We start from the raw sequence: 57,671 nt of genomic DNA on the forward strand, positions 1-57,671 counted from the left end.
GCGGCGGGTCTGGGCGTCGACGCTGGCGAACGGCTCGTCCATCAGCATCACTTCGGGTTCGTTCGCCAGCACCCGGGCGACGCCGAGGCGTTGCTGCATGCCGCCGGAAAGCTCGTGCGGAAACTTGCGCTCGAACCCTTCCAACCCGACCAGCTCGAGATACTGCTGCGCGATGGGTTCACGTTCGTGCCGTGGGACTCCACGCATCCGCAGCCCGAAGAGGACGTTGCCCATGACGGTTTTCCAGGGGAACAGCGCAAAGCTCTGGAATACGACGCCGCGTTCGGGGGACGGGCCGTCAACCGGCTTGCCCGCGACATGCACCGTTCCGCTGGTCTGTTTGTCGAACCCCGCCACGATGTTGAGCACGGTGGTCTTGCCGCAGCCGCTGGGGCCGAGCACCGAGATGAACTCGCCCTGTTCAACGCTGAAAGTGACGTCGCCGACAGCTACGACGGATTCGCCGGTGTAGGAGTCGACGAACTCTTTGTGCAGGTTGTTGATTTCCAGTGTGCTCATCGAGCCACCTCCGCGGTGCGTACCATGCCCCAGCGTTCGACGGTGCTCCGCTCGAAAGGTGCGAGGACCAGCGCGTCGAGCGCAAACCACAGCACACCGAGCACAATCATACCGACGAACACGGGGGTCACCTCGCCAGCACGGCGAGCATCGAACATCATGAACCCGATACCACTGGTGCCGATGATGATCTCAGCGGCGATCAGTGCCCGCCAGCCGTATCCCAGGCCGGTCCGGATGCCGGTGGCCACGGCTGGCAGGGCTCCGGGCACGATCACATCGGTAAAGACCCGGAACCGGCCGGCGCCAAGGCTGCGGGCCGCCCGGACCACGTCTCGCGGCACCTGCTCCACGCCGGCGACGATGCTGATCATCAACGGGAAGACGATGGTGTAGACGATGACGAACGTGACCGCGGTGAGGCTGAATCCGAACCACACGATCACGATGGGCAGCCAGGCGATGTCGGCGATGGCCTGGAAGAAGAGCAGCAGAGGCCAGGTGAGCCTGCGCGCCCAGAACGACATCGCCACGATGAACCCTGCCGGGATTCCGATGAGCAGGCCGAACACCACACCGGTCCACAATCTGGTCATCGAGTCGGACAGGTAAGCCGGGAGGATTCCCTTGCGGATCATCTCCGAGAACTCGTCGATGACGGCATCCGGCCCGACGAAGAAAGCGGGCGGGAACACTTCCATCTCGGCTACGATCCACCAGAGCACCACCACCGGCACGAAAGGCCCTAGGGTGCGCACGAGCCGGTTCCGGCCGAGCCGGCCCATCCAGAGGCGAGTGTGGTGCACCCGCGGGCCCGTCTGCGTGTCCAGCATCTATGCCGTCACCGCCTTCATGCCCCAGCGCTCCACCGTTCGTCGTTCGAGCGGCGCGAGCAGAGCTCTGTCGGTGACCAGCCAGAGAACGCCGATGATGACCATGTTGGCGACGATGATGTCGGTGCGATAGAAGCGCTGCGCGAGAAAGATCGAGTACCCCAGCCCCGCTCCGGTCGCGATGATCTCGGCGGCGATCAGGCCACGCCAGCCGTAGCCGAGTCCCACCCGCAGGCCGGTCACGATGCTCGGCAACGCACCGGGCACCAGGACTTCGGTGAACATCCGAGCACGCGGGGTTCCCATGCTGCGCGCCGCTCGGAGCAATTGGGTAGGGATCTGCTGGACGCCGAGCATTGCGTTGTAAGTCAATGCGAAGAAGATCGCGTTCCAGACGATGAAGATGACCGCTCGTTCCCCCAGGCCCAGCCACAGCGTGGCCAGCGGGATCCAAGCGATACCCGCAAGCGCGACGGAGAACCGCAACAGCGGTGAGAAGAACGCCGCCGCCCAGCGGTTGGAACCGAGCAGGATGCCGAAAGGGATCGCGGTGATGACCGCGACAACGACACCGATGCCGATGCGCCGCAGGCTCGCTCCGAGGTGAGTGAACAGCTCACCTGTGTTCCACAGGTCGACGAACGCCGCGACAACATCCGTGACCTGCGGGAACGTTCGGCGCTCTACACCCGACACCTCCACGGCGATGAACCACACCGCGGCCAGGAGGACGAACGGGACGACGAACCAAAAGGCCGACGCCAGTCGCTGTTGTAAACGAGTACCCCGGCGACTGACGGCCGTCGATGACACCACCACGAGCCTTCAAACCTCCCGCCGGCAATTCTGGTCTCGAGGGCGCCATTGCCCAACCTGCTCGACCATGCAAGTAGCGCCCTGAGGAGGTCACGAGGTCCGGTGAAAGCCGGAGCCTCGTGACCTCAGATGCCGGGCTGAACCAGCCGGCTCAGCCTTCGGGGCAGGCGCTCTGAGCTTCGCCGCGCTCGAAGACATAGTCGGCCGAGATCTGCGCTTCTTCCGGGATCTCCGGCAGGTCGTCGAACAGCTCCGGGTGCTGTTCCATGACGTTGAGGATCGGCCCGGGAACGAAGTGGTCGTTGACGTCGTACGTGCCGTCGACAACCTCCATGTCGGCGAACACACCCATCATCGTGTCGAGTGCGAGGTAGTTGCAGGCCGAGAACCGGGGATCGAGCTGAATGATGTTGTACTCCATCGCCTCCTCGGCCACCTCGATCTCGGTACCCGGGACCCATCGGACGGTGACGTCGGCGGCATCATCCGGGTTCTCGCGCATCCAGTGATCGGCGGCCGCCCGGGCCGTCAGCAGCGCCTCGACCGTGTCCGGGTTCTCCTCCACATACTCACGCGTGGAGACGATGTAGCCGATGTAAGCGATGTAGCCACCGCCACGAACCACTTCGAAAGCGCCGTCGACAGAGTGCGTCGTCACGATCGGCCACGGGTCCCAGATCACAGCCGCGTCGAGACCATCGGTCTCCAGCGCGACCGGCATCTCAGGCGGCGGCGTGTTCTGGATGTCGACGTCGTCCGGCGAGAGGCCGGCTTCCTCGAGGACACCGAGTAGGTACAGATGGTTGATCGAACCGATCGAGACGCCGATACGCTTGCCGGCCAGCGTGGAGAGGTCATCGGGGTCGATGCCGGATTCGGAACTGGCCACCATCGCCATCGTCTCGTCGATGCCGAGCTGGCTCGAGCTACCCGAGTAGTTGCCCAGGTACACGAGGTCCATGCCCTCGAGCACGGCACCGATACTCGGCGTACCGACCTGGACGAAGTCGACCTCGCCGGCGTCGAGCGCGTTGAGCGCGTCGACACCCGTGGGGAACGGCTGCGCTAGTTCGACGTCAAGGTCGACGTCGTCATAGAAGCCGAGATCGAGTGCGATCGCCGCCCCCATCTGGTCAACGGCCGAGACATACCCCAGCGTCACCTCGGTCAGCTCGGCAAGATCGTCGAGGTCCGCGCCCTCATCCTCGTCCTCGTCGTCATCGCCATCTTCGTCGACTTCGCCTGCATCAGGACCCTGCGCCGCAGAATCGTCGCCATCGTCATCGGATCCGCAGGCAACCAGCAACGCAAGCGCCGCCCCACCAGCGAGAACCATCCGTAACCGCGAGGAACGGAACACGTACCCTCCCTTGTTCGCAAATGTCAGCCAGAGCATTTAGAACGTGCACAAATGTCTGAATTTTGACCAGAATCCATGACACTAGGAGCGCCTCCATGCCGTGTCAACCACCTGGCCAGCCCTTGAACCCCCTCCGCCTCGCCTCGCATTTCGCCCCCGCCGACAGCCCTAACCGTCGCGCCCACAGTCCAGCACACCAACATCAAGCAAGATCGCCCGGGTGCGGACAAAAGCCACGGCGGATCGGGCGTCCGGCCGATCGTCAACATACTTTCGGCTCGAAACACTAGCCATTCGGACCGCCTGAACGGTAGGTTTCTCTGCGGCACTCTTGCCGATGGCAAGCCGATTTGTCATAGTGTGTCCGGCAAAAGAGACCTCTCGCCGGAAGCTGGCGAGAACAAGGCCGGTGGACAACCAAGTCTGAGCTGGCGGGGGGCTCGATGCGAGGCATCGGGTGGAGTTGTGGCTGCACGGCCAGGCGGACGTTGGCTGATCGGGCTGGCCTACCAGCACCCGCTGGTGGGTCCACAACCAAGGGGCTACCAGTAGGGAACTGAATGTGGAGCACCTGCACCACTTCTTTCAGTACGGGCCGATAACCGCCGTTGTCGCCTATGTCATGGCGTGTGTGGGGGCGGGGCTCGGGCTGCGCTGTATCGTCCGGGCGTTCGCTACGACCGGCCTGGCCAAACAGCGCTGGCTGCTGATCGGCGCGCTCGCCATCGGGTCCGGTATCTGGACCATGCATCTCGTCGCCATCCTCGGCTTCGGCGTCGACGGCTCGCCGGTGCGGTATGACGTGTCGCTCACGCTGCTGAGTTTGGTGGTCGCCATCTTGCTCGTCGCGGCCGGAGTCTTTGCTCTCGGCTACAGCAGCTCACGTGTGCGCGGAGCAGTCCTGGGTGGCATCGGGACCGGCGCGGGCATCGTCGGCATGCACTACGTCGGCATGTCGGCGATGGAAATCCACGGCACCCTGAGCTACGAAATCCCCACCGTCGTCCTGTCCGCTGCCATCGCAGTGGGCGTCGCGATGGCAGCACTAGCCGTCGCCTTCCTGACCGACAGCTTCCGCGGCACGGTCCTCGCGGCCCTCCTGATGGGTGCTGCGGCCAGCGCAACCGAGTACGCCGGGATTGCCGCGTTACGGCTCGACATCACTCCGGGCACTTCGGTCCTCCCCGGAGCGAGCGCCGTCGAGTTCGTCTTCCCGTTCATCGTTGTGTTCGGTTCATTCCTGTTCCTCAGCTCGGCATTCGTCGCCCTGTCACCCATCAGGCACGAACCAGTTGCGGCCGCCACAGCTACGGCCGCGCCGAGCAGAGATTCCAATCTAGCGAGCTGATCGAGGCAAAAGACATGCGTGAACGCCAGGATGACGCGCGCGAGCGGCAAAACGGTAACGGTGAAGTGACCAGCGACGATCCACACACGGACACCGGGCCGGTCAACGTACACGAGGAGGACGACGACTCCGCACCCCGTTCCGGCCCACGGCACGCCTCCCGCCGAGCGGCGGCGGCCAGGAGTAGGGCAAGTAGTGGCCGCCGTCCCCGGTCCGTCCGCGCGAAGATCGTCACCGTCCTCATGGTGCCCGTGATGTCGCTGATGGCCCTATGGGGCTTCGCCACGGTCACCACCGCCCAGAACGTGTCTGAGCTTCAGCAGCTCAAAGAGGTCAACGACACCCTCCTCACCCCGATCAACGACTTCGTCGCCGCCGTGCAGAACGAGCGAGTGGCGGCTTCGGAGTACATGGCCGCACCTGACGCCGAACCGGATGCGCTCCTCGCCGCGGGGGAAGCCACCGACGCCGCTGTGGCCGCGCTACGGGATGGCATCGCCAACAGCAGCACCGACGCCGCCGGGCTCGACCCCCGGCTTCCTGGACGAATCGAAGGGCTCGTCGCCGCGGCCGACTCCCTCTCCGGCATCCGGGACCGCGTTGCCGAACAGAGCACCAGCTGGCTGGCCATGTTCGACGCCTACACGGCGACTGTCAGCGAAGCGTTCGGCGTCACGGGTGTGCTCACCCAGATGGATGCGCCGGGTGTGGAGTTCGACCCGCGCGTCGTACTAGAGCTCTCTATGGCGCGGGAGATGATCTCTCGCGAGGATGCCGTCATGAGCGCCGCGTACGCGGCCGAGGTGATGACACAGTCGCAGTATCTGACCTTGGTCGAGGCTGCCCAGGCCGGTCAGTCCATGCTCTGGACCGACATCGACGACCCGCGACCCTCGGCCGAAGCCGCGTACCGGGACGTCCTGACCAGCCGGTCCTATCAGTTCCTCCGTGATCTCGAGGCCGATCTGACCAGCGGGCGAGCCGGCTACACGATTGTCGGCGCGGTCCCGGCCGACGCATGGAGCGAGGCTGCCGGCTCGGTCCAGCAGGAACTTGCCGCGGGTGAAGCACGTGTGACCACCATCGCGGCTGAAGAGGCCAGTCTCTTCAGCTTCGACGTCCTCGGCACCACAGGTGTGGCCGTCGTGCTCGGTCTGATCGGTGTCATCCTCTCGTTGTTGATATCGGTGCTGATCGGCCGTGGCCTCGTCGTCGAACTTGCCGGCCTGCACAACTCCGCCATGGACCTGGCCCGCCGCAAACTCCCGGCGACCTTGCGCAAGCTGAACTCCGGCGAGAACGTCGACATCGACACAGAAGCTCCACAGGTTGCCCTGGGCGACGACGAAGTCAGCCAGGTGGCGGAGGCTCTCAACGCCGTTCACCGTTCCGCGGTGCAAGCCGCGATCGAGCGCTCCGATGTGCTCAAGGGCATCTCCGGCGTCTACGTGTACCTCGCGCGTCGGAGCCAGGTCCTGCTGCACCGGCAGCTCGCGCTGCTCGACAGCATGGAGCGCCGAATCGAGGACCCGGACCAGCTGGAAGACCTGTTCCGCCTCGACCACCTGACCACCCGCATGCGTCGCCAAGCCGAGAGTCTGATCATTCTCTCCGGGGTGCCGCCGGCCCGTCGCTGGCGGAACCCGGTCCCCATGATGGACGTCGTGCGTGGCGCCGTGGCCGAGGTCGAGGACTTCACCCGTGTCGAGGTCGCGAACATCCCGGACGTCCGGATCTCGGGCACCGCGGTCGCGGACTTGACCCATCTGATCGCCGAACTGGTGGAGAACGCGGTGGTCTTCTCGCCGCCCCACACCAAGGCTGTCGTCCGCGGCGAAGTAGTCGGCACCGGCCTAGCGCTCGAGGTCGAAGACCGTGGTCTCGGCATGAGCCAGCAGGCGATGGCCGATGCCAACCGCCGGATCCGGGATACCGACCAGGTGGACCTCCTCGAAGCCGACCAGCTCGGCCTATTCGTGGTCAACCGGCTGTCGCGCCGTCATAATGTTGAGGTGACGCTGCAGCGCTCGGCCTACGGAGGCGTCACTGCCATCGTTTTGATCCCGGACGCCCTGCTCGATCGGACCATGACGGAGCAGATACCGCCTCCAGAGCCGGCACCCGACCTGGAAAGGGCCCAGTTGACTGCTGTCGGATCGCTGTCCGCCGTCCCCGATCCGCGGTCGGGCCCGGCGACCGAACCCGGGTTGCAGGCCGTTCGCGAAACCGCCAAGGCTCTTACCGGACAGACGTCTCGCGAGGACGCGGCACCCCAGGACGCCGAGGTCGATGACCTCCCACGCAGGGTCCGTCGCGCCAGTCTCCGTCCAGAGCTCCGGAGCGATCCCCCGCCCCCGCCACCCAGCACGCCGTCGCCGAGCGAAAACCCGACCCGGACACCCGATCAGGCACGCGCCACCTTGTCTGCGCTGCGTAACGGGTGGCTCCGAGGGCAATCCGAGAAACAAGACGAGTCGCCGCAAGAGGGAGAGAACCGATGACCGAGCCCACCCACATGTCGGGCGAGCTCAACTGGCTGCTCGATGATCTAGTTGGTCGCGTAGCCCAGATCCGGCATGCAGTCGTGCTTTCGGGCGACGGCCTGCCGGTCGGCGCCTCGAATCAACTAAGCCGGGAAGACCGCGAACGCTTCGCCGCCATAGCCTCGGGATTCCACAGCCTCGCCAAAGGCACTGGGATGCATTTCGAGGCCGGAGGCGTTGTCCAGACCATGGTGGAGCTGGAGGGTGGCTTCCTTTTTGTCGTCGCCGCCGGCGACCGCTCCTGCCTGTCAGTGTTCAGTGAGGCCGACGCTGACATCGGTCTCATCGCCTACGAGATGGCGAGGCTGGTGAAACAAGTCCATGAGCACCTCTACGTACCGACCCGGCCAGATCAACTGGATCCCGCAGCCGCACCGAAGTGATGCGCGCCGATGAGTGACACAAGCCCACACTGGTACGACGACGACGCGGGGCCGATCGTCCGGCTGTTCGCAGTAACTGCGGGCCGGGCCAGGAGCACCACTGAGTCGTTCGATCTGATGGCAACTGTGCACGTGGCGTCGTCGGCACCATACGACCCCTCGCTCTCACCGGAACAGCAGCTCATCATGCGCATCTGCAGGCGGTATCCACAGACCATCACCGATGTCGCATCCGAATCGAACTTGCCGCTCGGTGTGGTGCGGGTTTTGCTCGGAGATCTCTTGAACTCCGGCCATGTCCAGATCACGCCACCAGCTCCGCACCGAATCCCTGACAGCAATATTCTCAAGGAAGTCATCGATGGCCTCCGTGCACTCTAAATCCGTTCCCGACGGCGTCCAGCCCCTCGTGGCCCTCAAGATCCTCGTCGCCGGGGGATTCGGCGTGGGTAAAACCACGCTGGTCGGCTCCGTCAGCGAGATCCGCGCCCTGCATACCGAGGAAGCACTCACTGGAGCAGGACAGGTCGTCGACAACACCAACGGCGTCGAACGCAAGACCACCACCACGGTCGCGATGGACTTCGGCAGGATCACCATCCGCGACGGATTGTGCCTCTACCTGTTCGGGACGCCAGGACAGGACCGCTTCTGGTTCATGTGGGACGAACTCGCCATGGGCGCTCTCGGAGCCGTGGTCCTCGCCGATACCCGCCGCCTCGAGGACTGCTTCCCGGCGGTCGACTACTTCGAGCACCGGGGGTTGCCGTTTGTCGTGGGTGTCAACCATTTCGAGGGTTCCCGTCATTACAACCCCGAGAAGGTGAGCAAAGCCCTGGACCTCGACGACAGGACTCCGGTGGTCATGTGCGACGCCCGCGACCGCGAGTCCGGCAAGAACGTCCTCATCAAGCTCGTCGAGCACGTGAGCGAGCTCCGAAACGCGAAGGCTGAACCTGAGCCTGCCACCTCGTCGAACGGACTGCCCCGACGCCCGGTCAAGCACTGACCAGGCGCCGGGCCAGCCCGGCTCAGCCCGGTGATCGAGATGTGGGAGTGGTCAGGCGTCTGACGTAGCCGGGTCGTGGGAGTGCTCAGGTCAGGAGGGTGATTCCGGGCAGCCGAGCTGCTCGGCACCTTCGACGTCCACCGGAAGCCGCCCGTGTGCCGTCTCGTTACCACGCAGCACGTCCACCAGGGCGGCAAATGCCTGGGGCGTCCTCCCATACAACGCGATCTTCGTCGGGGCCTCGCTTGCCCCCAGCGCGTACGGCGTGTCCAGCGCTACCACGACGTCCCCGCTCCCCGGATCGGTGCCGCCCAGCAACCGGACGACATCGCCCGAACCGACGCTGAGCCCGGCCTCCTCGGCCGCTGCCGTCAGCCTGGCCCGGTCCAATTCGGTGCCGCCCACCACCTCGATGGAATCGCTCACGTAGGGGCCCTCGCATTGGCCCGCCGCGATGGTCATACCGGCTAGCGAAGCGTCGTAGGACAGCTCGCCGTGCGAGCCGACAGCGTCCGGTCCGGGAGCTTCGTCGGCCTTCTGCTGGTGCAACATGAGCGCGACGCCGCGGGTGGCGGCCGCTGCCAGCCTGTCGGTGTCCAGCCGCCCGTCCGACACCGCCTCGACGATCGCGGCATGGGCTGCACGGACATCCGCGGGCATCAGGACGACGTCGATACCGGCCTCCAAGGCCCGCACGGCCGCCTCGGCCGGCCCGTAGGCCTCGGTGATCGCCCCCATGTCCATCGCGTCGGTGACGATGAGTCCGTCGAAGCCGAGTTCGTCTCGCAGAAGGCCGACCACGTCGCTGGACAACGACGACGGGGTACCGGGATCGACCGCTTCGACCTCGATATGCCCGACCATGACCACCGGAATCCCCGCCTCGACAGCCTCCCTGAACGGGATGAAATCCCGGTCCTGAAGTTCCTCGAGCGACGCGGTCTGCACCGGGAGCTCTTCGTGGCTGTCAGCAGGTACCGATCCGTGTCCCGGGAAGTGTTTGACGACCGGGACGATGCCGGCCCGGGAGTAACCTTCCAGCGACGCTGCCACCAGATCGGAGACCAGCTCTGGATTCGACGCTGCCGAGCGGCTGCCGATGGTGGGGTCGTCCGCGCCCGTGGTGACGTCGGCGTCAGGCGCGAAGACCATAGTGAAACCCATGGCGCGCAGCTCCTGGCCGCTGGCCCGGGCGACCTCCGTGGCGAGGTCGGCCGACCGAGCGGCACCGAAGGTCATGTAGGACGGGAATTCGGTGGCGGGTTCGCGAACTCTGGCAACCCGTCCACCTTCCTGATCAACACTGACGATCAGCGGATATCCGCGGTCGTCAGCGCTTTGCACTGCCTCGGCCGTCCGGCGCAGCTGGTCCGGGGACTCGACGTTGTCTCCCATGACGATGACGCCACCCAGACCCAACTCGGCGATCAGCTCGGTGGGAGGTTCCAAGCCGCTGTAGTTCGCGACGATCACCTGGCCGGCCTGCTGTTCGACGGACATCTCCGCGACGATCGATTCCGCTTCTTCGTATTCACTAGTGGTGGGGCCCCACGCCAGCGGCTCCGGAGCCTCTGGCGAAGGCGAAGCAGCGGTGGTCTCGTGGGCCGTAGGCGTGGAGGTGGACACAGGCGGGCTCTCCTTCGGCGTTGAATCATCGGACGCACACGCGGCGACCATCAGAGCTACGGCGGCGGTAATCGTCAGCAACCGGCTCATCCGAGGCAGTCTGCCACGCACGGCGACCAGATCGTTCGGTGGGAGCTGACGGCTCATACCAGCACCTCGGTGACCGGCAGCGAAGAATCGGTGCCGAAGTCGAGCGAACTCGGCGGTAGACCCCGTTCGACGACCGCTGCGCCCAGCGCCGCGATCATGGCGCCGTTGTCCGTGCACAACGACAGCCGAGGTTGTCTCAGCTCGATGCCGGCCGCGGCGCAGCGCTCGCGAGTGAGATCGCGAATACGCGCGTTCGCCGCTACCCCGCCGGCGAGCACCATCGTCCGCACATCGCGCTCCTTGCACGCTAGTACCGCCTTGTGGGTGAGCACGTCGGCCACAGCCTCCTGGAATGCCGCGGCGACATCGGCCACCGGCACCGTCACACCGTCACGCTCAGCTGTCTCGACCCACCGGGCCACTGCCGTCTTCAGCCCGGAGAAGGAGAAATCATAGCGGTGCCGGTTCATATCGCGCTGGCTGGTCAGGCCCCGCGGAAAGCGGATGGACGACGGGTCGCCGCCGGCAGCCGACTTCTGGATGTGCGGCCCGCCCGGATATGGCAGGCCGATGAGGCGGGCAACCTTGTCGAAGGCTTCTCCGGCGGCGTCGTCGAGGGTCTGCCCCAGCAGAGTCGCCGCCGTAGCGATGTCCGTGACCTCGAGGATCTCGGTGTGGCCACCGGATACCAGCAACGCCACTACCGGTTCTGTCAGCGGGCCGTTTTCGAGCTGCTCCGCCGCGACATGACCCACGAGATGGTTGACGCCGTACAGGGGCTTTCCAAGTGCGATGGCCAGCGCCTTGGCGGCAGACACGCCCACCATGAGGGCACCGGCCAGCCCGGGGCCCGCGGTCACGGCAATGGCGTCGACGTCGGCGAGGGTGACTCCGGCTTCGTCGAGCGCACGCTGCAGCGTGGGAGTCATCGCCTCCAGGTGTGCCCGGCTCGCAACCTCAGGCACCACACCCCCGAACCGGGCGTGCTCCTCGATGCTGCTCGCCACCGCGTTGGCGAGCAGCGTAGTGCCCCGGACCAGGCCGACGCCGGTCTCGTCGCAGGATGTCTCGATGCCCAGGATCAGGGGTTGTACGGCCACAAGAGTCGATTATCCACGGCAGCGTTGAGCCCTGCTCAGCGCCATCGCTCCGGTGATCGTGAGCTGATTTCAGCGCCGCCGTCCCCATTTCAGGAGCGATTCAGGTCGTCATGACGGCAGCGAGACGCTCACGATCACCGGGATAGCGAAAGACTCATCACCAAGCCGTCCCGGTTTCCCCCGAAATAGCCAGGGCGCACCCCGATCTGCTCGAACCCATGCCGGGTATAGAAGGCCAGCGCGGGTTCGTTGTCCACCCGCACCTCGATGGTGAGCGACGTCGCGCCGTGTGCACGAGCCTCTTCGGCCATCACTGCCAAGAGCTTGCTACCGATGCCCCGCCGCTGCTCGTCGGTAGCCACGGCGATGGTGTGGATGTCGGCCGGCTCTTTCCACATGGACGGCAGCCGCAGCCCGGCGTATCCGGCGATGCGCGTGTCCGGCCCGGTCCGTGGCAACGGACCTGGTTCGTCTGACCGCACGATCCGGCCGCCCGCTGGGCCCAGCTCATACTCCGCGACCACATACCATCGTGTCGCCGGCATCCCGGCCAGCTCAGATCGGAAGATCTGAGCCGACCAGGGCGGGTCACCCGCGAACAGCTCCTGCTCGAGCGGGAGCAACGCCTCGATGTCCGCCAGCCGCATCGGCCGGATCCGGACGGTCACGGCTGTTGCCGCCCCGCAAGCGATGAGGCGGTTCGGCTCAGCACGCTCTTACGCTTCGACGCCGGGGTGACATCTGGCCGGCGGAGATACAGCGGGCGTGGCTCGAGGATGTCGATCGATTTGCCGGCCACGGCCAAGGCGAGGTCGGCTGCGGAAGGGTACTCGGGCATCAGCGCAGCGGCGAAAGCTTCCGGATACAGCCTGGCACCCGCGCCGGCCGCGGGTAGGCCCGGGGAAATCTCACCGGCATCGGCGGCCGGTCCGACGTCCGGGCCGCTGATTCGCCGGCCCGAGGCGTCGTATCCGGCCCAGTAGACCTCGCGGCGGCGCGCGTCGGTGGCCACCATGAATGGGCCGTCGTCATGAAAACCTCCGGCCACCACGCCGTGGGCAACGACGTCCAGGCTGCAAACTCCGCGTACCGGAACGTCCAGCGCCGCGCCCAGTGTGAGCGCGGCGGCCAGCCCAACCCGCAGACCCGTGAATGGCCCTGGGCCGACGCCTACCGCGATCTCGGAGATCTCCCGGCGGTCCGCCTTCGCAGTGGCAAGGGCGGCGAAGATGGCGGGGACGAGCAATTCGGTATGCCGGCGGGCGTCGATGGTGGTCGACTCGGCGACGACACGGTCCCCGTTGTGTAGAGCGACCGTCACCGCGGGCGTCGCTGTGTCCAGGGCTAAGAGCAGCACGATTGTTAACTTTACGTGGTGCGCCTGGAATCGGGTGGCCAATGTCGCTCTGTTGGGCCCTGGATGGGCTGGTGCCGAGCTCGCCGTCCGACGTTTACGCAGTCCGGCAGCCCAGGGGCACGATTCCCGGAATGCCCGCCGCGGCGGGACTTAGAGGCCGCGCAGTATGGGAGTCGCCTGACAGCGAGGCCTCTAAGAAAGCACGACGATGCCCAGATGCCCGAGGATGACCGCGGCCTGGTTACCGGAGATGACGGCACCGGCGAGCCTGTGTGCGTCCTGCAGCGGAAACTCGCCGAGGTCAGCTCCGCGCAGGTCGGCACCGTCGAGCTCGGCTGCGCGGAGTTCGGCGCCGCGCAGCCGGGAGTCGATCCACATCGTGTCTCGCAGATCAGCCCCCGCGAGGACGGCGTCATCCAGCCGCAGGCCTTCCAGCGTCTGCCCACGGAGGCTGATCCCGGACAGCGTCGCGAGCATCAGGTTGCACCTGGAGAACTGGCACCCGAGACCCCGGGTGTCGTCAAAACGGATACCGATCATCCGGCAGCCGGTGAACTTCGTCCCAGCCACCATGGCACCGGCCCAGTTGGTGTTGGCGAGGTCGACGCCCTCGAACGTGGCGTCTGTCACATCGGCCCGTTTGAGCTGGGCTTTCGGCGCTGATCCGCCCTTCCACGTGGAGCCGTCGAGGTACGCGCCGACCAAGGTCGCGTTGTCGAACCGGCAGCCCTCGAAGGTGGCCCCGACCAGCCATGCTTTCGACAGGTCGGACTCAGTGAAGTCGCAGCGGCGGAACACCCGTGGGTGGTCGAGTTCGCCAGCTAGCTCGGCCCGCAGGTCACGCTCGCTCAAGTCGGTGTCGACGATCTCGGCGCCGCTGCTGAGCTGTTCCTCGACAGATGTCATTCGGGCCTCGACCACCGTTCAACCGCTTGGGCGCCATGTCGGATGTCGCCGTTTCTACCACGTCACACTGACAACGCCGCTCGCAGTTGGGCGTCGTCCCAGCGGATGCCGATTCCCGCAATACGAACGCGGCGCGGCTCGCCGGCGCCGTGGCCGGCATGCGCGGAGCGATCGATGTGTATCTCCAGGCGTTCACCGGCCAGGCCCTCCGCGAGCCCTTCGCCCCATTCGACGACGGTCACGGCTTCATCGAGGGTCGCTTCGAGGTCGATGTCCTCGAGTTCGTCCCAACCGCTGAGGCGGTAGGCGTCGACATGCACTAGAGGTGGGCCGTCCACCAGTGACGGATGCACCCGGGCGATGACGAACGTCGGCGATGTGATCGGCCCGCGTACTCCGAGCCCGTCGCCCAGCCCTTGGGTGAGGGTGGTCTTGCCGGCACCCAGCGCTCCCCCAAGCAGAACGAGATCGCCGGCCCGCAGAGACTTCGCCAGCCGGGTGCCCAAGCTGGCCATTTCGTCGGCGGACACCACGTCGAGTTCGATCATTTCCGTCTCCAGAGCGCAAGCACGCTGGCCCGGGACCGCCGGGAAGGACGCGGCCCGCGGCGAACTTGTTCGATCAGGGTATCCAGGTAGTCGGTGACCAGCCCGGCGCGTTCCAGCAAAACCATGTGCCCCGAGTCAGCGACTTCGACGTACTCAGCCAACGGGAGCCCTTCCGCGATGTCACGGCTGTGCCGCAGCGGCGTCAAATGGTCGTTCTCCGCGGCGATCACCAGACCGGGTATACCCGCGAGGACCGGGAGCGCGGCGTGCGCGTCGATCCCCCAAACCACCGGCAGGAACTCGGCGAGGACGTCCACCGGCGTCGAGGCATTCATCTGGGCGGTGAACTCCACGAGAGCCGGCGATGCGCCCCGGGAGAACGAGTAGCGGCGGGTGATGACGTAGCCGAGGTCGCTACCCGCGCGCCGGCCTCGCTCGATCAGCTCCGGCCGGCGTGCCAAGGCGGCCACGAGACCCGGCGCCGAGCGAGTAGCCAGCCGCCCGAACGGCGTGGGCAGGCCGAAAGTCGATGCGTTGAGACCTTCGGCGCTGGTGGCGATGAGCGCCACGCCGCGGACACGATCCTCGAAGAGCTCCGGACGCTCCAGTGCCAGCGCCAGAATGGTCATCCCGCCCATCGAGTGCCCGACCAAGACCACGGGCCCCCGTGGTGTGGTGGCGTCCAGAACCGCGCTCAAGTCGGCAGCGAGCCGTTCCCGGACGATCTTCTGCCGAGGTTCCGCACGGATCGTGTCGCGATCGACCACCACCTCGTCGCCGTCGTCGTCGGCCGCACCTCCCGAACGGCCGTGCCTGCGCTGATCCCAGAAGACCAGGCGGGTACGGCCGCGCAGATCCCGGCGCTGGAAATGCCACGAATCCTGGGTCAGCGCGTATCCGTGACTGAAAACAACGGTGACGTCGGCCGGCCCGTCCGGTTCGTCCACCTCGACGTACAGCGGGGCGCCGTCGTCGGCGACGACGATCTGTGATTTGCCGCGGAGCGACCCGAACGGCTCGTCGGCATAGGGATCATCCTTGCGCAGCGACCGGCCCATCACGTAACGCTCCGCGGCGAAACCCACCGCCGCGCCTGCCGTCGCGACGCCAAGCAGCGCTCCGACCGCTCCGGCGGTCTTGCCGGCGGTGACGAGCTTGCTCAAAGTGCCGCCTCGCGATCGATGTACGTCCGTGGCAGCCGCGGCGCGAAGCGGGTGACTATCTCGTACGAGATAGTGCGGCAGGCCTGCGCCCAGTCTTGCGCCGTCGGCTCACCCGAGGTGCCGTCGCCGAAGAGCACGACCTCGTCCCCTGCCTGCAGATGATCGTCCCCGGCATCGACGACGAACTGATCCATACACACCCGCCCGGCGACCCGCCGGATCTTGCCACCGATGAGGACTGGTCCGCCCGGTCCGCCGTCGCCGCTGGATCCGTGCCGGGGCACGCCGTCGGCATATCCGAGTGGCACGAGCGCCAGGTTGGTCTCGCGATCAGTCACATGGAAATGGCCGTAGGACACACCCTGGCCCGCGGTTACCCGCTTGACCAGGGCCAGCCTCGCTCGCACCGACATTGCGGGCCGCAGGCCGACATCACCCGGCGAGACCACGTCCGCAAGCGGCGACAGTCCGTAGACGGCGAGTCCGGTCCGGACCAGGTCGAAATGCGTGTGCGGAGACATCAAGGTCGCCGCGGAGTTGGCCAGGTGGCGGACCTCCGGGCGCACCCCGCGGGCTTCGGCCAGCGCGACGGCCGACCGGAACGTCTCGACCTGCGCCACATTGGCGGGGTGCTCGGGCGCGTCGGCGATCGCGAAGTGCGACCACAGCCCCACGACGTTGACCAGGCCTTCCGCTTGTGCTTTCAACGCGACGTCGACCAGCCCCGGCCAGTCGGCTTCGGTCGAGCCAGAGCGGCCCAGACCGGTGTCGATCTTCAGATGCAGCCTGGCGATCCGGCCGGTCTCCCGGGCGGCGTCGGCGATCTCGGCAACAACCCAGGGGGCCGCGGCGGAGACATCGACGTCAGCAGCCAGCGCATCGGTCCACCGCTCTCCCGGCGCACAGAGCCAGGCCATCAGCCTGCCTTCTATACCCGCGGCGCGCAGCGCCAAAGCCTCCGCCAGCACGGCTGTGCCCAGCCACGTTGCTCCGCCAACTTGCGCGGCCCGGGCAGCCGGTACCAGACCATGCCCATAACCGTCCGCCTTGACAACGGCCATCAGCTCTGCCGAGCCGGCACGCACGCGCAGCTCTGCGGCGTTGTCCCGGATCGCCGAGAGGTCGACGAGAACCTGTGCGTGCGGCACGGCGCCGCGAACGTGATCGCCCACAGCGCAGATTCTCGCAGACGCCGCGTGGCGTGCGTCGGCTGGTGATGCGTGCGCGCGCGTTCTTCCCCGCCCTTCCCGGTGATCGACAGTACGTTGCGGCTGTTAAACAGCGACCACATCCCACTGACGATCACCGTAAAACAGCCGCAACGTACTGTCGATCACCGGGAAGGGGCGTGCGCTATCGCGCCGAGTGGAGCGCGGCGAGGACCGCGGGAAGCGCGTCGAGTACCGCACTGGCGCTGGGCAGACCCGAACCTTCGGCCGCGGCTTGCCCGGCCAGGCCGTGAATGTAAGCAGCCGCACTACCGGCGTCGAAGGGCTCCATACCCGTGGCCAGCAGCGCACCGGCCAGCCCCGACAACACGTCACCGGATCCGGCCGTGGCCAGCGCAGGGGTGCCGGTCGGGTTGACGCGGATCCGGCCGTCGGGGGCCGCCACCAGCGTGGTGGACCCTTTGAGCAGAACTGTTGCGTTCCAGCGCCGTGCGGCGGCCTGAACGTAGCGCAGCCTGTGGGCCTCGACATCACCACGATCGGCGTCCATCATCCTGGCCAGCTCCCCCGCATGCGGGGTGAGAAGTGCCCGCCCGTCGAGGGTCTCCGGCAGGTGACGCAACCCGTCCGCATCGACCAGAACCGGCAGCCCGGTGTCCAGCACCGCGGCGACCTCCGCGGCGCGGCCGTCGCCCAGCCCGGAGCCGACGGCCCACGCTTGCACCCGGCCCGTGTCCGCCACGTCAGCACTGGTCACTACTTCGGGCCAACGGTTCAATACCTGTGTCGCGACCTCATCCGGGCCGACGAATCTGACCATGCCGGCACCACCCTCGGCAGCACCGCCGGCGGCCAGTACAGCCGCTCCTCTGAACTGCGCCGAGCCGGCGAGCAGGCCCAGCACTCCACGGCGGTATTTGTCCGAGTTCCGCTCGGGCGCGGGAAGCATCTCGGCAACGTCGACCGGCTCGAGCATCCCGGCCACGGGCTCGGGCAGGTACGGCGCCAGCCCGATGTCGACGAACTCGACGTGCCCAGCTACCTGTGCCGCAGGGTCGGCCAAAATCGCGAGCTTGTGCGTGCCGAACGTCACCGTGACATCAGCCCGCACGTGGGGGCCGGTCAGCTCCGCGGTGTCCGGCTCGACACCACTGGGCAGGTCGACGGCGACGACGAGGCCGGCCTCGGCAGCAGCGGCGTCGGCGAGCCGTGCCGCGTCGTCACGTAACCCACCCCGTCCGCCGATCCCCAGCATGCCGTCGAGGACGAGGTCGGCTCGCGCGATCGCCCGTTGTGTTTCCGGCGTCAACGGTACGTCGGCGGACGACACGACCCGTCCGCCAGCTCGTCGGAAGGCGGCCAGGCCGGCCGGATGCACCCGATCGTGGCGAAGCAGCACCGCGTCCACACTCGCGCCGCGGTGCGCCAGCCGGGCACCCGCCCACAACGCGTCGCCGCCATTGTCACCGCCGCCGACCAGCAGAACCACCCGGGAACCGTACGGGCCGCCCAATACCCTCGCGCAAACGGCGGCCAGCCCGGCGGCCGCCCGTTGCATCAGAGCGCTCTCCGGAAGCGTCGCCATCAGTGCCGCTTCGGCCGCACGGATCTCATCGACGGGGTGCGCGCCGATCATCTGGTGGTCCCTTCGACGCTGCGCTCGTCGTCGGGCGGGCGCGTTTCCCGGAGGCCGGTGGCGGCTCCGGGCCGATGGCCCATCGGGTCGATTCCCGTCCCGTCCCCCTCCAGGACCACCATGGCGGACGCGACGCCGGCATCGTGAGACAGCGACAAGTGCACCTTGACGACGCCGAGAACGGCGCATCGGCGTTCGACCGTGCCCCGTACGCTGAACCAGGGCCGTCCGGCGTCGTCGCGGACTACTTCGGCGTCATGCCACTGCAGGCCGACCGGTGCGCCGAGCGCCTTGGCCAGCGCCTCTTTGGCCGCGAATCGAGCCGCTTGCGAAGGAATGGACCGTTTACGCTCGTCCGGGGTGAAGACGCGTTCGGCCAGCGCTGGGGTGCGCTCCAGCGTCTCCGCGAACCGGCCGATGTCCACGACATCGATGCCCACACCAACGATCACGGGCACCAGCCTAAGCGGTTGAGCTTGAAACAGCCGCCGCCCTTGCCCGGTGTTGGGGTAGAGCACGCCCGGCCTCGGCTTCCGCGGCAGCCGACTACACTCGACGGCCGTGGTGACCTCCGCACTGGCCGTCGCCCACATCGGCCTGCTGGCGGTGTGGCTGGGATCGATGCTCTACAGCCTGCTGATCGTGCAACCACGCGCGGCCCGGTTCTTCGCGGCCGACGACGACACCCTGGAAGAGTTCCTCACGGTGCTCGGCTCGGGCAACCGGCGGCCCGTCGTCGGGATCGTCGTCGCACTCTTCGCCACCGGTGGGGCATTGGCAGCTGTCGAGACGAACACCGCGTCCGAGGTGCTCTTCGCTGTGGAGGGCATGCTCCTGGCGGTGGCTGCCTTCGTCTTCGCCCGGGTTTCGTGGCGGCTGTGGCCGCGGCGGGTGTTCGCGCTGCCGGAGGAACGCGGCGGCCACCGCGCCGCCTTGCACCGGCACGCGCTGCTCATGGTCGGGTTGGTTGGCGCCGCGTTCGTCGTCGCCGTCGTCGCGGTCACACTGCCGGGCTGAGAACCCACCCAGCCAGACCCGTGTTGATCATGGGCACGTGGCGCCTATTGGAGCTCCAGTAGGCGCCACGTGCCCATGATCAACTTCCGAGAAAGAAGGGGAAGCGCGGCGCGGTGCGCGGGGCGGGGCGGGCGCGGAGCGGTGCGCGGGGCGCGGGGGCGGGCGGGGGCTGTTACTCCACCGTCTACTCGACGGTCACACTCTTGGCGAGGTTGCGCGGCTGGTCGACGTCGAACCCGCGGGCGCTGGCCATTTCGCACGCGAAGACCTGCAGCGGAACCGTCGCGACGACGGGCTGCAGCAGCGTCGGGCATTCCGGCACCCGGACGATGTGATCGGCATACGGGACCACCGCCTCGTCACCCTCTTCGGCGATGACGATGGTGCGCGCGCCGCGGGCGCGGATCTCCTGAATGTTGCTGACGATCTTGTCGTGCAGCACCGAGCGGCCGCGCGGCGACGGGACCACGACCACCACCGGCACACCATCCTCGATCAGGGCGATCGGGCCGTGTTTGAGCTCGGCGGCGGCAAAGCCCTCGGCATGCATGTAGGCGAGTTCTTTGAGCTTCAGCGCACCCTCGAGGGCCACCGGGAATCCGACGTGCCGGCCGACGAAGAGCACTGACGTGGCAGTGGAGAGTTCACGGGCCAGCGCCCGCACCGGCTCCATGGTCTCCAGGACCTGGTCCACCTTGGAGGGCAGGTCGGAAAGGTCCCGGACGACGGAGCGGACCTCGTCACCCCATTTGGTTCCCCGGACCTGTCCGAGATAGAGCCCCACCAGATAGCAGGCGATCAGCTGGGTGAGAAAGGCTTTGGTGGAGGCCACCGCCACCTCGGGCCCGGCATAGGTGTAGAAGACGGCATCGGACTCACGAGGGATGGTCGCGCCGTTGGTGTTGCAGATGGCCAGCACACGCGCCCCTTGCTCACGGGCGTAGCGCAGGGCCATCAGCGTGTCCATGGTCTCGCCGGACTGGCTGATCGCGACCACCAGGGTGCGCCGCCCGACGACGGGATCGCGGTACCGGAACTCGCTGGCCAGCTCCACCTCACACGGAACGCGGGTCCAATGCTCGATGGCGTATTTCGCGACCATGCCGGCGTGGTACGCGGTTCCGCAAGCGATCACCACCACCTTGTCCATCTCGCGCAGTTCTTCATCGGAGAGCCGCATCTGGTCGAGCAGAAGCCGGCCGTCGGCGCCGATCCGGCCGAGGAGTGTGTCAGCGACCGCTTTGGGCTGCTCGGCGATCTCTTTGAGCATGAAGTGGTCGTAGCCGTCTTTCTCCGCGGCCGAGGCATCCCAGTCGACGTGGTAGCGATGCTCCTTCACCGGGGCGCCGTCGAACCCGGTGAGAACCACCTCATCCGGCGTAATCTCCACGACCTGGCCGTCGCCCACTTCCATCGCCTCGCGGGTGTGGGCGATGAATGCCGACACGTCGGATGCGAGGAAGTTCTCCCCGTCGCCGAGCCCAACCACCAGCGGCGAGTTCCGCCGGGCGGCAACCACCCGGTCAGGGGTGTCAGCGTCCACGGCAACCAGAGTGAACGCGCCGTTGAGCCGCCGGCAGACCGCCCGCATCGCATCGGCGAGGGTGGCTCCGCCCGCGGTCTCGGAGGCCAGCAGGTGGGACACGACCTCGGTATCGGTGTCCGAGGCGAAGCTGACGCCGCTCGCCTCGAGCTCGGACCGCAGCTGGGCGAAGTTCTCGATGATGCCGTTGTGGATGACAGCCACCCGTCCGGAGGCATCCAGATGCGGATGGGCATTCCGGTCGGTGGGCGGGCCGTGGGTGGCCCATCGGGTATGCCCCAGGCCCGTGGTCGAGGACGGCATCGGCGCCTCGTTCAGCGCCTTCTCCAGGTTGGCGAGCTTGCCGGCCCGTTTCGTGGACGCGAGCGCGCCGTCGGCGACGACGGCGATCCCGGCCGAGTCGTACCCTCGGTACTCGAGGCGGCGAAGCCCTTCCAGAACTACGCCTGTCGCTTGCTGGCTGCCTGTGTATCCCACGATGCCGCACACGGCAGCCAGCGTAGCCCCCAACCGCCCACCGTCCTAGCCAGACCCATACCACCGGTCGGGCCGCCACGGCTCCATGAGCACAATAGGCAGGCTATGGCCGAACCCGAAGGCAAGACTCCAGGCACCCAGTCGCCGTTCGTCGACCTGACTCGACCCGAGTGGGCACGACTACGCGATCAGATGCCCCTGCCCCTCACCGCCGAGGAATTGGAAGCGCTTCGTGGCCTCGGTGACGAGGTAGACCTGAACGAGGTCAGCGACATCTACCTCCCCCTGTCCCGCCTGCTGAACCTGCATGTGCGCGGCACCGCCCGCCTGCACGAAGCGACGACGACATTCCTGGGCTCGTTCGCCGAACGCACGCCATATGTGATCGGGATCGGCGGCTCGGTGGCTGTCGGAAAGTCCACCACCGCGCGGTTGCTGAGGCTGCTTCTTGCCCGGTGGCCGGATCATCCTCGTGTCGAGCTCGTGACCACTGACGGGTTCCTGCTTCCCAACGCTGAACTGGAGCGCCGGGGGCTCCTGCAACGTAAGGGGTTCCCTGAGTCGTACAACCGGCGGGCACTTCTGCGCTTCGTGGCGGCGGTGAAGTCGGGCGCCGCCGAGGTACGCGCACCAAAGTACTCTCACTTGACCTACGACGTCCTGCCCGACGAGCAGGTGGTGCTGAAACACCCGGACATCGTTCTCATCGAGGGCCTGAACGTGCTGCAGCCGGCCCGTCCGCGCGAAAACGGCGTGGCCGGCCTGGCGGTGAGCGACTTCTTCGACTTCTCGATCTACGTCGACGCCGAGCCGGGAGACATCCGCCAGTGGTACATCACCCGATTCCTGCGCCTACGAGAGACGGCCTTCCGGCGCCCGGAGTCGTACTTCCGCCGGTACGCCGATCTCGACCATGACGAGGCTGTCGCTCAGGCAGAACATCTCTGGGACACGATCAACGGGCCGAACCTGAGCCAGAACATCCAGCCGACTCGAGGGCGGGCCAAACTGGTGCTGACGAAGAACGCCGATCACGCTGTCCAGCGGGTCCGGCTGCGCAAGATCTGATCCGTGGCCGGAACGTGCCCGCGGGCGATGCCCTCGCCGATGTGAGCCTTGTGGCTCAGCCAGCAAGAACAAGATCCACGTTCGGCGAAAGTGCCACGGGAACGCCCTAAGAGTTCATCGATTCATCTAGGGTGTTGCCATGCACTTGCGCTATATGGCGCGCTCGGACGTTGGTCTCGGCCGTGACGGCAACGAAGACTCCGGCGTGGCCGGGCCGGACGTCCTAGCGGTAGCCGACGGTATGGGCGGACATGCGGCCGGTGAAGTCGCCAGTCAGGCGGCGGTGAGTCAGTTCGCGCGGGCTGCGGGCCTCGACCGTGGCAACGGCGCGTCGGCGCTGGAGTCATTGGGCTCGCTCTTCGCGCTTGCGAACGATCGCATCAAACAACTGGTCACCGACGCCCCCGAACGCGAGGGCATGGGCACCACCGCCACCGTCATGTTGATGCCTGCGGGTCCGGATCCGGCTGGTCAGCTAGCACTCGGCCACATCGGGGATTCTCGTGCGTACCTGGCGCGCGGGGCCGCACTGACTCAGCTCACCCGCGATCACACGTTTGTGCAAGCCCTCGTGGACGACGAGCAGATCAGTCCGGCCGAGGCCCGGATCCACCCGGCCCGGTCGGTGGTCACGAAGGTCCTGCAGGGCCAAGACGGCGCCGAGCCCGATCTGACGCTGGTGGACGTCCAGCCCGGCGACCGGCTGCTGATCTGCAGCGACGGCCTCACCGACGTGGCCACCGACGACGCGATCGCCGAAGTGCTCGCCACTACCAGCTCGCTGGACGAGGCCGCGGACCGGCTGATCCAGCTGGCGCTCGTCGGCGGCGGCCCGGACAACATCACCATCGTGCTCGCCGACGTCGCCGAAGGCGATCAGCCCGACGAGGACGCCCCCACCTACTTCGTCGGCGCCGCCGCCTGAATGATCATGTTTGGTGGGTTTTCCCGGCCGTCACCATGTCTTCAGACCTGTTGACGCACGCGAAGTCCTGGTAAGGCGCGCATTCCAGCCCCCGAGCCTCCTTCGGCAAAAGTGCACGAAAGCGACGCGAGCCGTTCACCCCTGACGTCTTGACGGGCATGGACCTCTCCGCGAGGCTGAACGGCCAGCGGACCCACCCGACATTCCTGGCAGGGGGAATCGATGACACGGCCTAACGCCGGCTACCGCGTCGGACTCGTCGTGGCGGCCACCGTCGCCGGACTGCTGTCCAGCACCATGATCGGCTCCACTCACGAGGTGGCCGCGGACTCCCACGCGACGGCGGGTACCGCCGCCGGTCCGGCACCGGACCACCCGTCCGGCGTAGTGATCACCGCTCTGCGGACCCGCGGGCCCGGTGGGGCCTTCGACGAGTTCGTCGAGATCCGAAACACCGGCGCCGACCCAGCCGACATCTCCGGTTGGGCACTGCAGGGTTGCGCGGCCGGCAGCGGCAACCCGAGCACTCGGGTGGAAGTGCCCGCGTCCACCGAACCCCTGTCGCCCGGCGGGTATTTCCTTTTCGTCAACCCCTCCCAGGATCAGTACAGCGGCGGCACCGACCCGGATCTGACGTTCAGCACGGGCATCGCCGACGGCGGCGCCAGTGGTATCCGGATCGTGGATGCCGATGGCGATGTGGTCAGCGGCATCGGCACCACTGACGACGCATCGCAGTGCGCCGAGGGCGGAGGCTGGGCCACGTCCTTCCCCACGTCGGCCCCCTTCGACCTCCTGCGGACCGGCGACCGGGATGACGCCACCCAGGTGACCGGTGTCAACGCGGACGATTTCGAGAACACCTCCGTCATCCCGCGCAACTCGGCGTTCGACCCCGACGAGCCGCCCCCGCCGACCGAGCTCACCCTCGAGTGCGCCGCGCCGTTCACCGTCACCGAAGGTTTCGCCGCCGACGACGGCCCGTACGTTGACGGCAAGGCGATCATGGCAATAGCCAGCGGCGGCAGCGGTGCGCTGGAATTCTCCGTGGCCGATGTCTCTCCCGATCCAGGACCGGGCAACGCTGTGGTCGCGGCGGTGGATGGCGACACAGCCGAGGTCCGGTTCACCGACGACGTTCCCGGCCTGGACCCGGCTGAGACCGACGGCCTCTACACCGTCACGATCGAAGCCGCCGACGACGCCGGTGAGTCCGCCACCTGCGCCGCCGACGTGCGCGTCGTGCCCGTCCTCGACGTCGGCCAGCTGCGCGGAGCGGTCGCCGACGATGCCAACGGCCGCCAGCACATCTCCCCGTACGCGCTGGGCCAGCCGATATTCCAGCCCGGCGATCCGATCGCGGTGCGAGGTGTGGTGACGCAGCGCACCATGGAGGAGAACGCGGACGGCGACTTCGATTTCGAGGGTTTCTTCATCCAGAGCCTGGATGCCGACCCCGGTGAGATCGACGGGTTCGAGGCAGGCGATCCGGTCTTCACCGATGGCGACCCGCAAACCTCCGACGGATTGTGGGTTTCCACCGGCACGTTCTCCACCGTCCGCCCCGACTTCGCTACCTCGGTGCCGGTCGGCGAGCAGTACTACGCCCAACCCGGCGACATCGTCACACTCCGTGGTCCCGTCGTGGAGGACTTTCAGCAAACAGTGCTGCAGAACCCGTTCGTCGTCGACGTCGCCACCCCCGCGGACACCGGCGCTGATCTCGGCACCCACATCGAGGTAACCGAAGTTGATCCTCCCGACGACGTCCAGGAGGCGTCGGTCTACTGGGAGCGGCTGGCCGGTATGCAGGTGGAGGTGCCCGCCGACAGTGTCGTCGTCAGCGGCAACGACGTCTTCGCCCCCTCGACCAGCGAGTTCTGGGTGATCCGCGGCGACCACCCGGTGGCCCAGCGGGAGAACCCCGACGCGCGCCGCGTCTACCGTGACTACCACCCGCTGGCGCACGGCGGACCATTCGATCTGACCGAGGGACCGGGCGACCAGAACGGCTACCGGATCATCCTGGGTTCGTTCGGCGTGAAAGCCGCCGAGGCAGATGCGACGACGATGATCACCCCGGCACGCAGCGGCGACAGCCTGCTGGACGCCGCCCGCGGCGGCCTGTACTTCAGCTTCGACAAGTACCAGGTGATGGTCGACGACCAGCCGGATCTCGAGCGCGGACCCGACCCGTCGGCATCCAGCCTGGCGGCCGTCGAAGGGTTCGATCCGGCTGACGAGTATTCCGTGATGGTCTACAACGTCGAAAATCTCTACGACTTCCGGTCGGACCCGTTCAGCGGCTGCGATCTCGACCCCGACGTCGTGCCCGAGGGGCAGCAGCCCACCAGCACGTGCACCGCCGATGAGCCCGGCGGCTCGACGGTCTCAGCGCCGTTCACCTATGCCCCACGCAGCCAGGAGGCCTACGACGCGCATCGCATCGCGATCGCCGAGCAGATTCTTCTCGCGCTCGACGCTCCGGACATCATCACCATCCAAGAGGCCGAGAAGCAGGATGCCTGTGTCCCGGTGTACGACGACGCCTCGCCGGGCGACTCCTACCTGGACTGCGACCTCTCCGCTCCGGCGCCCGGCGAGGACATGACCAGCACCGATCGTGGCTCAGGTGCGCCTGACACGGTCGAGGAACTCGCGCTCGAGATCTTCGCGCGGTCTGACGGGGAGGTCCGCTACGAGGCGTCCGGCGACGTCGTGAACGGCCGCGACGTCCGGGGAATCACCCAGGGCTTCCTGCACCGCACCGACCGTGTCGAGCTGGTTCCGGAGGACGAACTGCTGGACGATCCAGTGCTGGGCGACGGCGACGCCGTCGACATCCCTTACCCGGAGCACGACGAGCGCACCGAGCTCGCACCGTGGGTCAAGGAGACGGCCAATCCGAAGGCGGTGAACGCGATTCTCGCCGACGGCGTACCGGTGCAGGACGGTGGCCGCTTCCCGGAGTCAGGCTACGTGTTCACCCGCCCGGTGCAGGTGGCGAAGTTCCGGATCTATCCCGACGGCGTGGGTTCAGCCGATCACGTGGAACGGTATGTCACGTCGAACCACATGTCCGCGGTACCGGACAGCCGGGTTGAGCAGCGTGCCGAGCAGGCGCGGCTGAACGCCGCTGTCGGCGACGCCGTGGTCAGCGCCGGCGGGCAGGTTTTGGTGACCGGTGACTTCAACGTCTTTCCCAGGCCGGACGATCCGTACCCGGCGTTCAAAACCGATCCGGAGCGGGCGCCCACGGACCAGCTGGCGGCGATGTACGAGCGTGGGTTCACCAATCTCCACGACGTCATCATCGACGAGGCGCCCGAGAACACGTACAGCTTCATCTTCCGGGGAGTATCGCAGATCCTGGATCACGTGTTCGTCGACGATGCCACGCTCGACGAGCTCGTCACGGCCCGCTTCATCCACGTCAACATCGACTACCCGGCTGAGGTGCCGGGCTTCGAACCTGGAAGGGGCGCCTCGGACCACGATCCGCTGTACGCCCGGTTCCGCTTCGAGGCTGTTGAAGAACCGGCGTGCACGGAGACCTTGACCGGAACCCACCTCGGGCCGCTGACCGTATCCGAAGGGGTGACCTGCCTGGAAGGTGCCGCGGTACGTGGACCGATCGAGGTGAGCGCCGGCTCGGCGCTGATCGCCGTGGAATCGCGGATCACCGGGGCGCTCCAGGCCGACGGCGCCAGAACTGTCGTGCTTTGTGGTACGTCGGTCACGGGTCCGACCAAGCTCGCCAACGGCTCGGCGGTGACCCTCGGCGATCCGGCGGCGGACTGCGCCGGCAACACCTTTGTCGGTCCGGTGGAAGTCACCGGCACGGCCGGCACAAGCGTCATCGCCGGGAACCGGATCGTGGGGCCGCTCAATTGCAGCTCGAACGACCCCGAGCCAGTCGACCACGGCGCGCCCAACACCGTGTTCGGCCCGTCCGGCGGGCAATGCCGCGAGCTGACGCACTAGCTCTCGTCGCTCGGTGATCATCAGTACGCGGTGGTCGTTCCGAGGTGATCGTCAGGGCGTCGTGGTTGCGGGTTGATGACCACAACGCCCTGACGATCACCGGGAGAAGTGGGGCGCTGCTGGCACTACAGCTCGCGCTGGAAGCCGGCGGACCAGCCTTCGATGCGATAGCCCAACGTTTCGTTGACGCTGATCATGTGGGCGTTGGAGTCCGCGTTCCAAGTCCAGATGGCTTGAATTCCCGGGCGGTCGCGCAGCACCTGCCGGAGGTTGGCGGCCTTGAGCAACAGCCCGAGCCGATGGCCGCGGTGAGCGGGGTCGACGATGGTGGTGTCCTGGAATCCGTTGTCGTCGCTCTCGCGCGATATCGACAGGGTCGTCAACCCGGTCATCGTGCCGTCCGGCAGGACGGCGACGGCGCTCCAGGTTTGACGCCCCATCTCGGCGGCCCGTTCTTCGGACTTGCGAATACGCGCTGCGTCCCAGACCTCGGCTTCATAGTCCAGCTCGCCTAGCGGTGCGTCGGTGCTCAACCTTGCCTCGAGCCGGGCGACCTCGTCGATATGTTCGTCCGGGGCCCGAACCGTCCACGTCAGTATCTCGTAGCCGGCGGCCATCGGCTCGGCTTCGTCTACGGCCTTGGCGATGGCATCGAGATCGAACGGCGGCCGCTGCACCCGGGCGATCTCGGTGATACGGCGGGTGAAGCCGTGATGCTCGGCGAAAAACGTACCAGCGGTCATGTCTGTGCTGGCTGGACCTTCGAGATAGGTCAGCAGGCTGGAACGGCCGTGCTCACGTGCGGCCTCATAGGCGGTCTGGAGCAACAGTGTGCCGACACCGCGGCGACGTGCCTCGGGCCGGACCCATATCTCCGGCTCGGCGAGCTTCAGGTTGTCTCGCAACGGCAAACCCAGCAGACCGGCTCCGACCGCCTGCCCGCCGTCTTCGGCGAGCCACAGCCGCACGTCGTGGTGTTCATGCCCTCGATAGGCAACCCGCAACTCCTGCTCGGTGAAACGGGGCCCGTTGGGATAGTCAGCGACATGGGCAGTCAAATAGACGTCGTACCAGGCTGAGAACGCGTCTTCGGTGGCAGTGATGGGGCGGATCTGCATGAGTCAAGCGTGAAGGCCCGGTGCGCCTACCGCAACGCATTTTCCCGGTGCTCAGCGCCGAAGGGCGAGCGCGCCCTCCACCACAGCCGCGAGGCCGTTGGCCACCGACTCGGCCTGTTCGGACGTCGCCGCCTCGACCATGACCCGCACCAGAGGTTCAGTGCCCGACGGGCGCAGGAGCACCCGGCCGGTATCGCCGAGTTCTGCCTCAGCGGCCGCGACGGCGTTTCGGACAGACTCGTCGGTGGCTACCCGGCTCTTGTCCACACCGGGCACGTTGATCAGTACCTGGGGCAGCTTCTCCACGACACTGGCCAGTTCGGCCAGCGAACGGCCGGTATGCGATACCTGGGCCAGCAAATGAGCGGCGGTCAGCACACCGTCACCGGTGGTGCAGTAGTCGAGCATGATCACGTGCCCGGATTGCTCGCCGCCGAGCGCGTAACCGTTCGCCTTCATCGACTCGAGTACATATCGGTCGCCCACGGCCGTGTCGATGACCGTGATGCCCGCCGACCGCATGGCCAGCCGAAGGCCCTCGTTGGACATCACCGTCGCGACCAGGGTGTCGTGACGCAGTGTTCCTTGTTCTTGCATGGCCAGTGCGAGGACGGCCAGGATCCGGTCACCGTCGATAACCTCGCCCTTGGAGTCCACCGCGAGGCAGCGATCGGCATCGCCGTCATGTGCGATACCCGCGTCGGCGCCGTGGTCGAGGACCGCCTGCGCAAGAGACTCGATGTGTGTCGAGCCACAACCGTCGTTGATGTTCAGGCCGTCTGGCTCCGCGCAGACCGTGACGACGTCCGCACCAAGCCGGCGAATGACCTCCGGCGACGCGTCGAACGCTGCCCCGTGCGCACAGTCGATGACGACCTTCAGGCCGTCGAGCCGGTACGGGGCTGAGCCCACCACATGCGTCACATAGGTTTCGAGGCCTTCGGGGTAGTCACGGACCCGCCCGACCGCCGCGCCGGTGGGCCGCTTCCAAGGCTCACGCAGCCGGGCCTCGATGGCGTCCTCGAGGGCGTCTTCGAGCTTGTGCCCACCCTTGGCGAAGAACTTGATGCCGTTGTCCGGCATCGGGTTGTGGCTGGCCGAGATCATGACGCCGAGCTCGGCCTGAAGCCGGCCGGTGAGGAAGGCTATCGCGGGTGTCGGCAGCACTCCGACTCGCAGGACGTCAAGTCCGGCGCTGGCCAGGCCCGCCACCACCGCGGCCTCGAGAAACTCGCCCGAGGCTCGCGGATCACGGCCGACGACGGCCAGCGGGCGGTCCGGCCCGAAAACGCCCGCCTCGCCCAGCACATGCGCCGCGGCGACCGACAGATCCAGTGCCAGCTCCGCGGTGAGCTCGACGTTCGCCAGACCTCGGACCCCGTCGGTACCGAACAGACTCGCCACGTTTTTCTCCTTGCTCAAACCAAGAGGCCGCTACCCCTCAGCTACTTGGTATGCCTGGCCGCAACCGCATCACATACAGTTTCGGCCCCGGAGTGAACCCCGGGGCCGAAACCATGTGAAGCGCGGCTTCAGAGGTCACGCGACCTCTTGTGCGCACTTAGCGCTTGCTGTACTGCGATGCCTTGCGAGCCTTCTTCAGTCCGGCCTTCTTGCGCTCGGTGACGCGGGCGTCACGCGTGAGGAATCCGGCCTTCTTCAGCACGGCGCGGTTGTTGTCCACGTCGGCGTCGTTGAGGGCGCGAGCCAGCGCGAGCCGTAGTGCACCGGCCTGGCCGGAAGCGCCGCCGCCATCGAGCCTGGCAACAACGTCGTAGCGGCCGTCCAGCTCAAGCTCGACGAAAGGCGAGCGGATGAGCTGCTGGTGCACCTTGTTGGGGAAGTACTCGTCCAGCGCACGGCCGTTGATCTTCCACTGGCCGCCGCCGGGGGTGATACGCACCCGGGCGATGGCCTCCTTGCGGCGACCGGTGGCGGTAGCGGGCTCGATCGCGGAGAAACGCGACGGCGTCGACTCGGAGGTGAAGCTCTCAACGGTGGTCGCGGTCTCTTCGGCCCCGTTCTCGGCTGTGGTTTCGGTCATGTCCTCGCTCACGGTGGTGGTCATGGTGTTAGTCACGCTCACTGGGTGAGCTGGCTAATCTCGTAGGAAGCCGGCTTCTGCGCCTGATGCGGGTGCTCCGGGCCTGCGTAGACCTTGAGCTTGGTGAGCATCTTCCGCCCGAGGCTGTTATGCGGAAGCATGCCCTTCACGGCCTTCTCGATGACCCGGCGCGGGTTCTTCTCGAGCAGCTCCGCATACGTGGTGGAGCGGAGCCCACCCGGGCGGCCCGAGTGCCGGTAGTCGATCTTCTGGTCCAGCTTGTTGCCGCTCAGCGCGACCTTGTCCGCATTGATGACGATGACGAAGTCACCAGCGTCGAGGTGCGGCGCGTAGACGGGCTTGTGCTTACCGCGCAGAAGAGTGGCGGTGTGGGAGGCGAGCCGGCCGAGGACGACGTCGGTGGCGTCGATGACATGCCACTGACGCTCGACGTCACCGGGCTTGGGGCTGTACGTGCGCACGGTCGTAGGCCTTCGCTTTGGTCGGTAAAAGTGATGGTTCCGGTCTTGGCGCACCCACCGCCCGACAGCGGGCAGATACCGGCACGCACAACGACGACCTAGATTACTCGCCCGAGGGCCCGGGGGTCAAAACCAGAACCTAAACCGGCGTGATCGGCCCTTCTGCCGTCGGTGGCCGACGAGGCCTCGATCAAGTAACACAACCACACAATCGGTTAGACGTCAGCGAGGACGGACGACGCGACCCTCGTCCCACACCGGCTCCGGTGACTCGTAAACCCCGCCGTCAGCGCCGAACACGAGGAACCTGTCGAAGTCTCGGGCGAACCATCTGTCGTGCGTGACAGCCAGCACTGTTCCTTCGAATGCCGCCAGCCCGTCCTGCAACGCTTCGGCCGACACCGGGTCGAGGTTGTCGGTCGGCTCGTCGAGCAGGAGCAGCGTCGCGCCGGACAACTCCAGAAGCAGGATCTGGAACCGTGCCTGCTGACCACCGGACATCGAATCGAAGCTCTGCTCGGCGGCATAGGCGAGCTCGTATCGGTCCAGTGCGCGGCTGGCTTCTTCGCGCGGCATACCCGCCCGGCGGACGTCGCCTCGGTGCAGAACCTCTAGCAGTGTGCGTCCAACCAGCTCAGGATGCTCATGCGTCTGCGCGAACCAGCCGGGCCGGACCCGCGCTCCGAGCCGGGCCAGGCCGGTGTGCGCCACCGGTGCGATCGGAACCTCGGCCACCGGCAGGTGTTCGACGTCCGGGTCGGTTCCCCCGGCGGCGAGCAGCCGCAGGAAATGTGACTTGCCCGAGCCGTTGGACCCGAGGACCGCCACTCGTTCGCCGAACCACACTTCGAGGTCGAACGGCCGCATCAGGCCGGTCAGTTCCAGCTCTTCACAGATGACCGCGCGTTTTCCCGTACGCCCTCCCCGCAGGCGCATCCGCAGGTTCTGCTCACGCGGAATCGCTTGCGGCGGCCCGGCGTCCTCGAATCGCCCCAGGCGGGTTTGCGCCGACCGGTAGCGAGAAGCCATGCCGGAGTTGTAGGCCGCCTTCTGCTTGTACATCTGCACGAGTGCCTTCAGTTTGGCGTGCTCCTCGTCCCAGCGTCGGCGCATCTCTTCCAGGCGGGAGAAACGATCCTGCCGTGCCTCGTGATAGCTCCCGAAGCTGCCCGGGTGAACCCATGCCGTGTTACCAGCAGCGCCTAGTTCGACGGTCACGACGTGGGTGGCGGTGCGGGCGAGCAGTTCGCGATCGTGGCTGACGTACAGGACGGTCTTCGGCGACTCCAGAAGGCGGTCCTCGAGCCAGCGTTTACCCGGAACGTCGAGGAAGTTGTCCGGCTCGTCCAGAAGCAGCACCTCATCGGGTCCATGCAGCAAGGCCTCCAGAACCAGCCGCTTCTGCTCGCCGCCGGACAATGACGACACGTCCCGCCAGCGGCACCGCTCGTACGGCACACCCAGCGCCTCCGTGGTGCACACATCCCACGTCACCTCGGCTTCGTAGCCACCGGCGTCGGCCCACTCGGCCAGTGCCCGCGCGTAGGCCATCTGGGTCGGTTCGTCGTCGCGCTCCATCATGACCAACTCGGCCGCGTCGACGGCGGCCGCAGCTTTACGTACCCGCGCCGGCGCGACGGAGAGCAGCAGTGACCGGACGTCCTCCGCGTCGCGGGCGACGAACTGCCGCATGATCCCCAGCCCGCCGCTTCGTGTCACCGCCCCCTTGGGTGGATGAAGATCGCCGGCGATGATACGCAGCAGGGTGGTCTTGCCGGAGCCGTTGGCGCCGACCAGGGCCACTTTGACACCGTCCCCCACCCGGAAGGAGATGTCCTCGAGTAGCACTCGCCCGTCGGGAAGAGTGAAGGAGATCGCGTTCAGGTCGACGTGGCCCACGTGGTCCAGTCTCAGGTCGCGGCTGTGGCGTTGTCGACGGAATTTCTCCGCGCCGCCTGAATCACGGCGTGCCGGTGATCCCGCCGTCCACGCGCAGGTTCACGCCGTTGATGTACCCGGCGCGAGGGCTGGCCAAGAAGGTCACCGCATCGGCTATATCGTCAGCCCGCCCGAGCCGGCCGGCCGGATTGGGCGCATACCTGGCCACGGCTTCGGCCTCCAGCCTGGTCCAGTCCACGGTCTCCGCACCCATGCGCTGCCGGAACATGCGCTCGAACGACGGAGTCCGGATCACGCCGGGGCTGACGCAATTGGCCGTGACCCCGGTGCCGGCCAGGTGTTGCGCCAGGCTAGTGGTCATGTTCACCACCGCGGCCTTGGCCGCTGAGTACTCGACCATGTTGGCCAGCGGAGTGATCACCGCGCGGCTGCCGATGTTGATCACTCGTCCCCAGCGCCGTTCTTGCATGTTGGGCAGCAACGCCTGGGTGATTTGCGCCACCGTCACGACGTTCCCGTGGTAAGTGGCCAACCAGTCCCGGGCACGGGCGTTGTTCCAGTCGTGTTCGGCGAACGGACCGGCGTTGTTGACCAGGATGTCGGTCCCGAACGCCAGGGCGGCCGAGGCAACGTCGTCGACGACGCCGTCGGCGGTCAGGTCTCCCAGCACGACACCGGTCTCGGCGCCAGCCGAGCGGAGCCGCTTGGCCGTGGCCTGTGCCGCGTCAGCGTTGCGGCCGTGGATGAGGACGGCGCAGCCCTCAGCGGCGAGCGCGTTGGCGATGGCCGCGCCGATACCGCCGCTGCTTCCAGTCACCAGCGCCCGGCGGCCAGCCAAGTCAAGATCCATGCGAGGACGCTAACAGGTGGTCCATCAGCGCATCCGCGGCGCTATCAGGCGCGCGAGCATCCTCGTCACGGCGGGCGCCGGTGGCCCGCGATTCGAGTCCGGCCCGGCGGTGCGAGGATTTCGTATGTGAACGAGCCCGACCCTTCACCCCGCCATGGATGACGGCCCCACCACCCGGTCTTCCCCGCCCGCTCTGGCCGCGGCCCGCGGCCAGACGTCTCACTGGTCCCGACGACGGCGCTCTAAGGGCTCCCGGCCGTTAGCGGCGACCCGCGCCACATTCGCGATGTTGTACGCCGTGGACGGCGCCATCCTGCCGTTCTTCTCGGTCTTCCTCGCTCGCGCTCACGGCCTCAGTGCCGGTCAGATCGGCCTCGTGCTGGCGATCGGCGGAGCAGCCAGTATCCCGGCGCCGTTCCTGCTGAGTATGCTCGCCGACCGGTTCGGCCGGGCGGTACGGCTGCTCATGCTGGTGCTGACTGGATCGGCCCTCACCTTGCTGGCTATGACCGTCGCGGACGGCTACTGGCAGATCGCACTTGTGTACGCGCTTTTCATGGTGGTGCACGAATCAGCGAGGCCACTGTTGGACGGCGTCTTCTTCAAGGCGCAACGCCGCACCGCGCAGCTGCGGACCGTGAGCTATCACCGGGTCCGGATCTGGGGCACCTTCGGCTTCATGGTCCCGGGCGTGGTGATCTACTTCGCCATGTCCGACGACACCTCGCTCGCCGGGCTCCCCGCGGTAGCAAGCGGCCTAGCTCTGCTCGCCGTCGTGTCCGCCTTTCATCTGCCGACGCGCCGGGCGCCGGGCGGTGCTCCCGAGAAGACCAAGAATCAGCTGGCGAGCTCGTCGTTGCCGGAGCTGTTCAAGGCAGCGGGAGCGTTGCTCAAACGGCCCACCACGGCTGTGTTCGTCCTCGCCATGTTCTGCATGCAGACGTCGTTCACCGCCTACTCGGTTTTCTATCCCTTGCACGTGACCGACGTCGTGGGGCTGGCTCCGCGGTGGCTCGGTCTCATCACCAACGTGGGTGTCTTCATCGAGCTGGGATACATGGCCGCCTTCGCATGGTTCGTGCGCCGGCTGGGCTGGCGTTGGCTGATGGTCGCCGGAGCGATCGCGGCCGCGCTCCGGTTGGTTCTGCTCGCTGCCTTGCCGACGGCCGGCGTCGCCGTCGGCACCCAAGTGGTGCACGGCCTGGTGATCATCGTGCTGATGGTCGCCAGCAGGGTCGTCTTGGACCAGCAGGCTTCGAGCGCGATCCGGCACACCGCTCAAGGACTGTTCGCGATGATCGTGATAGGTGGTGGGCGCATCGCGGGCAGCGCTATCGGGGGCCTGATCGCGGCGCACAGCATCTCGGCGTTGTTCTGGAGCGCCGCCGCGCTCTCCGGGTTCGCCGCCGTACTGCTGGCATGGTGCCTCCGCCATTTCCACAGCGACCATCCGACGTGAGACTGCTTGCCCGAACACTTCACCTCGGGGCGTCATAAGGCGCACCATGGAAGTACAGGAGGTGGTCACCATGACGTTGGCCAGCTGGAACATCGATGTCGCCCTGAGCGAGGACGATACCTACACCGATGCCACCGCGACCTTGCATCTGCCCGACGGCACGAACCTACAGGCCCAGGGGCACGCGAAACGCAACCCCGCTGATCCGGCTCAACCGCAGATCGGTGAGGAGATCGCGACCGCACGGGCGTTGTCCAGCCTCGTCGACCAGCTACTCGGCAAGGCAGCCGACGAGATCGAACAGGTCACGCACGAGCCCGCACACCTGAACGCCTGACGGCCGCGTCGGTGATCGTCAGGGCGTTGTGGTCGTGATCTCACAACCACGACGCGCTGACGATCACCCCATCACGACCACAACGCCCTGACGATCACTGAGCCACGGGCCGCAGCGACGGGTCGTGGAGGTGGCACGCCACGTCCACGTCGTTCTGCCGGAGCAGGCCCGGGTCGATTCCGGTCCGGAACCGCACCACCACAGCGTCGTCGTCGGAATCGATGCTCTCGACACCACGCCAGAGCGGGTCGTCCGGCGTCTCGGCCCGCGCCTCGTCGAACAGCTGGGTCAGCTCGCTCAACTGCCGGCCGGACGGGACACGCAAACGAGCGACCTTCTCCCCTGGGCCGACATCGTTCAAGCTGGAGACCAACGGTTCTTCCTTGCTCAGCATGTCCTCGCCGAACTGGATCCATCGGCGTTCGAACATGGCGCGCAGATCCCGCGCCTCCCAGCCACACGGCTCGAAGGCAAGCGGGCAACGCGGATGGAACGCGCAGCCGTGCGGCGGCGCGGCGGCATCGGGAATCTCCCCACGGGGAAGATCGCGTGGAACCTGCCGCTCCGGATCCGGATCAGGCACCGCCCCGAGCAGCGCCCGGGTGTAAGGATGCTTCGGATCGGCGAAGATCTCCTCGGTGGGTCCGATCTCGACAACCCTCCCCAGGTACATGATGGCTACCCGGTCACAGAAGAACTTCGCCGTCGCAAGATCGTGTGTGATGTAGACGTAGGTCAGATCCAGCTCACGCTTGAGATCGAGCATCAACTCCAGGATCTTGGCCCGGACGCTCATGTCCAGCATGGAGATCGGCTCGTCGGCCACGAGCAACTCGGGACCGCAGATGATGGCGCGAGCGATCACGGCGCGCTGTTTCTGCCCGCCGGACAACTCCGCGGGCAGCTTGTCGAGGAACTGCTTCGCCGGGGTCAGGCCTACCCGCTCGAGCGCATCGACCACCCGGGCGCGTGCCTCGTCCTTGTTCGAGACCAGCCCGTGGATCCGCAGCGGGTGTCCGATGGCTGTACGCAGATCCATCGCCGGGTTGAGCGCGGCATGCGGGTCTTGGAACACCATCTGCAGCCGGCGCCGCAGCAAACGAAGGTGGCGCTGGGGTAATTTCGCGAGATCCTGCTCGCCGTACATGATCTGCCCGGACGTTGGACGCACAAGCCCGAGCAAGGCGCGTCCGAGCGTCGTCTTGCCGCTACCGGACTCGCCCACCAGACCGAGCACTTCGCCTCGGCGCAGGGTGATGTTGACGCCGTCGACCGCCTTGACAGTCTCGCCGCCACCACCGATCAGGCGAGCAAGCGCACTGGCCCGCAGGTCGAAATGGACCTTGAGGTCACGCATCTCCATCAGGGCGTCGCCGCCCGTCTGAGCCGTATCGGTGCGCACTTCAGGCTTCGTCGGCAACGGTGATCTCCTCCCGGACCAGGGGTTCGTGCCCGTTTTCCGGCACGAGCTCGTCGGGCCCGTGCAACCAGCACTCGACCGTCTGCGGACCGACGGTCATGCGCTCCGGGAACTTCTCGGCACACACCCGCATCGCTTGCGGGCAGCGGGGATGGAACCGGCAGCCCGACGGTGGGTCGATCAGGTCGGGCGGCGCCCCCGGGATGTAGTGAAGCCCGGTGGTGGACAGCGAGATCGTGGAACGCAGCAGCTCTTGCGTATAGGGATGCTGCGGCCGAGCGAACACGTCCGTGACGGGTCCCTGTTCCACGATGCGCCCGGCGTACATCACCGCCACCCGATCACACGCCTCGGCCACGATGCCCAAATTGTGGGTGATGAACAGCAGCGAGGTGTCGAAATTGCGGCGCAGGTCGGCGAGGATGCCGATGATCTGGGCCTCGACCAGCACGTCCAGCGCCGTGGTGGGCTCGTCGGCCACCACGAACGACGGCCGCAACACCAGGGCCATAGCGATCATGATCCGCTGGCGCATCCCCCCGGAGAACTCGTGCGGGTAGGCCCGATACCGGGTGGGCGGGATACCCATGGCCCGGAGCACCTCGATGCTGCGCCGCTTGATCTCGTCCTTCGGCAGGTCCGGCTCATGCGACCGCAGTGTCTCCTCGAAGTGGTCGCTGATCCGCAAGAGGGGGTTCAGCCTGGTCAGCGGCTCCTGGAAGATCAGACCGAGTTCTGGGCCGCGGAGGCGCTGAATCTCGCGTTGACTCGCCTCGACCAGGTTGCGGCCGCCATAGTTGACCTCGCCGTCCAGCTGGGCGCCTCTGGGGAGCAGCCCCAGCACACCGCGGCCGAGCGTCGACTTGCCGCAGCCGGATTCGCCGACGAGTCCCAGGACCTCACCTGGACGCAGGTCGAAGGTCACCCCGTCGACTGCCCGGGCCGGGCCATGCTCGGTGCCGTACCAGACCCGCATCTCCCGCACGGAAATGACCGGTTCGCTCACTTCACACCGCCCTTTCCGATGGTGGAACCGCCGGTGCCGCGTTGGCTGGACTGCGGACCGACGCTCGGCATGGTGATGGACACGAGGCGGCGGACCCGGATCGCCGGGTTCATCGACTCGTTGAGCCCTTCACCCATCAGTGTCAGACCCATCACCAGCATCACGATCGCGAGTCCTGGATACAGCCCGGTCCACCAGATCCCGGTTCCCGCATCCGAGACCGCCCGCTGCAGGTCGTAGCCCCATTCGGACGCCTCTGTCGGCTGAATGCCGTAGCCGAGGAAGCCGAGGCCCGCCAGGGTCAAGATCGCGTCCGCGGCGTTCAAGGTCGCGATCACCGGCACGCTCTGCACGACGTTGGCCAGCAGGTACCGGAACATGATCGTGATCGGCCTAGCGCCCATCGCGCGCGCGGCCTCGACATACGTCTGCTCCTTGGCGCTGATGGTCGCCGCCCGTACCACGCGGAAGTACTGCGGGACATAGACCGCCGTGATCGCCAGCGCGGCCGTCGCGGTCCCGCCGCCGACGTATTCGGAAAGCAGGAAGGCCACCACAATCGCCAGCAGCAGCGCCGGCAGCGCGTACAGCGAATCCATGATCATGACGAGCACCCGGTCCACCCAGCGCCCGACGAAGCCGGCGATCAGCCCGAGGAGCACGCCGATGAACAACGAGAACGTCAGCGCCAGGAGCACGACGGTCACAGCGGTGCGGGCACCCCAGATCACCCTGCTGTATACGTCGAAACCCTGCGTGCTGGTGCCGAACAGATGGTCGCCACCGGGCTCGGCGTGGTTCATGAACCGCTGACCAGTGGCATCCGCGACCTGTGAAAAGCCGTACGGGGTGATCCACGGCGCGAAGATCGCCATAACCAGCATCAGCGCTACCAACACTGTGCCGCTGACCAGCATGAACCTGCCGACACCGTGAGAGTTCCGGTAAGGCCGGGCGACACCGCGAAGGATGCGGCGCCGCCTGCTACCCCCACCGGTGTGTGCCGACGTGTCATCCGGCGGCGGAACGGCTTCGGTCGCCATCAGTACCTCACCCTCGGGTCGATGATCGCGTTGATGATGTCGATCAGCAACGACGCGGTCACCACGACCAGCGCGAACAGGGTGATGATGCCCTGCACCGCGGCATAGTCGCGGCTTTCCAGGTACCGCACCAGCTGGCTGCCGATGCCGTTCCAGTTGAAGGTCTGCTCAGTGAGGATCGCACCACCCATCAGCAACGCCACCTGCAGTCCGAGAATCGTCACGAACGGCACCATCGCGTTGCGGAACGCATGCTGGATGACTACCCGGGACTCCGGAACACCTCGTGACCTGGCCGCTTCGACGTAGTCGCTGCGCAACGTCTGGATGAGATTGATCCGGATGATCCGCATGAAGATTCCGGACAGCAGCAACCCGAGCGTCATGGCGGGCAGGATCAGGTGTTGCACACCGTTCCAGAACGCACTGGTGTCACCGGCCAGCAAGGCGTCGAGCAGGAAGATGTTCGTCTCCGACGGAACTCTGGCCAGCACGACGGGACTGGCCTGTGAGCTGGATGGCAACCAGCCGAGCGTTCTGGCGAAGATCAGCTGGAACAGCAAACCGAGGAAGAACACCGGAGCGGCGTAGGTCAGGATCCCGAAGACCCGCAACGAAGCGTCCAACCCGGTGTCACGGAAGCGGCCCGCCAGCAGCCCGAGCGGGACGCCGATCACCAGCGCCGCCAGAAAGGCGGCGCTGGTCAATGTGAGCGTCGCCCCGCCGTTGACGGTGAAGATCTGCGTGACAGGACGGTTGTCGATGATCGTGTGCCCGAGATCGAACCGGAGGATACCGGAGATGTATTCCCAGTACTGCACGAAGATCGACCGGTCGTAACCCGCGGCAGCACGCAACTCGGCCAGCTGCTCGGGGGTGCGCTGACCGCCCAGAGCGACGCTCACCGGGTCGCCCGGGGCCACTCGCATCAGAACAAATACGATCGTGAGGATCACGAGAACCTGCGGAACGAACAGCAGGATTCGTGTCAGCAGGTATGTGCGCAGCGACCCCGCGGCACGAGTCGACAACCGAGCACCAGCCTTTCTATCGGCGACAGGTCATGACCGAGGGCCCCGGGCGAGGCTCGAAGCCCACCTCGGAGCCCTCGGTCATTTCGCGTCGGTGGCGGTTACTCCGCCACGCCGCTGACGACGTCGTAGTAGAAGATGAACGACGGGTCGAGGGTGTCTTCGACGCCCGTAACACCTTCACGGATCGCAGCAACCTGGTCACGCTGCCACAACTGGATGACAGGCGCGTCCTCGGCCACGATCTCCGTAGCCCGCTCCACCGCGGCGATCCGGGCATCCTGATCGGTGTCGGTGAGGATGGTGTCGATGAGCTCGTCCATCTCGTCGTTGCCGTAGCCGTTGTTCAGGAAGTTGATGTCCGAATCCGAGTGGTAGAAGCCCACGATGTAGTTGGACGGGTCCGGGTGATCCGGGAACCAGCCGAGGTCGAAGGCGTCCATGCTTCCATCACCGAAGGTGGTGGAGTACTGCGCCCACGACAGCTGCTCGAGGTTGACGTCGAACAGGCCGGTCTCCTCAAGCTGGCGCTGAATCTCGCCGTACATGTCGCCGATCTCTTCGCCGTAGCGGTCCGGCATCCACCACAGGTCGAACGAGACCGGGGTCTCGACGCCGGCGTCCTCGAGAAGCTGTGCCGCGGCGTCCGCATCCGGCTCGCCGTAGAGATTCTGGTAGCTCGGCACATGACCGGCCACGCCGTCCGGCACCGGGCCGTACAGCGGGGTGACAGTGCCGCGGTACACGGCCTCGGCGATGGTCTCGCGGTCGAGAACCTGGGCGATCGCCTGCCGGACCGCGGGCTCGTCGAACGGCTCCCGACCGGTTTGCAGCACCATGTAGTTGATCTCGGTGCCTTCACCGGTCACCACTTCGACGCCGCGCTCGGCACCGCGCTCTTCGAGGTCGGCGATGTCGGTCACCGCGAGGCTGCGGTAGGCGACCATGACCTCGCCTTCCTCGATGGCCTGCTTCAGTGCGGACTCCTGCTGGTAGAACTGCACGATCACACCGCTGTTGTTGACCTGCCGGTCGCCGGCGTAGTTCTCGTTGACCCCCAGCTGGATCTGCTGCGTGGCGTCGAAGGCCTCGACGGAGTACGGACCGGATCCAAACGCTTGGTCATTGGGCTGGAGTTCGTCAGCGGGGTAACTCATCGGCACGATCGCCGACGCGCCCGTGGTCAGGATGTACGGGAACACCGCGTCAGCCGATGTCAGGTTGAAGGCGACGCTGTATTCGTCGCGTTCTTCGACCTCGTCGATGCCGGTCAGCAGCGCCCAGCCGTTGGACTCGTGCTGGATCTCCAGCTGCCGCTCGATCGAGTGCACGACGTTCTCGGCCTTGAGCTCGGTGCCGTCGGCGAACATCTGGCCTTGCTTGAGATCGCAGACAAAGGTGGTGTCGTCTTCCCAGTCGCAGGACTCAGCGGCGTCGGGCTCGGGGTCGGTTCCGCCGAGCGGCACCGCGAGCAGTCGCTGGTAGGTGTTGTAGACGATGTTCCACGACGGTTTGTCATAGGAACCGGCCGGGTCGATATTGGTGACGCTGTCGGTAGTGCCGATGACCACCTGAACACTGGCGTCGCCTTCGCCGGCGGTGCCGTTGCCGTCATCTCCGTTGCCGTTGCCGTTGCCGTTGTCGTCGCCGCCGCAGGCCGCCAGCACCAGGGCCGCAGAAGCACCGAGTGCGAGCGTAAGCGAGACGCGTTTCCTTGGATGACCCGCACCGATTTCGGCGGGTGTAGATGCTCTGAACCTTCGTCCGCGCATCGGGTTCACCTCGATGTCCTTGAATATGAGCCGGGGCTGGGTTCGCCACCGTGGCGGTCTGCGGCCGTCCGTGGCTGCGAGCGCTCGCCGGGTCTCCCGGCGGCCCTCCCCACGCAGAGTAGCCCTTTACCGAACGGGAACTGAACGGTCACTGATCCCACTCCCGTAACGATCCGATCACATGGTCACGGGGGTTTCGACACGTGACGGAGCGGCCGGGTGCCGCCTCCAACGTCTGTCGCGAAAGGGGCCCGAACCGTGTGCCCTGGGGCGGCAATGTGCCATATTGCGCGTGTGCCTGCCACCGTGGACGTCGCCGTCATCGGAGCAGGCGTGGTGGGTGCGGCTTGCGCCTGGCACGCCACCCGCGCGGGTCTGCGCGTCAGTGTTGTCGACCGAGGCCCAGTGGCCGGCGGCACCACCGGCGCCGGCGAGGGCAACATTCTCGTCTCCGACAAGCCGGCCGGGCCAGAGCTCGAACTCGCTCAGCTATCGAGGCGGCTCTGGGCCGAGATGGCCGCAGCCGTGCGAGGCTTCGAATATCACGCCAAGGGCGGACTGGTGGTGGCCGCTTCGGAACCAACGCGGACCGGCTTGGAAGAGACCGCCGTGGGCCAGCGTGCGGCGGGAGTAGAGGCGGTGGCCGTGGCTGCCGACGAACTGCCCGGCTATGAGCCATATCTGGCGCGCGATCTCGCCGGGGGGATCTATTACCCGCAGGACGCCCAGGTGCAACCCATGCTCGCGGCCGCCCGGCTGCTCGCCGACACACGCGCGGCCGGCGCCGAGGTGCGAACCAGCACGGAAGTCACTGGACTGCTCCGGGCCGGCGAGCGGGTCATAGGCATTCAGACGTCCGCCGGCCCGATCTACGCCGGAGCGGTCGTCAACGCCGCGGGCACCTGGGGCGCGGAGATCGCCGCGATGGCCGGTGTGGAGGTACCCGTGCTACCGCGACGCGGATTCGTCATGGTCACCGAGCCGCTGCCGGCCGTGGTCCGGCACAAGGTCTACGCGGCAGAGTACGTATCGGATGTCGCCAGCGACGACGCCGGGCTGCAGACGTCACCAGTGATCGAGGGCACGGAGTCCGGGCCGGTGCTGATCGGCTCGAGCCGGGAACGCGTCGGATTCGACCGGACAATGTCCGTGCCCATCCTCCGCTTGCTGGCCGAACAGGCCGTCCGGCTGTTTCCGGCGCTGGCCGGGGTCAAGGTGATCCGGGCGTATCGGGGGTTCCGTCCTTATTGCCCTGATCATTTGCCGGTGATCGGCCCGGATCCGCGGGCACCAGGTCTGTGGCACGCGTGCGGTCACGAAGGCGCCGGGGTATGCCTGGCCGCTGCGACCGGTCACGTGATCGCGGCGACACTGACCGGCCGACGCGCCGGCGTCGACCTCTCCCCCTTCCGCCCGGAGCGATTCGGATGACGGGCCCGCAGACATTCACCTTCGACGGCCGGGAGATCCCGTTCGACGCCGGCCAGAGCGTGGGCGCCGCCCTGGTGCTGGCCGGGGTACGGTCATGGCGGACGACGCGCGGCAGCGGGCGGCCACGCGGCATCTTCTGCGGCATCGGGGTGTGCTTCGACTGCCTGATCACGATCGACGGGCGGGCGAATCTGCGTGCTTGTACCGTCCCTGCCCGCAGTGGCCTGGACGTGCGCAGTCAGGAAGGAGACGGACGTGCCGACCTCCACACCTGAAACTCGTTGCGACGTTCTGGTGGTAGGTGCCGGACCCGCCGGTCTCGCGGCCGCGGCGGCAGCCGCCGGCGCCGGACGCGCCGTGGCGGTGGTGGACTCAGGTCAGACGCCTGGCGGCCAATACTGGCGGTACTCGCCGGGCACCGCGGCCAGCGCAGCCGGCCTCCAGCACGATCAGCGGGCCTTCCGCGTGCTCACGGCGAAGCTACGCTCGGGTGCCAGCTACTTGCCCGGACGCGACATCTGGGCCGTCGCCCGCGACGACGACGGCTTCACCGTGTATGCGTTGCACAACGACGAAGAGACGACGGTGCAGGGCCGGGCGCTGGTACTGGCACCCGGCGCGTACGACCGTCAGCTGCCCTTTCCGGGGTGGGACCTGCCGGGTGTCTACACCGCCGGCGGCGCTCAGGCGCTGCTGAAAGGCCATGGTGTCCGGGTGGGTACCCGCGTCGTCGTGGGTGGTACGGGTCCTTTCCTGCTACCGGTCGCCGCCGGCCTCGCCCGGCACGGAGTCGATGTTCGCGGCGTCTTCGAAGCCAACCACCCGATCGCCTGGGCGCGGCATACAGCAGCCGCGATCCGCAATGTCGGCAAGATCGCCGAAGGCTCCCGCTATGCGGCGACACTGGCCCGGCACCGGGTCCGGGTTCGCGCTGGGCACGCCATCGTGGCCGCCCACGGCGACGATCATGTGGAAGCGGCGACCGTGGTCCGGCTCACCCGGAACTGGCAGGTGGTCCCAGGCAGTTCGCGCATCGTGGCATGTGATGCGGTCGCGGTCGGCTGGGGGTTCACACCTCGGTTGGAGCTGCCGCTGGCGCTTGGCTGTGCCACCCGCGTGGATTCGGACGGCTCGCTCGTCGTCGACGTCGACGAGCACCAGGCCACCGACATCCCCGGCGTTTTCGCGGCGGGCGAGGTGGGCGGCGTCGGCGGTGCGGCGCTTGCCGTCGTCGAAGGAGAAATCGCGGGCCACGCCGCGGCCAGCTACGCCACCGTTGCGTACGCAAACCGACCGAACCACCGCACGGTGGGGGATGTCGATGCCGTCCATGGTGCGGATGGGCATCGGAAGACGACGAAGGAGTCTTCCGCGGGCGAGGACGGCATCGACATCCCCCACCGTGCCACCCGAAAGCGGGAGCGACTTCGGAACTTTGCCACCGCCATGCATGACATCTATCCGGTGCGTGACGGCTGGCGGGGATGGCTGCGGCCGGACACCGTCGTCTGCCGCTGCGAAGAGGTCCCGCTCGCCGCTATCACCGAGGCGGTGCACGAACTCGGGGCGACCGACGCGCGAACGGTCAAGCTGTTCAGCCGCGCGGGAATGGGGTGGTGCCAGGGACGCACATGTGGTTTCGCCGTCAGCCGTCTCACCGCCGCTGAATCCGGCACGGCCACAGATCCGCGCGGATTGGCCGAGCGGCCCGTTGCCACACCTATACCGCTTGGCCTGCTCGCGCGACGTTCTACACCCCCGCCGGCTCAGACAGACAGCCCGGAGATGGCCGACCAGCGACGAGAGGAAGACGAATGATGACCAGCAACAGGCCCCCCTGGCACGGAGTCCTCGTGGCGACCGCGTTGCCGTTCCGCGAGGACCTCTCAGTCGATCTGGACCGGTATGCCGAGCATGTGCGATGGCTGGCGGACAACGGATGTCACGGTGTCTGCCCGAATGGATCGCTGGGCGAATACCAAGTGCTGACGGCAGAGGAACGAGCCGCGGTGGTCCGCACGGCGGTGGAGGCGGCTCCACCGGGCTTTACTGTGATGCCGGGGGTCGGAGCGTACGGCGCGATGGAGGCCAGGCGCTGGGCGGAGGACGCCGCCGAGGCCGGTGCGCAGGTAGTGCTGTCGCTGCCGCCCAATTCTTACCGCGGCGACGACCGAGCCGTCGTCGAACACTACCGGGAGGTGGCCAAGGCCGGCCTACCGGTGACCGCTTACAACAATCCGCTCGACACCAAGATCGATCTGCGCCCGGACCTGCTGGCAAGACTGCACGAGGAGGGCCTGATCGTCGGGGTGAAGGAGTTCACCGGCGATCCCCGTCGCGGCTACCAGATCGCGGAGCTGGCGCCGGGGCTGGACGTCATCATCGGCACCGATGATGCCGTCCTGGAGCTCGGCCTGGCCGGGGCGAAAGGGTGGATCGCCGGCTTCCCCAACTCGCTGCCGAAAGCCTGTGTGGATCTCTACGACGCGGCGCTCGCACAGGACCTCGACACCGCACTTCCGTTGTACCGGCAGCTGCACCCACTACTGCGATGGGACTATCGCACCGAATTCGTGCAGGCGATCAAGCTGTCGATGGAGGTGGCCGGGCGTTACGGCGGGCCGTGCCGGCCGCCGCGCCAGCCGCTGCTTCCGGAGCAGGCGGCGGAGATCCGCCGGACAACGGAGCGCCTCCTCCCGTGATCATTGGCACTTAGCCACCTAATTCGGGGGCTAAGTGCCAATGATCATGGGAAGGCAACGAAGGGAGGCGACATGCGAACCAGCCGGGTGTTCCACGCCGTCGACTCGCACACGGAGGGCATGCCGACGCGGGTCATCACGGGGGGCGTCGGCGCCATGCCGGGTTCGACCATGGCCGAGCGCCGGCAGTGGTTCGTCGCGAACTCCGACGGACTTCGCCGGCTGCTGATGAACGAGCCGCGTGGCCACGCCGCCATGAGCGGAGCGATCCTGCAACCGCCCACCCGCCCGGACGCCGACATGGGTGTGCTGTTCATCGAAGTGTCGGGCTGCTTGCCGATGTGCGGACACGGCACTATCGGTGTGGCAACCGTCCTGGTGGAGACCGGACTGGTGGCGGTGAGCGAACCGACGACGTCGATCCGGCTCGACACCCCCGCCGGGCTCGTCGTCGCCGAGGTCGCCGTCCGCGACGGTGCCGCGGAGTCGGTGACGATCCGCAACGTCGCCTCGTACTGCCACGAACTCGACGCCAGCGTCGAGGTGCCGGGCCACGGCACCGTGCGCTACGACATGGCCTACGGCGGCAACTTCTATGCGATCCTCGACCTGGACCAGCTGGGTATCCCGTTCGATCGCGCGGAGAAGCAACGCATCCTCGACGCCGGGCTGGCGATCATGGCGGCGGTCAACGAACAGCGCCGGCCCGTGCATCCGGAGCGGGACGACATCGCGGTCTGTCACCACGTGCAGTTCCTCGCGCCTGGTTCGAACGCCCGGCGTTCGAGACACGCGATGGCCATCCATCCTGGCTGGTTCGACCGGTCGCCGTGCGGCACCGGGACGTCGGCCCGGTTGGCCCAGCTCCATGCCCGCGGCGAGTTGCCCTTGCACACCGACTTCGTCAACGAATCGTTCATCGGCACCCAATTCACCGGACGACTGGTCGAGGAGACAACTGTCGGCACCCGGCCCGCCGTGGTCCCGGCCATCACCGGACGCGCCTGGATCACCGGGACGGCGCAGTACATGCTCGATCCGCGCGACCCGTTCCCCGAAGGGTTCCAGCTTTGACCGTGACCAGCCGGTCAGCTTCAGCTAAACCCACCGGCCGTAGGGCACGTTCCGCGGGACGGCTGGCCGGTCGCTTCGCCGTCCCCGCGATCATGGCGGCGATCTTCGCCGCGCCGCTCTGGTTCATGATCGTGGGATCGCTGCGGCCCCCCGGGACGCCGCCGCCGCGCACGCTGGAGATCCTGCCGCCTGAGCCGACACTGGATGCCTACATCCGGCTGCCCGAACTGATCCCTCTGTTCACCTATCTTGGCAATTCGGCGCTGGTCGTGGCCCTCGCGGTGCCGCTGACCGTCCTGATCGCCGCGCTCACCGGCTTCGGCCTCCGGATCCTGGCCCCGGCGCACAAGCGGCGGGCGGTCGCCGGGCTGCTGATCGTCCTGCTGGTGCCGGTCACGGCGGTGTGGGCGACCCGGTTCGAGGTGTTCCGCCTGGCCGGCGTCGTCGACACCTACATACCCCTGCTGGCGCCGGCGCTGCTCGCGGTCAGTCCGTTCCTCATCCTGCTGTATGCGTGGAGCTTCGGCGGCATTCCCGACAGCCAGTTCCAAGCGGCCAGGCTGGAGGGCGCCGGCTGGCTGACGATCTGGCGACGGTTGGCGCTTCCGCAGGTCAAACCAGCCACCTTGGCCGTGGGTGTGCTGGCGTTCACGTTCCACTGGGCGAATTTCATCGACCCGTTGCTCTACCTGCAACGCGGTGACCGCTACACCTACCCGCTCGGGCTGCAATTCCTGCGGCTGCTGAACCCGACGGACTGGCCGCTGCTGATGGCCGGCTGCGTCATCGCGACCCTGCCGTGCGTCGCCGTATTTCTCCTGGCCCAGCGGATCCTGCTGAGCGACGACCCACTCACCGCCTTGAGGAGGCGACGTTGACCCGATTGTTGCGCTGGTGTGGCTGCGTGCTGACCGCGACCATGCTCATCGCGTGCGGAGGGACCGGCGGCGCGGGCGACGGCTCGTCCAGCATCACGGTGGTGCTGTTCGGCGACGCGGAGGAGATAGCCGGCTACCACGACCTGGTCGAAGCGTTCGAGGACGCCAACGACGACCTCCAGGTCAACCTGTCGCCCGTGGCTACCCAGGACGAGCTCATGGCGCGGTTGACCACATCGTTCGCGGGCGGCAACCCACCCGACGTGTTCCTGCTGAACTTCCGCCGGTACGGCCAGTTCGCCGCCGAGGACGCGATCGAACCGGCACAGTCCTATGTGGATGCCAGCGACGTGCTCGACGAGGCGGACTTCAGCCCCGCCGCACTCGACGCCTTCCGGTTCGACGGCGAGGAGCTCACCTGTTTGCCGCAGAATCTCTCGTCGCTCGTCGTCTATTACAACCGGGATCTGTTCGAGGCGGCCGGCCTGCCCCTGCCCCGGGACGGCTGGGACTGGCACGAGTTCCTCGCCGCAGCACAATCATTGACCGGCGACGGGGTGTACGGCCTGGGAACAGAAGCGTGGATCATCCGGCTCGCACCCTTCATCTGGTCGAACGGCGGCGAGGTCGTCGACGATCCGGACCACCCGTCCACGCTGACCCTGACCGTCGACGACGCTACCCGGGAAGCGGTCGACTGGTTCCTCGACCTGCAACTCGAGCACAGCGTGGTCCCGCCGGACGCCGAGGAACAAAGTGAATCGAGCCAGGCCAGGTTCCTACGCGGGACCCTGGGGATGTACATGAACAGCCGGGTGGCGGTTCCGGTCCTGCGCACCATCGACGACTTCGAGTGGGACGTCGCGCCGCTGCCGGTAGCGCCCGGGGGCGAACCGGCGACCATCCTGCACAGCGATGCCTACTGCATGAGTGCGGACCTCGCCGACCACACCAACGCGTGGCGTTTCATCGAGTTCGCGATGGACGTGCCAGGGCAGGAAAGGCTGGCGGCGTCCGGACGTACGGTTCCGTCGCGTGTTGACGTCGCCCAATCCGAGGTGTTCCTCGAACCGCACGAGCCGCCGCGCTCGTCACAGGTGTATCTCGATGCCGAACCGCATCTGCGCACCACGCCCCGGACCGGAACGTGGTCCCGGGTGGAACGCGAAGCCAACGCGCTGCTGGAAGAGGTCTTCTACGGGCGCGTCGAACGCGAGGAGGGCCTGCGGCGCCTCGAAGAAGACCTGAGGCCGTTGTTCGATCTCAGCATCGGAGGGACCGACCGGTGACCCTGCGGCAAGAGTCCAAGCCGACCGGGGCCCGGGCCGGCGCCGGCATCGTGCTCGAATCGCTGACAAAGTGCTATGGCCCGATCACCGCCCTCGACGGAGTCGACCTAGCGGTGCGCGCCGGTGAGTTGGTGACACTCGTCGGCCCCTCGGGATCCGGCAAGTCCACGATCCTGCGGCTGATCGCCGGGCTGGAACGGCCCGACCGGGGGCGCGTCGTCGTCGGCGACCGCGACGTCGTCGACGTTCCGCCGCAACAGCGCTCGGTGGCGATGGTGTTCCAGGACTACGCCCTCTACCCCCACCTCACCGTTCAGGACAACCTGCTGTTCGGGCTCCGGGTCCGAAAGGTGCCACGCGCCGAGGCAACGCGACGCGCGCGAGAGGCGGCCGAACGGCTGGGGATCGCCGAACTGCTCGACCGCCACCCCGACGAGATGTCCGGCGGACAACGCCAGCGGGTGGCGCTGGCCCGGGCGCTGGTGCGCGACCCGAGCGTCTACCTGCTCGACGAGCCACTGGCCAGTCTCGACACCCAGCTGAGGACCACCACGCGGGCGGATCTGCTGGCCATCCATCGCCAGCTGGGCACCACCACCCTGCATGTCACCCATGACCAAGCGGAGGCGATGACGCTGGGCGACCGCGTGGTGGTCATCGAGGGCGGCCGGGTGCGGCAGGCCGGAGCACCGCAGGACGTCTACGACGAGCCCGCCGACACCTTCGTGGCCCGATTCCTCGGCAGTCCGCCGATGAACCTGGTGCCGGGTGGCGGAGTACTAGGCGATTCGACCGGCGTCGTGGTGGGCATCCGGCCTGAGGACCTGGCTCTTGACTCCGAGGGGCCGATCGCGGCGACGGTCGAGGCCGTCGAGGCGCTCGGCAACGAGGCGGTGCTGCTGACCAGGTGCGCCGACGGGACGCGGCTGGCGATCCGGACCGAACCCCGTCTGGGGCTTCTCACCGGCGACGCCGTGCGCCTCAGTCCGGATGCCCGGCGGGTACACCGGTTCGACGCCGGCACCGGGCGCCGGCTGTGAGCGAACCCGAGCCGAGTCAGAGGATCCGGACGGCTCCAGGGCGGCTTGCGGCCCCGCCGGGCCGGCGGACGCCCCGGGCACCACGCATGCTGAGCGGCTGGGCATTCCTCATGCCCTACGCGATCGCCGTCGTCGTACTGATCGCGTTGCCCGCGCTGCTCAACGTTGGCTATGCGTTCACCGACCACACCGGGCTGACCCGCGACCCACAGTTCGTCGGTCTGGACAATGTGCGCCGGCTGATGTCCGACGCGTTCTTCCTGGACAGCCTGGAGGCTTCGCTCGTCCACGTCAGCCTGTCCGTCCCGCTGAGACTGCTCGCCGCCGTCGGCCTCGGACTGCTCCTTGCCGCTCCCAGGCCAGGCGGCCGGCTGTTTCGCACCGCGGTCTACCTGCCGACGGTCATCCCCGACGTCGCGCTGGCGGTGCTGTTCCTCTGGGTCCTGAATCCGCTGTACGGTCCGCTGAACCAACTACTCGGACTGTTCGGCCATTCCGGATTCAACTGGCTGGCCGACCCGGCCACGGCCCGCGTGGGCGTGGTCCTCATGCTGATGTTCCCCATCGGCGAGGGGTTCATCGTGGTGCTCGCCGCCCGGCGGATGCTCGACAACCGGCTGTACGAGGCGGCATCGCTGGAAGGCTGCGGGCCGTTCGGCCAGCTGCGCCGGATCACGCTGCCGCTGCTCGCGCCGGTCCTGATATTGCTCGCGGTGCGTGACACGATCCTCACCCTTCAGGTGAACTTCGTGCCCGCGTACGTGCTCACCGATGGCCGGCCGGCCAATGCCACGCTGTACCTGCCCGTATACATCTTCGACCACGCGTTCGAGTTCTCCGGTTTCGCCTACGGCGCGCTGATCAGCATCGTGCTGATGGTCATCACCACGGTGATCATCACGGCGCTGTTCCTCGTAGCACGCCGCTGGCGTGTCTTCCGCTGACCGGCCCCGCACGTCAGTGTGGCATCCTGCTGCGATGCGACTCCGGCAGTTCGTCATCGTGGCCGTTGCACCTGTGTTCGCCGGCACTCTCGCCGCTTGTGGCGGAGACGATGACGCGACGCCGAGCGACCCCACCCAGGCCATGTTCGACAACCTGCCGGATTGCGACCGCGTCCCCATGGACGAGGCTCCCGAAGTCGAGCCCGACGTCAGCGGCCTCGTGCTCCCCGAGGGCGCGCGGATCACGTCAGTGCTGGAACAAGGCCCGCTGACCAGCGTCGAGGGCACCATCCGGATGACGCCGCTCGATGTGCGGGCCGACTACGAACAACGAGACGACGTCGAGCTGCTCCGCATCGAGGACGAGGTCTTCGAAGCCGAGGTGCTGATCCGCGCCGCCGGCCAGCGGATGTACCTCCTCGCGGCTGCCCTGTGCGCGGACGGGACTTCGCTCAGCGTCGTCATCGGACCCGATACCGAGGACGCCGATCTGCCGGAATTCCGTAGCGACCTGGAGTAAGGGGCCGGTTGTCAGGCGTTGATCAGCGCTGGTGAGCACTGCCGTCTCGACAGATGTCCTAACACCCGGTCGGCATTCCCTGCACATGATCGGTGACCAGCAACGACACCGTGTCTAAGGTGCGCACATGCGACCCGTTCTCAGGTCGCCCACACGGCTTGCGGAGGGAGACCCGGCATGAAAAGTACGCTCGCCCGGCACCAACGAGGTGTTACGGCGGTCGCTGTACTCGCATTGGTCGCGGCGGTGGCGCTCGTCGCCTCGCTCGTCTCGGCGCGAGGCGAAGACACACACGCGACGTCAATGCCCACCGGACCGATGGAACTGCCCGGTGAATGGATGACCAGCCAGCGGCTCAGCGACGGAGTCACCGAAGTCTCCGCCGCGACGTACGCCTCAGCCCGTTCCGAGGCCCAGAGCATCGAACGGCGCACCCGCAATGCCTACCGCCACCTCGCGCAGCTGAATTGGGACTTCTTCGGCCCCGCGAACATCGGTGGCCGTGTCGTCGACATCGCTATCGACCCCGAGGTGGACGACCAAATCTTCATCGCGGCCGCCTCCGGCGGCATCTGGAAGTCCAGCGACGCCGGGATGACCTATCAGTCGGTGTGGCCGGACGACTGGGTGCAGGGCATGGGCGCGGTAGCGATCACCAGCGACGGCGTACTGTTCGCCGGCACCGGTGAACCGCAGCCCGGCGGCGGTTCGATCACCTTCGGGGGCGACGGAATCTACCGCTCCTACGACCGGGGCGAGACCTGGGAGAATGTCGGGCTCGAAGACAGCCACGCGATCGCTCGCTTCGCCATCGACCCGAGCGACGAAGACCGGATCTTCGCGGCGGCCGCGGGCAACCTGTTCGTGCCGGGCGGCGAGCGCGGTGTCTACCTCACCGAGGACGGCGGCGACACCTGGCGCGAAGTACTGACGCCGCTGAACGACACCACGGGAGCGACCGAGGTCGTGATCGACCCAGACAATCCGGATCGCGTCTACGCCGCGATGTGGGATCACCTGCGCGAGCCACACCAGCGCACGTACGGCGGCCCCGGTTCCAGTCTCTGGCGCTCCGACGACGGCGGCGCCACCTGGGAACGTATGACGAACGGGTTGCCGACCGATGACGACCAGGGCCGCTGGGGTCTCACTCTGGCCCCGAGCAACCCGGACCGGCTGTACGCGTACGTCGGGACCGCACTGGGGCCGTTCCGGGCGTTCTACCGCTCCGACGACGGCGGCGACAGCTGGACCCAGACGCCGCTGACCGCCGCGGGCGCGTCCCAGTCGACCTTCAGCTGGTGGTTCGGCAAGATCTGGGTCGACCCCACTGACGAAGACCACGTGTTCCTGGCCGGTGTCCAGCTGCGTCGCTCCACCGACGGCGCGATGTCCTTCACCAACTCCGGCGGCATCCACGTCGACCAGCACAAGATGGCGTGGGACCCGGACGTGCCGGACCGGGTCTACCTCGGCAACGACGGCGGAATGTACCGGTCCGACGCCAACGGAGCCACGAACACCTGGACGAAGGCCACCGACGAGCCGTACACCCAGTTCTACTCGGTGGACGCCGCGGAGACCGATCCCGTGCTCAAGGTGGGTGGCACCCAGGACAACGGCTGCCTGCGCGGCTACAACGGGCCCGGCGGCAGGTGGGACGCCATCGGCTGCGGCGACGGCCTGCAGGTGATCATCCACCCCGAGGATCCGACCATCGTGTTCGGTTGCAGCCAGTACGGCAGCTGCTACCGGTCGGAGAACAGCGGCGACACCCCGCGCCAGCCGATCGGGGCCGGGCAGACCACCTCCCAGCGCCGGAACTGGTTCACCCCGCTGGTGTTCGACCCGAGCGATCCGGACGTCATGTACTACGCCGGGAACATCGTCAATCGATCCACCGACAACGGCCGGACCTGGACCGCGATCAGTCCTGACCTGACGGGTGGTGGCCCAAACGATCCCGCGGGATACCCGTGGGGCACGATCACCGCCGTCGCCGTCGCACCCACCGACGGAGATACCCTGTACGCCGGCACCGACGACGGCAAGCTGTGGTGGACCGACGACGTGGGCGAGAACTGGCACGAGGTCGACTCCTCGGAGCTTCCCGGTACGTGGGTGACTCGAATCGCCGTGCATCCCGACGATGCGAAGATCGCCTACGCGACATTCTCCGGGTTCCGGTCCGGCAGCGATCGTCCGCACCTGCTGGTGACTCAAGACGGCGGCAAGACGTGGTCCGACATCGGACAGGGGTTGCCCGATGCGCCGGTGAACTCGGTGGTTCCCACCTCGGACGGGCTGCTGATCGTGGGAACCGACGTGGGCGTCTACCTGTCGGCCTGGAATGGCGGCGAGTGGGCTTCGCTCGGGTCCGACCTGCCCGTGGCAGCGACGATGTACATGCGCTACCACGAACCCAGCCGGCAGTTGAGTGTGGCGACGTTCGGGCGCGGCATCTACGAGATCGATGTGCCACAGTGCCGCGCGGCATCTACCCGGCTGCCGCTACGCGACCCCGGTGTCGGAGTCCCAGGCGTCCTCGCCTCTTGCCGGGCAGCACAATAGCGCGAGGACTGAAGCGACGTCCCTCGGCGCGGACCGGCTGGTGACCGGTCCGCGCCGGCGGACGGCTCCGGAGTCCGTGATCCAGCGGAGCTTCGGCCAGGACCGGGGACAAGGGGATGTCTAGTTCGATGGAGGGTGCCGAATCGATCGTGCCGGCGACGCTCGCCAAACGCACGAGTCTGCGCGAACAAGTCGCCGATTCCCTGCGCGCAGCCGTCATCGCCGGCGAGATGAAGCCTGGTCAGGTCTACTCCGCGCCAGCACTCGCTACCCGCTTCGGGGTCTCCGCCACCCCGGTCCGGGAAGCGATGCTGGACCTGACCAAGCAAGGCCTGATCGCGGTCGTGCCGAACAAAGGTTTCCAGGTGACGATGCTGTCCGACGCCGAGCTCGACGAGATCACCGACATCCGTCTGTTGCTGGAACCGCCGGCCGCGGCGCGCGCCGCCGAAAACGTTCAAGCGGAGGACGTCGCCGCGCTCGCCGGGGTCGCCACGAAGATCCTCGACGCCGCCGCGGCCGGCGACCTGGCCACCTACACCGAGGGGGACCGTCAGTTTCACGGGCGACTGCTGGAGATGAGCGGAAACAACCGGCTGGTGGACATGGTGCGCGAGTTACACGATCGGTGCCGGCTGGCCGAGCCCATGGGTTTACTGGAACGAGGTCTCCTCAGGACGGCAGCCGGTGAACACCTGACCATGTGTGAGCTTCTAGCCGCGGGCGACGGCGCGGCGCTGGCTGCTCTGATGCGTGTCCACATCGAACATGTCAGGCGACACCGGGATGAATGATCCGGGCGATCCGGGCTGTCCGGCTGCGGATAGCGCTATCCGGAGATCGACATGGGTGCCATGTCATATGCCATACTGCTTTGGGGTCCGTGAGTGTCACTCGCGGTTCTTCAGTGTGCGGAGGCGCCATTGGAACTCACGCTGCAGCAGCACCTGGACGCGCTCGCCGAGCGCGTGGGCAGGCCGGCCGTGCTCGAAGACCGTTTCATGCGCCTGATCGCCTACAGCTCACACGACCAGCCGCTCGACGGCGTGCGTGAAGACTCGATCCTGCGCCGGCACGCCTCGCCCGAGGTGACCAGCTGGCTCAAGGAGTTCGGGTTACCGGACGCCCGGCGGCCTCTTCGGCTACCCGCCAATCCAGAGCTGCACATGCTGGCACGTGTGTGTATCCCGGTCCTCCACAAGGACAAAGCGCTCGGGTATCTGTGGTTCGTCGATTCCGACGATTCCATGAGCGCCGCCGACATCGACGTCTGTGTGCACGAAGCATCCGAACTCGGTGACCATCTACACCGGGAGAGCACCGCCAGCTTGTTCTCCGCCGCACGCCTCAACGATGCGATGCACATGCTCCTGAGCGATTCCCCGCTCACCCAGGAAGCCGCGCAGACTCTCGAGGAGACGGGCTACATTTCCGTCGACGACGGCATCGCCATCGCCGTTATCCAGGGCCTGCCGGCCCACCCGTCCCTTGATCTCGAAGATGCCTTCGCGCTTGCCATGACCGACTTCCAGCGCATGGTGCGCCGCGGCCAGGCGCTCGAACTCGTTCGCCGCGACCACTGCGTGCTGCTGCTCGCCTGTCCCAGCGACGACGACCCTCACCTCCGGGAACGCATCGAGCTGGCCATCGAACTCGCCCAGGCCCGGCTCGCCGCCGCCGGGCACCGGGTGACGCTCGTCGCCGGCGTCGGCAGCCGCCGTGCTGACCTTGACCACGCGATCAACTCTCTCCGGGAAGCACGCATGTCGGCCGACGCGGCACGGCTGCTCTCCGGGATCGGCAGCGTCGTCTACTGGTCCCAGCTGGGCATCCACCGGATCGTGGTGGAGCTCGCGTCCATGAGCGAGCACGTCCCTACGGTGCATGCCGGGCTCGGCCGGCTGCTCGACGATCCGGAGTGCCTGCCACTGCTGGAGACCCTGGAGACCTACCTCGACGTCGCCGGGAATGCCCAAGTCACCGCCGAGCGCCTCAACCTGCACCGGACTTCGCTCTATTACCGGCTGCAACGGGTGGAGCAGCTCGCCGGCACCGACCTCAAGGACGGCATCGAGCGCCTCGCGCTGCACCTGGCGCTCAAGGTTGCCCGTATGACGGGCCGATACGCCCCTCGCCAGAGCACCGGCGGGCCCCCTGACGACATCACGGCGCCCGAGACGCGCACACCTCGCCAACGCGTCGCCATCCGCTGACTCACCCCGCCTAGATGATCATGTTTGGTGGGTTTTCTCGCGCGTTACCACCTCTGCAGGCATGGTGACGCGCGAGAAAACCCACCAAACATGATCATCTAGGGGAGGGCGCTGAGGACTCGGGTGAGGCGGTGTCTCCACCAGGCAGCCTGGTCCGCGTTTCGCAGCTCGTACCGGCTGAGCTGGACAAGTTCGGGGGCGGGCGGAGTTCGGGGCACGGGCAGATAGCCGCCGACGGGCCGAAACGAGTCGGCCTCGGCGACGACATCGCCGTCCAGCAGCGCCAGCGTGCCCAAACCGCAAGCAAAATCCAGGTCAGGCAGAGCACCGGCCAGCGCCAGTTGTGCGCTCAATCCAACGCTGGTCTCCAGCGCGGACGACACAACGCACGGCAACGCGGCGGCCTCGGCGACCTGCAGTGCTCGCCGCACACCTCCGAGTGGCGTGCACTTGATCACGGCGATGTCGGCAGCGCCCGCTACTGCTACCCGCATCGGGTCCTCGGCCCGCCGGATCGACTCGTCGGCGGCGATGCGGACATCCACCCGGCGGCGCACTGCCGCCAGGTCCTCGATGGTCGGACAAGGCTGCTCCACGTACTCAAGCCCGCCCGCGGCAGCGTCAAGCCGCCGGATATGGGTGACCGCGGCGTCGACGTCCCACACCCCGTTCGCGTCCACGCGAACTGCGCCGCCTGGTCCCAGGGCGTCCCGGACCGCCTCCACTCTGGCCAGGTCTTCAGGGAGGGAGTCGGGATGATCGGCCACCTTGACCTTGGCCGTGGAACATCCGGAGCCTGACACGATCTCGTACGCACGCTCCGGCCCGACGGCGGGAACAGTGCAGTTGACCGGGATCCGCTCCCGCACCGGCTCCGGCCAGCCGGCTGTGGCCTGTTCGACAGCCGTCGCCAGCCAGGCGGCCGACGTCGCGTCGTCGTACTCGGCGAACGGGCAGAACTCGCCCCAACCCGCCGGTCCCTCGATCAGCATTCCCTCGCGCACGGTGATCCCACGGAACCGGGTCCGCATCGGGATCGCGTAGATCCGCGCCCCGTCGAAGTCGATCTCGCTCCTCACCGCATTCAGTCTCTCGCCTCCCACTTGATCATTGTCCCCGTTTAGGGGT

At 67.2% G+C, this 57,671-nt stretch carries 50 protein-coding genes and 1 pseudogene (1 of these 51 running past the window's edge); 24 read left to right on the forward strand and 27 right to left on the reverse strand.

The genetic code is table 11. The features are described from left to right. From F7O44_RS10590 to F7O44_RS10605, 4 genes are all read right to left on the reverse strand, one after another. Positions 1-519, reverse strand: the 5' portion of a protein-coding gene (locus F7O44_RS10590; protein ID WP_162450221.1) for an ABC transporter ATP-binding protein. It extends 279 nt beyond the left edge of the window; 519 of the gene's 798 nt are visible here — the first part of the coding sequence; the start codon lies at positions 517-519; the stop codon falls past the left edge of the window. Further along, positions 516-1,352 carry an ABC transporter permease gene (locus tag F7O44_RS10595; RefSeq protein WP_222851251.1) on the reverse strand — a complete coding sequence of 279 codons (837 nt, stop codon included), beginning with the start codon at positions 1,350-1,352 and terminating at the stop codon, positions 516-518. The genes F7O44_RS10590 and F7O44_RS10595 overlap by 4 nt, the downstream gene beginning before the upstream one ends. Further along, the gene (locus F7O44_RS30240; RefSeq protein ID WP_222851252.1) at positions 1,353-2,165 is read right to left on the reverse strand and encodes an ABC transporter permease; all 813 of its coding nucleotides are present in this window, start codon (positions 2,163-2,165) and stop codon (positions 1,353-1,355) included. 154 nt (positions 2,166-2,319) lie between these two features. Beyond that, on the reverse strand, positions 2,320-3,528 hold the full coding sequence (locus F7O44_RS10605) for an ABC transporter substrate-binding protein (protein ID WP_222851253.1): 1,209 nt from the start codon (positions 3,526-3,528) through the stop codon (positions 2,320-2,322). Positions 3,529-4,090: 562 nt separating this feature from the next. Here F7O44_RS10605 and F7O44_RS10610 point away from each other — a divergent pair. From F7O44_RS10610 to F7O44_RS10630, 5 genes are read left to right on the forward strand one after another with little or no spacing between them, the layout of a single operon-like run. Continuing rightward, positions 4,091-4,876, forward strand: a complete 786-nt coding sequence (locus tag F7O44_RS10610) for an MHYT domain-containing protein (protein ID WP_222851254.1) — start codon at positions 4,091-4,093, stop codon at positions 4,874-4,876. Between the two features lie 14 nt (positions 4,877-4,890). Beyond that, positions 4,891-7,377 carry a sensor histidine kinase gene (locus F7O44_RS10615; RefSeq protein ID WP_162450223.1) on the forward strand — a complete coding sequence of 829 codons (2,487 nt, stop codon included), beginning with the start codon at positions 4,891-4,893 and terminating at the stop codon, positions 7,375-7,377. Continuing rightward, positions 7,374-7,802, forward strand: a complete 429-nt coding sequence (locus tag F7O44_RS10620) for a roadblock/LC7 domain-containing protein (RefSeq protein WP_162450224.1) — start codon at positions 7,374-7,376, stop codon at positions 7,800-7,802. The genes F7O44_RS10615 and F7O44_RS10620 overlap by 4 nt, the downstream gene beginning before the upstream one ends. Positions 7,803-7,811: 9 nt before the next feature. Beyond that, the gene (locus F7O44_RS10625) at positions 7,812-8,183 is read left to right on the forward strand and encodes a DUF742 domain-containing protein (protein ID WP_162450225.1); all 372 of its coding nucleotides are present in this window, start codon (positions 7,812-7,814) and stop codon (positions 8,181-8,183) included. Then, positions 8,164-8,811, forward strand: a complete 648-nt coding sequence (locus F7O44_RS10630; RefSeq protein WP_162450226.1) for a GTP-binding protein — start codon at positions 8,164-8,166, stop codon at positions 8,809-8,811. Before F7O44_RS10625 ends, F7O44_RS10630 begins: the two co-directional genes overlap by 20 nt. A 90-nt stretch (positions 8,812-8,901) precedes the next feature. On the opposite strand, the gene F7O44_RS10635 is transcribed toward F7O44_RS10630, so the two are convergent. The 10 genes and pseudogenes from F7O44_RS10635 to F7O44_RS31740 all read right to left on the reverse strand — a co-directional run. Next, the gene (locus tag F7O44_RS10635) at positions 8,902-10,584 is read right to left on the reverse strand and encodes a glycoside hydrolase family 3 protein (protein ID WP_222851255.1); all 1,683 of its coding nucleotides are present in this window, start codon (positions 10,582-10,584) and stop codon (positions 8,902-8,904) included. After that, positions 10,581-11,627 (reverse strand): tRNA (adenosine(37)-N6)-threonylcarbamoyltransferase complex transferase subunit TsaD, encoded by a 1,047-nt coding sequence (gene tsaD / locus F7O44_RS10640; RefSeq protein WP_162450227.1) that lies wholly within the window; start codon positions 11,625-11,627, stop codon positions 10,581-10,583. The genes F7O44_RS10635 and tsaD overlap by 4 nt, the downstream gene beginning before the upstream one ends. Before the next feature lie 134 nt (positions 11,628-11,761). Continuing rightward, positions 11,762-12,295, reverse strand: coding sequence for a GNAT family N-acetyltransferase (locus F7O44_RS10645; RefSeq protein ID WP_222851256.1), 534 nt, complete (start codon positions 12,293-12,295; stop codon positions 11,762-11,764). Next, the gene (gene tsaB / locus F7O44_RS10650; protein ID WP_162450228.1) at positions 12,292-12,984 is read right to left on the reverse strand and encodes a tRNA (adenosine(37)-N6)-threonylcarbamoyltransferase complex dimerization subunit type 1 TsaB; all 693 of its coding nucleotides are present in this window, start codon (positions 12,982-12,984) and stop codon (positions 12,292-12,294) included. Before tsaB ends, F7O44_RS10645 begins: the two co-directional genes overlap by 4 nt. Positions 12,985-13,176: 192 nt before the next feature. After that, complete coding sequence (locus tag F7O44_RS10655) at positions 13,177-13,890, reverse strand: pentapeptide repeat-containing protein (protein ID WP_162450229.1); 714 nt, start codon at positions 13,888-13,890, stop codon at positions 13,177-13,179. Positions 13,891-13,952: 62 nt separating this feature from the next. Next, the gene (gene tsaE, locus F7O44_RS10660) at positions 13,953-14,438 is read right to left on the reverse strand and encodes a tRNA (adenosine(37)-N6)-threonylcarbamoyltransferase complex ATPase subunit type 1 TsaE (protein ID WP_162450230.1); all 486 of its coding nucleotides are present in this window, start codon (positions 14,436-14,438) and stop codon (positions 13,953-13,955) included. Next, positions 14,435-15,601 carry an alpha/beta fold hydrolase gene (locus F7O44_RS10665; protein WP_222851257.1) on the reverse strand — a complete coding sequence of 389 codons (1,167 nt, stop codon included), beginning with the start codon at positions 15,599-15,601 and terminating at the stop codon, positions 14,435-14,437. The genes tsaE and F7O44_RS10665 overlap by 4 nt, the downstream gene beginning before the upstream one ends. Then, on the reverse strand, positions 15,598-16,773 hold the full coding sequence (alr, locus tag F7O44_RS10670; RefSeq protein ID WP_162450231.1) for an alanine racemase: 1,176 nt from the start codon (positions 16,771-16,773) through the stop codon (positions 15,598-15,600). Before alr ends, F7O44_RS10665 begins: the two co-directional genes overlap by 4 nt. A 181-nt stretch (positions 16,774-16,954) precedes the next feature. Beyond that, positions 16,955-18,406, reverse strand: coding sequence for an NAD(P)H-hydrate dehydratase (locus tag F7O44_RS10675; protein ID WP_174255901.1), 1,452 nt, complete (start codon positions 18,404-18,406; stop codon positions 16,955-16,957). A gap of 104 nt (positions 18,407-18,510) precedes the next feature. Beyond that, positions 18,511-18,858, reverse strand: a pseudogene (locus tag F7O44_RS31740) (holo-ACP synthase); the annotation flags it as partial. 109 nt (positions 18,859-18,967) lie between these two features. On the opposite strand from F7O44_RS31740, the gene F7O44_RS10685 reads away from it, so the two are divergent. Then, positions 18,968-19,423: a hypothetical protein gene (locus F7O44_RS10685; protein ID WP_162450233.1), complete on the forward strand. Its 456-nt coding sequence runs from the start codon at positions 18,968-18,970 to the stop codon at positions 19,421-19,423. Positions 19,424-19,607: 184 nt separating this feature from the next. On the opposite strand, the gene glmS is transcribed toward F7O44_RS10685, so the two are convergent. Continuing rightward, positions 19,608-21,455, reverse strand: coding sequence for a glutamine--fructose-6-phosphate transaminase (isomerizing) (gene glmS / locus F7O44_RS10690; protein WP_162450234.1), 1,848 nt, complete (start codon positions 21,453-21,455; stop codon positions 19,608-19,610). Between the two features lie 93 nt (positions 21,456-21,548). On the opposite strand from glmS, the gene coaA reads away from it, so the two are divergent. The 3 genes from coaA (at position 21,549) to F7O44_RS10705 (ending at position 27,420) form a co-directional block, all read left to right on the forward strand. Then, the gene (coaA, locus tag F7O44_RS10695; protein ID WP_162450235.1) at positions 21,549-22,511 is read left to right on the forward strand and encodes a type I pantothenate kinase; all 963 of its coding nucleotides are present in this window, start codon (positions 21,549-21,551) and stop codon (positions 22,509-22,511) included. A gap of 139 nt (positions 22,512-22,650) precedes the next feature. Continuing rightward, positions 22,651-23,436 carry a PP2C family protein-serine/threonine phosphatase gene (locus F7O44_RS10700; protein WP_162450236.1) on the forward strand — a complete coding sequence of 262 codons (786 nt, stop codon included), beginning with the start codon at positions 22,651-22,653 and terminating at the stop codon, positions 23,434-23,436. A 222-nt stretch (positions 23,437-23,658) separates the two neighbouring features. Further along, on the forward strand, positions 23,659-27,420 hold the full coding sequence (locus F7O44_RS10705; RefSeq protein WP_162450237.1) for a lamin tail domain-containing protein: 3,762 nt from the start codon (positions 23,659-23,661) through the stop codon (positions 27,418-27,420). A 125-nt stretch (positions 27,421-27,545) separates the two neighbouring features. Here the strand turns inward: F7O44_RS10705 and F7O44_RS10710 are convergent, their stop codons facing one another. The 6 genes from F7O44_RS10710 to F7O44_RS10735 all read right to left on the reverse strand — a co-directional run bounded on the left by F7O44_RS10710 (position 27,546) and on the right by F7O44_RS10735 (position 33,813). Next, entirely contained in the window at positions 27,546-28,538 is a 993-nt protein-coding gene (locus F7O44_RS10710; RefSeq protein ID WP_162450238.1) for a GNAT family N-acetyltransferase, read from the reverse strand. A 51-nt stretch (positions 28,539-28,589) separates the two neighbouring features. Next, positions 28,590-29,942, reverse strand: coding sequence for a phosphoglucosamine mutase (gene glmM / locus F7O44_RS10715; RefSeq protein ID WP_162450239.1), 1,353 nt, complete (start codon positions 29,940-29,942; stop codon positions 28,590-28,592). Positions 29,943-30,099: 157 nt separating this feature from the next. Further along, positions 30,100-30,582: a 30S ribosomal protein S9 gene (rpsI, locus tag F7O44_RS10720; RefSeq protein WP_162450517.1), complete on the reverse strand. Its 483-nt coding sequence runs from the start codon at positions 30,580-30,582 to the stop codon at positions 30,100-30,102. Positions 30,583-30,620: 38 nt separating this feature from the next. Next, a complete protein-coding gene (rplM, locus tag F7O44_RS10725) occupies positions 30,621-31,064 on the reverse strand; it encodes a 50S ribosomal protein L13 (RefSeq protein ID WP_162450240.1) in 444 nt (147 codons plus the stop codon). A gap of 222 nt (positions 31,065-31,286) precedes the next feature. Beyond that, positions 31,287-32,963, reverse strand: a complete 1,677-nt coding sequence (locus F7O44_RS31745) for an ATP-binding cassette domain-containing protein (RefSeq protein WP_162450241.1) — start codon at positions 32,961-32,963, stop codon at positions 31,287-31,289. Positions 32,964-33,024: 61 nt separating this feature from the next. Then, the gene (locus F7O44_RS10735) at positions 33,025-33,813 is read right to left on the reverse strand and encodes an SDR family NAD(P)-dependent oxidoreductase (protein WP_162450242.1); all 789 of its coding nucleotides are present in this window, start codon (positions 33,811-33,813) and stop codon (positions 33,025-33,027) included. Between the two features lie 154 nt (positions 33,814-33,967). On the opposite strand from F7O44_RS10735, the gene F7O44_RS10740 reads away from it, so the two are divergent. Both F7O44_RS10740 and F7O44_RS10745 read left to right on the forward strand, forming a co-directional pair. Beyond that, the gene (locus F7O44_RS10740; RefSeq protein WP_222851258.1) at positions 33,968-35,272 is read left to right on the forward strand and encodes an MFS transporter; all 1,305 of its coding nucleotides are present in this window, start codon (positions 33,968-33,970) and stop codon (positions 35,270-35,272) included. Between the two features lie 46 nt (positions 35,273-35,318). After that, positions 35,319-35,609, forward strand: coding sequence for a DUF1876 domain-containing protein (locus tag F7O44_RS10745; protein WP_222851259.1), 291 nt, complete (start codon positions 35,319-35,321; stop codon positions 35,607-35,609). A gap of 94 nt (positions 35,610-35,703) precedes the next feature. Here the strand turns inward: F7O44_RS10745 and F7O44_RS10750 are convergent, their stop codons facing one another. The 5 genes from F7O44_RS10750 to F7O44_RS10770 form a co-directional block, all read right to left on the reverse strand. Then, complete coding sequence (locus F7O44_RS10750; protein WP_222851260.1) at positions 35,704-37,029, reverse strand: ABC transporter ATP-binding protein; 1,326 nt, start codon at positions 37,027-37,029, stop codon at positions 35,704-35,706. After that, complete coding sequence (locus F7O44_RS10755; protein ID WP_222851261.1) at positions 37,013-38,035, reverse strand: ABC transporter ATP-binding protein; 1,023 nt, start codon at positions 38,033-38,035, stop codon at positions 37,013-37,015. Before F7O44_RS10755 ends, F7O44_RS10750 begins: the two co-directional genes overlap by 17 nt. After that, complete coding sequence (locus F7O44_RS10760) at positions 38,032-39,078, reverse strand: ABC transporter permease (RefSeq protein WP_162450244.1); 1,047 nt, start codon at positions 39,076-39,078, stop codon at positions 38,032-38,034. Before F7O44_RS10760 ends, F7O44_RS10755 begins: the two co-directional genes overlap by 4 nt. Beyond that, entirely contained in the window at positions 39,078-40,109 is a 1,032-nt protein-coding gene (locus F7O44_RS10765; RefSeq protein ID WP_162450245.1) for an ABC transporter permease, read from the reverse strand. The genes F7O44_RS10760 and F7O44_RS10765 overlap by 1 nt, the downstream gene beginning before the upstream one ends. 101 nt (positions 40,110-40,210) lie before the next feature. Continuing rightward, positions 40,211-41,881 carry an ABC transporter substrate-binding protein gene (locus tag F7O44_RS10770; protein WP_162450246.1) on the reverse strand — a complete coding sequence of 557 codons (1,671 nt, stop codon included), beginning with the start codon at positions 41,879-41,881 and terminating at the stop codon, positions 40,211-40,213. Between the two features lie 276 nt (positions 41,882-42,157). Here F7O44_RS10770 and F7O44_RS10775 point away from each other — a divergent pair, with 276 nt between their 5' ends. The 13 genes from F7O44_RS10775 (at position 42,158) to F7O44_RS10835 (ending at position 56,543) form a co-directional block, all read left to right on the forward strand. Further along, positions 42,158-43,312 carry an NAD(P)/FAD-dependent oxidoreductase gene (locus F7O44_RS10775; protein ID WP_162450247.1) on the forward strand — a complete coding sequence of 385 codons (1,155 nt, stop codon included), beginning with the start codon at positions 42,158-42,160 and terminating at the stop codon, positions 43,310-43,312. Beyond that, positions 43,309-43,587 (forward strand): (2Fe-2S)-binding protein, encoded by a 279-nt coding sequence (locus F7O44_RS10780; protein ID WP_162450248.1) that lies wholly within the window; start codon positions 43,309-43,311, stop codon positions 43,585-43,587. Before F7O44_RS10775 ends, F7O44_RS10780 begins: the two co-directional genes overlap by 4 nt. Continuing rightward, positions 43,568-45,130, forward strand: coding sequence for an FAD/NAD(P)-dependent oxidoreductase (locus F7O44_RS31055; RefSeq protein WP_343073859.1), 1,563 nt, complete (start codon positions 43,568-43,570; stop codon positions 45,128-45,130). The genes F7O44_RS10780 and F7O44_RS31055 overlap by 20 nt, the downstream gene beginning before the upstream one ends. Next, on the forward strand, positions 45,130-46,014 hold the full coding sequence (locus F7O44_RS10790; protein WP_162450249.1) for a dihydrodipicolinate synthase family protein: 885 nt from the start codon (positions 45,130-45,132) through the stop codon (positions 46,012-46,014). Before F7O44_RS31055 ends, F7O44_RS10790 begins: the two co-directional genes overlap by 1 nt. Before the next feature lie 72 nt (positions 46,015-46,086). After that, positions 46,087-47,088, forward strand: a complete 1,002-nt coding sequence (locus tag F7O44_RS10795) for a proline racemase family protein (protein WP_162450250.1) — start codon at positions 46,087-46,089, stop codon at positions 47,086-47,088. Continuing rightward, positions 47,085-47,966: a carbohydrate ABC transporter permease gene (locus tag F7O44_RS10800; protein WP_162450251.1), complete on the forward strand. Its 882-nt coding sequence runs from the start codon at positions 47,085-47,087 to the stop codon at positions 47,964-47,966. The genes F7O44_RS10795 and F7O44_RS10800 overlap by 4 nt, the downstream gene beginning before the upstream one ends. Next, a complete protein-coding gene (locus tag F7O44_RS10805; RefSeq protein WP_162450252.1) occupies positions 47,963-49,255 on the forward strand; it encodes an ABC transporter substrate-binding protein in 1,293 nt (430 codons plus the stop codon). The genes F7O44_RS10800 and F7O44_RS10805 overlap by 4 nt, the downstream gene beginning before the upstream one ends. Next, positions 49,252-50,295: an ABC transporter ATP-binding protein gene (locus F7O44_RS10810; protein ID WP_343073860.1), complete on the forward strand. Its 1,044-nt coding sequence runs from the start codon at positions 49,252-49,254 to the stop codon at positions 50,293-50,295. Before F7O44_RS10805 ends, F7O44_RS10810 begins: the two co-directional genes overlap by 4 nt. Positions 50,296-50,381: 86 nt before the next feature. Continuing rightward, positions 50,382-51,239: a carbohydrate ABC transporter permease gene (locus tag F7O44_RS10815; protein ID WP_162450253.1), complete on the forward strand. Its 858-nt coding sequence runs from the start codon at positions 50,382-50,384 to the stop codon at positions 51,237-51,239. Positions 51,240-51,273: 34 nt separating this feature from the next. Next, positions 51,274-51,759 carry a hypothetical protein gene (locus F7O44_RS10820; RefSeq protein WP_162450254.1) on the forward strand — a complete coding sequence of 162 codons (486 nt, stop codon included), beginning with the start codon at positions 51,274-51,276 and terminating at the stop codon, positions 51,757-51,759. Positions 51,760-51,936: 177 nt separating this feature from the next. Beyond that, the gene (locus F7O44_RS10825) at positions 51,937-54,330 is read left to right on the forward strand and encodes a WD40/YVTN/BNR-like repeat-containing protein (RefSeq protein WP_162450255.1); all 2,394 of its coding nucleotides are present in this window, start codon (positions 51,937-51,939) and stop codon (positions 54,328-54,330) included. A gap of 116 nt (positions 54,331-54,446) precedes the next feature. Next, a complete protein-coding gene (locus F7O44_RS10830) occupies positions 54,447-55,124 on the forward strand; it encodes a GntR family transcriptional regulator (RefSeq protein WP_222851264.1) in 678 nt (225 codons plus the stop codon). Between the two features lie 129 nt (positions 55,125-55,253). Then, positions 55,254-56,543: a PucR family transcriptional regulator gene (locus F7O44_RS10835; protein WP_162450256.1), complete on the forward strand. Its 1,290-nt coding sequence runs from the start codon at positions 55,254-55,256 to the stop codon at positions 56,541-56,543. A 98-nt stretch (positions 56,544-56,641) separates the two neighbouring features. Here the strand turns inward: F7O44_RS10835 and F7O44_RS10840 are convergent, their stop codons facing one another. Beyond that, positions 56,642-57,622, reverse strand: a complete 981-nt coding sequence (locus tag F7O44_RS10840) for an o-succinylbenzoate synthase (RefSeq protein ID WP_162450257.1) — start codon at positions 57,620-57,622, stop codon at positions 56,642-56,644. Between the last annotated feature and the right edge of the window lie 49 nt (positions 57,623-57,671).

The organism is Phytoactinopolyspora mesophila, assembly GCF_010122465.1.
In the GTDB taxonomy this organism is placed as follows: Bacteria; Actinomycetota; Actinomycetes; order Jiangellales; family Jiangellaceae; genus Phytoactinopolyspora; species Phytoactinopolyspora mesophila.

What these genes read in the sequence shown, in the direction of transcription:
- F7O44_RS10595 (WP_222851251.1), bottom strand. Translation starts at nt 1,352, where the DNA reads ATGCTGGACACGCAGACGGGCCCGCGGGTGCACCACACTCGCCTCTGG.
- F7O44_RS10615 (WP_162450223.1), top strand. Translation starts at nt 4,891, where the DNA reads ATGCGTGAACGCCAGGATGACGCGCGCGAGCGGCAAAACGGTAACGGT.
- F7O44_RS10620 (WP_162450224.1), top strand. Translation starts at nt 7,374, where the DNA reads ATGACCGAGCCCACCCACATGTCGGGCGAGCTCAACTGGCTGCTCGAT.
- F7O44_RS10625 (WP_162450225.1), top strand. Translation starts at nt 7,812, where the DNA reads ATGAGTGACACAAGCCCACACTGGTACGACGACGACGCGGGGCCGATC.
- F7O44_RS10630 (WP_162450226.1), top strand. Translation starts at nt 8,164, where the DNA reads ATGGCCTCCGTGCACTCTAAATCCGTTCCCGACGGCGTCCAGCCCCTC.
- F7O44_RS10635 (WP_222851255.1), bottom strand. Translation starts at nt 10,584, where the DNA reads ATGAGCCGTCAGCTCCCACCGAACGATCTGGTCGCCGTGCGTGGCAGA.
- F7O44_RS10655 (WP_162450229.1), bottom strand. Translation starts at nt 13,890, where the DNA reads ATGACATCTGTCGAGGAACAGCTCAGCAGCGGCGCCGAGATCGTCGAC.
- tsaE (WP_162450230.1), bottom strand. Translation starts at nt 14,438, where the DNA reads ATGATCGAACTCGACGTGGTGTCCGCCGACGAAATGGCCAGCTTGGGC.
- F7O44_RS10675 (WP_174255901.1), bottom strand. Translation starts at nt 18,406, where the DNA reads ATGATCGGCGCGCACCCCGTCGATGAGATCCGTGCGGCCGAAGCGGCA.
- coaA (WP_162450235.1), top strand. Translation starts at nt 21,549, where the DNA reads ATGGCCGAACCCGAAGGCAAGACTCCAGGCACCCAGTCGCCGTTCGTC.
- F7O44_RS10700 (WP_162450236.1), top strand. Translation starts at nt 22,651, where the DNA reads ATGCACTTGCGCTATATGGCGCGCTCGGACGTTGGTCTCGGCCGTGAC.
- F7O44_RS10705 (WP_162450237.1), top strand. Translation starts at nt 23,659, where the DNA reads ATGACACGGCCTAACGCCGGCTACCGCGTCGGACTCGTCGTGGCGGCC.
- F7O44_RS10710 (WP_162450238.1), bottom strand. Translation starts at nt 28,538, where the DNA reads ATGCAGATCCGCCCCATCACTGCCACCGAAGACGCGTTCTCAGCCTGG.
- rpsI (WP_162450517.1), bottom strand. Translation starts at nt 30,582, where the DNA reads ATGACCGAAACCACAGCCGAGAACGGGGCCGAAGAGACCGCGACCACC.
- F7O44_RS10735 (WP_162450242.1), bottom strand. Translation starts at nt 33,813, where the DNA reads ATGGATCTTGACTTGGCTGGCCGCCGGGCGCTGGTGACTGGAAGCAGC.
- F7O44_RS10740 (WP_222851258.1), top strand. Translation starts at nt 33,968, where the DNA reads ATGGATGACGGCCCCACCACCCGGTCTTCCCCGCCCGCTCTGGCCGCG.
- F7O44_RS10745 (WP_222851259.1), top strand. Translation starts at nt 35,319, where the DNA reads ATGGAAGTACAGGAGGTGGTCACCATGACGTTGGCCAGCTGGAACATC.
- F7O44_RS10760 (WP_162450244.1), bottom strand. Translation starts at nt 39,078, where the DNA reads ATGGCGACCGAAGCCGTTCCGCCGCCGGATGACACGTCGGCACACACC.
- F7O44_RS10770 (WP_162450246.1), bottom strand. Translation starts at nt 41,881, where the DNA reads ATGCGCGGACGAAGGTTCAGAGCATCTACACCCGCCGAAATCGGTGCG.
- F7O44_RS10775 (WP_162450247.1), top strand. Translation starts at nt 42,158, where the DNA reads ATGTGCCATATTGCGCGTGTGCCTGCCACCGTGGACGTCGCCGTCATC.
- F7O44_RS10780 (WP_162450248.1), top strand. Translation starts at nt 43,309, where the DNA reads ATGACGGGCCCGCAGACATTCACCTTCGACGGCCGGGAGATCCCGTTC.
- F7O44_RS10790 (WP_162450249.1), top strand. Translation starts at nt 45,130, where the DNA reads ATGACCAGCAACAGGCCCCCCTGGCACGGAGTCCTCGTGGCGACCGCG.
- F7O44_RS10795 (WP_162450250.1), top strand. Translation starts at nt 46,087, where the DNA reads ATGCGAACCAGCCGGGTGTTCCACGCCGTCGACTCGCACACGGAGGGC.
- F7O44_RS10815 (WP_162450253.1), top strand. Translation starts at nt 50,382, where the DNA reads ATGCTGAGCGGCTGGGCATTCCTCATGCCCTACGCGATCGCCGTCGTC.
- F7O44_RS10820 (WP_162450254.1), top strand. Translation starts at nt 51,274, where the DNA reads ATGCGACTCCGGCAGTTCGTCATCGTGGCCGTTGCACCTGTGTTCGCC.
- F7O44_RS10825 (WP_162450255.1), top strand. Translation starts at nt 51,937, where the DNA reads ATGAAAAGTACGCTCGCCCGGCACCAACGAGGTGTTACGGCGGTCGCT.
- F7O44_RS10830 (WP_222851264.1), top strand. Translation starts at nt 54,447, where the DNA reads ATGTCTAGTTCGATGGAGGGTGCCGAATCGATCGTGCCGGCGACGCTC.